Below are 56,371 nucleotides of genomic sequence, written 5' to 3'. Positions count from 1 at the left end.
CTGTACGCTCACCCACTCGGGCTCGCCGGTCACGTCATCGAAGAAGACGTGCTTGGCTTCACCGATCTTGTTGCCGTGTGCGTCGTAGACGGGATGATCCAGCACAGTGGAAATCTGTTCGCGAGTGATCATTGGCCTTCTCCTTGTTTCTGTAGCTCTTTCACGCGTAACCACTCACCCAAGAGTCAAAAGCGGATAAGACAGAAAAATGGGGAACATTCGGACTTGCACGCTCTTTATCTGGCCACGGGGGAATGGGATCTCCTGTCACTCGGGATGAGAGCTGACGGCGAAGACGGCACTGCCGAAGGCGGAACCCGAGGAACGGCGTGAGCGGCGTGAGCGGCGTGAGCGGCGTGAGCGGCGTGAGCGGCGTGAGCAGCCGTGGCCGACGTGCGTGCCGGGCGGCCGGGCTGCCGGCTACGGCCGACCGGCTGATCGCGGCCCCCACGGCAGCCACGGCCTCCACGGGCCGCCCAGGCCCCGTCGGCTGCGGCTCCAGGGCCCCAACCGCCCGTTCCGGCCGGCCGATCCGCCACCCCGCGCTTCCCCAACCGCCCCAAGAATGAACCGAACTCACGTACAACCCTTGCGTCCCCACACAGGTCTCCTGATCGCCGACCACCCGTGAAACGCCCTGACAACTCCCGGCGAACACGGACGGTCCCGGCGCCTCATCGACTGTGGATGCCCGCCAGGCATCCCACATGCCGCAGGAGACCCCCGCATGCATCAGCACCGGCGACGCCCCGACGGACGCCCGCACCGGCGACGCCCCCACGGGCGACCGCACCCGCGCCCCGGCCCCGCGACGGCCACCGGCCCGGCCACGCCGTCGTGCGGGCCGCTCATGCCCGCGACGGGACAGTCGCTCATGTCCGCGGCAGCAGCCGGGGCGCTCCTGCCGGTGAGGGCCGGAAGGGCTACGCCCCCGGCAGAGCGGCCACCCTCAGGGTCACCACCCCGGCCACAGCGACCGTGACTCCCCGGGGCTCCGCCCCCACCCCCTGATCCGCCACATGGCCCTCCCCCCTCTCCACGCCACCGCCCCTCTCCACTCGGAGCCCCCTTGCGCACCCGCACCCTCCTCATCGCCGCCACCCTCACCACCGGCCTCCTCGCCACCGCGGTTCTCCCCGCCACACCGGCCACCGCCGCCCCCTCCGGACTGGCCGGTGACTTCAACGGCGACGGATACCGGGATGTCGCCATCGGCGCCATGAGCGCGGACGTCGGCTCCGTGCAGAGCGCCGGCGCCGTCGTCGTGCTGTACGGCTCGTCGTCCGGCGTATCGGCCACGAGGAAGACCGTCATCACCCAGAACTCCACGGGCGTCCCGGGCGCATCGGAGTCCGGTGACCGCTTCGGCAGCAGCCTCGCCGTCGGCGACCTGGACCGCGACGGCTACTCCGACCTGGTCGTCGGCGCCCCGTACGAGGACATCGGCGACCGGGACGGCATCGGCTCGGCCACCGTCCTCTGGGGCGGCAAATCCGGCCTGTCCGGCGGCAAGGGACTGCCCCAGCCGTCCGACCTCTCCGAGTGGGGCGGCTTCTCCTCCGGCATCGCGACCGGCGACTTCGACGGGGACGGCGCGACCGACGTGACCGTCACCGGCCAGAGCCGCACCCGCCTCTACAAGGGCCCCTTCACCCGCACGACCGGCCCCGCGAGCCACACCAGCATCGGCGAGTTCGGCTCGACGTACGAGGTGTTCGCGGGCGACCTGAGCGGCGACGGCGCGGCCGAGCGCGTCTACCCGTTCCTCGTCACCGGGGACGAGGGCGGCGAGATCAGCTACCACCGCTGGACCGGCACCAAGTACGCCCGCACCTACCTGCCCCAGGCCGACGGCGAGAAGGGCACCATCGCCGACGTCAACGGCGACGGCTACGGCGACCTCGTCCTCGGCGACTACCAGGACCCGTACCCCGCCAAGCCCACCGGCCACAAGGGTGGCCAGATCACCGTCTGGTACGGCGGTCCCACCGGCCCCGACCCGGCACAGACACCGACCGTGATCCACCAGGACACCGCGGGCGTGCCCGGATCCGGCGAGCACGGCGACCTGTTCGGTTCGGCGATCAGCTCCGGCGACGTCAACGGCGACGGCTACGCCGACATCGCGGTCGGCGCGTGGGCCGAGGACATCGGCACGGTCGAGGACGCCGGCTCGGTGACCATCCTGTTCGGCTCGGCCTCCGGCCTGCGCGGCAAGGGCGCCAAGTCCTACACGCAGAGCACCGCGGGCGTGCCCGGCAGCAACGAGACGATGGACGCCTTCGGCATGACCGTGCGCCTGGTCGACCTCGACAAGAACGGCAAGGCCGACCTGGTCAGCGGCGCCGGCTACGAGAACGGCTACGGCGCGGTCACCGTCCTGCGCGGCACCGCCACCGGCCTGACCACCTCCGGGGCCACGTTCCTCTCGGCCCGCGGCGTCTCCCTCAAGGGCAGCGCCGACTTCGCCTGGGCCATCGCCCAGTGACGCCCCGTCAGCCCTCCTCCCAGGCAAGGAAACCCATGCGCCGGCGCACCGCGGCCACCACCGCCCTCCTCGTGGCGGCCCTGACCCCGCTCACCCTCACCCTCACCGTCTCCTCCCCCGCCGCCCACGCCGCCCCCGCCGCCACGGCCGCCGTCCCGTACGACTTCAACGGAGACGGCCGTACCGACCTGGCCATCGGCGCGCCGGGCGCCACGGTCTCGGGGAAGGCGAAGGCGGGCGCCGTGTCCGTCGTCTACGGCAGCACGAGCGGGCCGAAGAGCTCCACGCGCACGCTGCTCACCCAGGACACGGCCGGCATGCCAGGCGCCGCCGAGGCCGACGACGCCTTCGGCTCCGCGGTCGCCTCCGCCGACCTGAACACCGACGGCTACGCCGACCTGCTGATCGGCACGCCCGGCGAGGACGGCAGCGACACCAACGACGGCACCGTCACCATCGTCTGGGGATCCAAGTCGGGCCTGTCCGGCGCCCGTTCGCTGTTCAGCTTCTTCAGCACCGACTACGACCGCTACGGCCAGACCCTCGCCGCGGGCGACTTCGACCACGACGGCGACACCGACGTCGCGGTCGGCTCCACGGGACCGGTCACCCTCTCCCTCGTCGCCGGGCCGATCACCAAGACCGGTGCGCACAACGGCGGTTCGGGCTCGCGCAACAACGGCTGGTCCACCTCGCACGGCATCACCCACCTCTCCTCCGGCGACATCACCGGCGACGGCCGCCCCCGCGTGATCCTGCACGGCCGCGCCCAAGGCACCGACGACGCCGTCACCGCCCTGGCCGACCTGGAGATCGGCAACTACGACGACTGGCTCCAGGACCTGCCCGCCGGTCACGTCTCGGCCGTGGGCGACATCGACAAGGACGGCTACGCCGACATCGCCGTCGGCAACGACCGGGAGACCGCCGCCGACCCGGCCGGCGCCCTCGGCGGCAAGGTCACCGTCGTCTACGGCGGACCCGCCGGCCGCGACACCGACCGCGCCCCGCTCGTCCTCACCCAGAACACGGCCGGGGTGCCCGGCGCATCCGAGTCCGGCGACCGCTTCGGCAGCGGCGTCGCGCTCGGCGACGTCAACGGCGACGGCTACGCGGACCTGGCGGTGGGCGCCGCGGGCGAGAACTCCGCCGCCGGTGCCGTCACCGTGCTGTTCGGCTCGGCGTCCGGCCCGACCACCAAGGGCGCGACGTGGTACTCCCAGAACACCGCGGGCGTGCCGGGGAGTTCGGAGAAGGGCGACCGCTTCGGCGCCCGCGTCACCCTCACCGACCACACCGGCGACGGCCGCGCCGACCTGTCCGTCTCCGCGCCGGGCGAGAACGCCGGCGACGGCGCGGTCTGGTCCCTGCGCGGCACGACGACCGGCCCGACGGCCACCGGCTCGACGAGCTTCGGCCCGGGCACGACGGGCGTCTCGAAGGCCGGCGCACCGGCATACGGCACGGCCCTCAACTCCTGATCAACAGCCCCTGATCAACAACTCCTGATCGACAGTTCCGATCCACAGCTCCTGACCAGAACGGGGACCCCATGCGCAAGCGCACTCTTCTCCTGGCCACCGGCCTCACCACCGCCCTCACCACCGGCCTGCTCACCGCCCTGCCCGCGACGGCGGCCACCGCCGCGCCCTCCGGCCTCTCCGGCGACTTCAACGGCGACGGCCACCGCGACCTCGCGATCGCCGCCCCGCTCGGCAAGATCGGCGGCAAGACCGCGGCCGGCTACGTCGCCGTCGTGTACGGCACGGCGAACGGCCTCGACAGCTCCAAGCGGCAGATCATCAGCCAGGCCACCGACGGCATCCCGGGCGTCCCGGAGTCGTCCGACTACTTCGGCGACCGCATGACCACCGGCGACCTGGACGACGACGGCTACACGGACCTGATCGTGGGCGTGCACGCCGAGCGGATCGGCTCCACCGACGACTCGGGCGTGCTCACCGTCGTCTGGGGCGGCGCGAGCGGCCTGAAGACCGCGACCGACCTGTCCGCCCCACTCCCCGAGAACCGCAACGAGCTGGGCTGGTCCGTCGCCACCGGCGACTTCGACGGCGACGGCGACACCGACCTGGCCGCCGCCAACATCGCCTACCCCGAGCTGAACGTCTTCGAGGGCCCGATCACCCGCACCGGCAAGGCCGCCGGGCTCACCGGCATCGACACCTCCGCCCGGACCGGCATCAACACCGACCGCCTCGTCGCGGGCGACGTCACCGGCGACGGCAGGACGGACCTGCTGGTCATGGGCCAGGAGGAGGCCGGCGACGGCTACCGCACCCGCAGCGTGCTGTACAAGGGCTCGGCGACCGGCCTGACCTCCGGCAGCAAGCTCGCGGGCGGCTACGCGGCCGTGATCGCCGACGTGAACAAGGACGGCTACGGCGACATCGTCACCGGCAACTTCATGGAGAAGTCGACGGACGAGCCGAACGGCGGCCCCGGCGGCGCGGTCACCGTGACCTACGGCGCGGCCGGCGGGCTGAGCACCCGCACCCCCGTCCGCATCACCCAGGACACCACCGGCGTGCCGGGCGCCGCCGAGAGGAACGACCGCTTCGGCTGGAGCCTGTCGGCCGGCGACACCAACGGCGACGGCTACGCCGACATCGCGGTCGGCGCTCCGTACGAGGCCATCGGCTCGGTGAAGCAGGCCGGCATGGTCACGATCCTGCGCGGCTCGGCGTCCGGCCTGACCGGCAGCGGTGCCAAGGCCTTCTCCCAGGGCACCACGGGCGTCCCCGGCGCCGTCGAGGCGTACGACTCCTTCGGCTCCGCCGTACAGCTCACCGACGCGAGCGGCGACGGCCGCGCGGAGCTGGTGGCGAGCGCCTCCGGCGAGAACACCGGTGACGGCGCGGTCTGGCTGCTGAAGGCCACCGCTTCCGGCATCACGGCCACCGGGTCCAAGTCCTTCGGCGCCGCGACCGTGGGCGGCCCGACGGGCGACGCGTACTTCGGCGACGTGCTCGCGGGCTGACCCCCGGACGTATCGACCCATCCCCTACAGGAGGAACACCTCATGCGCAGGCACACCGCGGCCACGCTCACGGCCGCCCTGCTGACCGCCGGACTCACCCCGCTCACGCTGGCCACCCCCGCCTCCGCCGCCCCCGCCACGTACGCCGACGACTTCAACGGCGACGGCTACCGCGACCTCGCCACCGCCGCGCCCTACACCCCCGTAGGCGGCAGGACCGACGCGGGCGCCGTCGTCGTCACCTACGGCTCCGCGAACGGCATCAGCGCCTCCCGCCGCACCATCCTCACCCAGGACACCGCCGGCATCCCCGGCACCGCCGAGAAGGGCGACCGGTTCGGCAAGGCCCTCGCCTCCGGCGACCTGAACGCCGACGGCTACGCCGACCTCGTGATCGGCAGCGTCGGCGAGGACATCGGATCCGACGTGGACGGCGGCTCCGTCACCGTCGTCTGGGGCGGCAAGAACGGCCTCTCCGGCGGCCGGGGCGTCTCCGACCCCGCCGTGTCGGCCCACGACGAGTACGGCATGTCCCTCGCCGTCGGCGACTTCGACGGCGACGGCCGCCCCGACCTCGCCGTCGGCAGCACGGGCAGCGACGTCTGGATCCACCGGACCTTCACCAAGGCCTCCGGCGCGGCCTCCCGCTACGAACTCGCCACCGGCCTGCAGACCGGCAGCAGCATCTACGGCGCCCAGGACCTCTCCGCCGGCGACCTCGACGGCGACGGCACCGACGACCTGGTGGTCACCGGCAGCGAGGCGTCGACGTACGACGACGGCAACATGGTCTACCTCGGTTCCGCCTCCGGCCTCACCTACCAGACGTTCCTGAGGAGCGGCGGCTGGGAGCTGGCGACCGTCGGCGACCTGAACGGCGACGGCTACGACGACGTCGTCTCGGCGGCGTACGGCGGCGACGGCAAGAGCCTCGGCGGCTCCGTCAGCGCCTACCTCGGCAGCGCGAACGGCGTCCGCACCCGGCCCCAGACCACGATCAACCAGGACACCGCCGGGGTGCCGGGCGCGGACGAGGAAGGCGACTGGTTCGGCAACGACCTCTCCCTCGCGGACGTCAACGGCGACGGCTACGGCGACCTGGCCGTCGGCACGCTCCACGAGACCATCGGCACCGCCGAGATCGCCGGCAGCGTCACCGTGCTGCGCGGCTCCGCCGCCGGCCTGACCGCCACCGGCGCCCAGACGTTCACCCAGAACACCGCGGGCGTCCCCGGCACCGCCGAGTCCGCCGACCGCTTCGGTGCGTCCGTACGCCTGTCCGACCTCACCGGCGACGGCAAGGCGGACCTGTCCGTCGGCGCCGACGGCGAGAACCACCCCTCGGGCGCCGTCTTCAGCCTGCGCGGCTCGGCCTCGGGCGTGACCACCAAGAACGCGATCAGCTTCGGCCCCGGCTCGCTCGGCATGTCGACGACCGGCTACCTCAGGCTCGGCCAGGACATGCTCTAGCCGACACCCCGGTGCGGGGCCCCACCGGCACCCGTACGGCCCAACCCTGACGGCTCACGGAGGCCCAAGGTCCCTGCCCCTTAAGGGATGTCACAGCTCGGCCGCAAAGCCGGGCCCGGAACCCCGGGCCCGGCACGCCGACGCCGGGGACCAGGTACGTTCGAAGACGTGGCTGGATTCAGGATCGGACGCGGCCGTAGCAACGGCGCTCCTCAGACGCGACCGCACAACCCTCCGAACGGGCGGCAGGCGCCGCAGGGGCCGGCGTACGGCTCCCCGCAGGCGCCGCAGCGGTACCCGCAGGCGCCGCAGCCGTACGGCAACGGCGGCGGCCCCACCTGGCCGCAGCCGAACGCCGGACCCGGCGGCGGCTACGGCGGCCAGGGCGAGCCGGAGTACTTCGGTGACGGCGCGTACCCGCCCGGCCCGCAGGGCCCGCACGACCCGTACGCGGCGAACAACCCGGGCCACACCCAGGCCTTCTCGGTCGGCGAGGACCCCTACACCCAGGGCGACACCTACCGCGCCGGCTCGGCGGCCCCGCCGCCCGGCCCGGTCGGCCCGCGCCTGCACTGGAAGGCACTGCTGAAGGGCGTCGTCCTCGCCCCGAACCAGACCTTCCTGCAGATGCGGGACTACTCGATGTGGGGCCCGGCCCTCATCGTCACGTTCCTCTACGGCCTGCTCGCCGTCTTCGGCTTCGACGGCGCCCGTGCGGACGCGATAAACGCCACACTGTCGAACGCGGTCCCGATCGTCCTGACCACGGCCGTCGCGATGGTGCTGAGCGCGTTCGTCCTGGGCGTGGTCACCCACACCCTGGCCCGCCAGCTCGGCGGCGACGGCGCCTGGCAGCCCACGGTCGGCCTGTCCATGCTGATCATGTCCCTCACGGACGCGCCCCGCCTCGTCTTCGCGATGTTCGCCGGCGGCGACGCGACCTTCGTGCAGATGCTCGGCTGGGCCACGTGGGTCGCGGGCGGCGTACTGCTGACCCTGATGGTCGGCCGCTCCCACGACCTGCCCTGGCCGAAGGCACTCGGCGCGTCGGCGATCCAGCTGATCGCCCTCCTGTCGATCGTGAAGCTGGGCACGGTCTGACCGACCGCACGACCACGGAAGAGGGGCTCCCCACGGGGAGCCCCTTTCCTTGTCCCTGCCTGCTGCCTGCTACCTGCTGCCTGCCGGCTGCCGACCTGGGCCTGCTCGCTCGAAGGTCAGGCGTCGAGCACCTGCCCAGCACGGCGCACCACGGGCTGCTGAACGGACCACGGGAAGTTGATCCACTCATCGGTCCGCTTCCACACGTACTCGCACTTCACAAGCGACTGGGACTTCTCGTAGACGACCGCGCTGCGCACCTCGGCGACGGTGTCGAGGCAGAAGTCGCGCACCAGCTTGAGCGTCTTGCCGGTGTCGGCGACGTCGTCGGTGATCAGCACCTTCTTCCGGGAGAAGTCGATGACGTTGGGCACGGGGGCGAGCATGACGGGCATCTCGAGGGTGGTGCCGACGCCCGTGTAGAACTCCACGTTCACGAGGTGGATGTTCTTGCAGTCGAGGGCGTAGGCGAGCCCGCCGGCCACGAAGACACCGCCGCGGGCGATGCTGAGGACTATGTCGGGCTCGTACCCGTCGTCGGCGATGGTCTGCGCGAGCTCGCGCACGGCCACGCCGAACTGCTCGTAGGAGAGGTTCTCCCGTACGCCACTCGTGCCACTCATGCCGGTGTCGCTCATGCCGCTGTCGCTCACACCTGGGTCCGGTGGAAGTTGAGGAAGGACCGGGAGGCTGTCGGCCCCCGCTGGCCCTGGTACCGGGACCCGTACCGCTCGCTGCCGTAGGGGAAGTCGGCGGGCGAGGTCAGCCGGAACATGCACAGCTGCCCGATCTTCATGCCCGGCCAGAGCTTGATGGGCAGGGTGGCGAGGTTGGACAGCTCGAGGGTGACGTGGCCGCTGAAACCCGGGTCGATGAAGCCGGCGGTGGAGTGGGTCACCAGCCCCAGCCGCCCCAGCGAGCTCTTGCCCTCCAGCCGGGAGGCGAGATCGTCGGGCAGGGTGATGACCTCGTACGTACTGGCGAGGACGAACTCCCCGGGGTGCAGGATGAACGGCTCGTCCCCCTCCGGCTCCACGAGCCGGGTCAGGTCCGCCTGCTCGATGGCGGGGTCGATGTGCGGGTACCGGTGGTTCTCGAACACCCGGAAGTAGCGGTCGAGGCGCACGTCGATGCTCGACGGCTGCACCATCACGTCGTCATAGGGATCGATCCGTACCCGCCCGGCGTCGATCTCGGCCCGGATGTCCTTGTCTGAGAGAAGCACGCCCCGAGGATACGCAAGGCGCGCGGAGCGACCACAACCGGACGACTCCGCGCGCCTGCACGCCTGTTTGTTGTTACTTGCTGCCGTTTTGTCCGCTACCGCTTCTGGTAGCTGACGGGCACCACGCTCCGGAGCCGCGCACAGCGCGGACACCGAAGCAGCCGCCCGGGGCCGAGCCGCTCGGCCTGCTGCATCGGGAACGAAGCGGTGGTGAACACGTGCCCATCGGCACAACGGACGACGGTGCGCTCCATCAAGTCCAAGAGTCCCTTCCCCAAGAGCCGCGTCTGGCTGCTGCTTGCCTGACGACAAAAGCCACAGTACGGGATCAAAGGGACGGCCTTCCAGGCGGCACTCCGGTCCCGTCCGGACCCTCTGCCACGGCCCCACCGTACGCCCCAACTCCGGCGCCCCGCAGCCGCATCCCACCCCTGAAATACCCTCAGGCCCCGCGGCTCGAGCACCGGGGGCCTGGCATGAGGTAAAGTGGCGACCGTTCGGGCACCGACTCCGTCGGCGTCTTACGCGGGTGTAGTTTAATGGTAGAACATCAGCTTCCCAAGCTGAGAGCGCGAGTTCGATTCTCGTCACCCGCTCCACGAAGAAGGCCCAGGTCAGAGACCTGGGCCGTTTTGCTGTCCGCTGTGATCACTGGCCGCGTGCCAGATTCGTGCCAGAAGGCCTCTCGGCAGCCTTCCGGGCAGCCTCCTCGCGGGCCTTCCGGACCGTGACGTCGAGGCCGGCGGCGACCTCCTCCTGTCGCTCCTCGTCGGAGTGCTGATAGATCAGCGCGGCCTTCTCGGACGACTGTCCGGCGCGCACCATCGTGTCCTTCAGGGTGGCGCCCGACCGGGTGGACAGCGTGTGCCCGGTGTGCCGCAGGTCGTAGAACCGGAAGCCCTCGGGCATGCCGACGACCTCCCGGGCCCTCCGCCACTTCCGCCCGAAGGTGCTGCGCCGGAAGGGAGCCCCCTTCTCACCGACGAAGAGCAACCCGTCCGGACCCGGCTCGGCATAGGACTCCAGATGCCAGCGAAGCTCCCGGCGGAGGAAGGCGGGAAGAATCACAGTCCGGGTGCCTGCGTCGGACTTGGTGTCGCCCTGGACGCGGCGCCCGTTCATCCGTTCCGGCTCGGCGAGGCGGACACGGAGGTGCAGGTTGTCCAGGTCGACGTCCCGTCGCCGGAGACCGGCCAGCTCTTCCGGTCGGAGTGGGCCGTAGGCGCCGAGGTAGACCATGAGCCGCCACCGCATGCCCACCGCGTTGGCGAGCGCGTCCACCTGGCCCACGGTGGCGATGCGCCGCTCAGCGGCCTTCTCTTTACCGGCGCCCTTGATGCGGCACGGGTTCCGCGTGATCAGTTCGTCGTCCACGGCCGTCTCCATGATGGCTTTGAGGAGCCGGTACGCCTTGGCCGTGATCGTCTTGGCACCGGTGAGCCGCAGCCGTTCAGCCCGCCACTCCCGGACTCGGGGCGCGGTGATCTCGTCCAAGTCCAGGTCGGCGAAGGCGAACAGGTGCTTGTCGAGGAGGTAGCGGTAGAGGTCCTGCGTCAGCGGCGCGAGCTCCCGTTCCTCCACCCACTTCTCCGCGTAGGCCCGGAAGCTCACCGCGCCCGCATCGGGGTCACGCCACTCGCCACGGCGGATCTCGGTCTGCTTTTCGGCGAGCCAGTCATCGGCGTCCGCCGTCGTCTCGAACGTGAAGGGCGCCGGACGCATCACCCCGTCGGGCCCCGGGTAGCGCGCCTGGTACCGGCCGGAGGGAAGCTTTCTGATCGCGCCGAAGCGGCGGCGCCTGCCCCTGCTGTTGGCCATCAGGCAGCCCTCCCGTAGCGCGGCCGGGGGCGCCTCAGCGGCTCCACCGTGCGGGACCGGATGAACTCCTCGACCGCGCTCTCCGGGATACGCACATGCCGGCCGACCTTCACGTACCGAATGCGCCGCTCCTCGATGAGCCGCCGGGGGAAGCGGGGAGTCGTGCCGAGCAGCTCGGCGACCTGGTCGACGGACAGGTAGCGGTCGTTCATGTGGTGGGCTCTCCTTCCGTTCCGGGGGCGGGTTCGAGGGATGCGGCGAGCCAGGCTTCACCGGTGCTGAGGCCGGTTCCGGCGAAGACCCAGTGGGCGAGGACGAGCGTGGTTTCGCCGTCTTGGGGAGCGGCAGTGGCGGCTTGGGCGCGGCGCCATTCGGCGCGGGCATCGCGGAGGGCGCCGAGGGTGGTGGAGTAGCGGCGGGACTTGGTGGAGAAGTGGCCGCGGAAGCCGAGCATGTGGGCCCAGGCACGCAGGCGGAGGTGTTCGAGGTCCTTGCGTGCGCCGAGGAACCATGCGGTGCGGATCATGCGCCGGGCGTGGTCGGTGATCCGGGTCTGTGCCAGTTCGGCAAGGAAGCGGATGGGCCGGTCCAGGGTGCCGGTCGCTGTCTCGGCGCCTTTGGTGGCGTACTTGGCGATGTACGCGGCGACGGCCCGTTCGGTCAGTTCCTGGCCGCCGTCGAGGTCGGCGGAGCGGATGGTGCGGACGTCGAGTTGGCGGCCGAAGGTGAAGGTGTGGGCGCGGCCGTCGACGTGCGGTCCGTTGACGCGGGTGGCGGTGGCGGCGGCGTGGATGGCGTCGGTCAGCAGCTCGGCGGACGCCCAGGCCGGAGGGGCCGTGCCGCCGCCCTCCGGGCCGTCGAGGCGGATGACCGCGTGGAAGTGGACGGCGCCCCGCTTCTGGTACTCGGCGACCTTGGCGAAGGAAACGCGCGCGTGGTCCCGGAACGCACGCTGGGTGAGTCCGGCACGCTTGGCGATCTCACGGCGCAGGTAGATCGAGAAGCGCCGCCAGAGGGCTCCGGCGTGGGCGTTCCAGAGGACAGCCGCTTCGTAGTCATACGCGTCCGGGTCGAGGGGCGTACCGAGGGCCGGGTCTGTTTCGTCGTGCCGGGCGCCGCAGCGGCAGGGTCGCCCGCTGGAGGGGCGGTTGTGGACGGGGCCGAAGCTCGGTGCGGTGAGGGTGGCGAAGACGCGTGGGTGTGTGCCGACCTGTTCGGCGGTGCCCTTGCCGCCGCGGAGTCCGGCGGTGATCAGGTGGAAGGTGTCTCGGCGGTAGACCTCCGCGCAGGCCGCGCAGCGGGTGGCACGGCGGTTGTTGCAGCGGACGAGGAGACTTCCGGCGGGCAGGGAGGACGAGTCGAGGTGGTTCAGGACGCGCCCGATCTCGCCGGTTGTCGAGTCGACGGCGTACTCGGTGCGGTGGCCGTCGAGGCGCACGGGGTTGGTGCAGCCGCCCAGGCCGGAGAGTTGGCGGGCCAGCTCGGGCATGGTGCCGAGGGAGGCCAGCATGGAGAGTTCCGCCAGCGGGGGCGGAGTCTGCCGGGTGATGATGGGTCGTCCTTTCGACTGTTTCGGCGGTTGGGAGGAGCGGCCCCGGGGCGGCGGGATGCTTGGCGGCGTTTGCCGCCCCGGCGGCCGGTCAGCGCCTGTTGGCGCCGGTGACGAGGGAGCGCAGGACCACGGCGGCGATGGCCACGGACACGGCCGAGACGGCGACCGCCGCCAGGAGCGCGGTGAGGACGACGCCGACGACGACCACGGCGGCGACCGCACCGGCGCCGACCCCCACGAACGGGGCGACCGAGCGGCCGGCGAAGGGAGCCGGGGCGCGGTCCTGCGGGATGTGGGTGGTGATGCTCGGGACGTGCGGGGTGTCGGGCAGCTTGGGGCGGAACATCGCGGGACTCCTTGTCGGTCGGGGTGTCATTCGTGGGTGCCGTTGACGACGTCGACCCCGGTGCGGGTGCCGGACTCGATGGCCGGGGCGAGGATGGTGTGCGAGAGCCAGAAGCCGAACAGCGCGATCACGACGGCGACCCAGAGGCGGATGCCGAGGAACTTGATCGCGGCCCAGGCGATGACGCCCAGGACGAAGACGAGCGGGAGCGAGACGGTCACGGGAGCTCCTCAGCGGACGCGGCAGCGGTGGGTGCGCGCGGCCAGCTCGGCGGCGGCGCGGCTGTCGTAGTCGGTGGAGAAGCCGCAGCGCGGAGCCGTGCAGGCAGCGGTGTGCTTCTCTCGGCCCCGGCCGTCGTAGTACGTGGCGACCTGGACGGGGCCGATGCGGACGACGCGGCGGAAACGGCGGTTGGCGGACATCAGGGCATCTCCTTGTCGGTCTCGCCGGTGAAGTCGGTGACGTGGTCGGCCAGCCAGCGCAAGATCTCGTCGCCCTCGTAGCTGTCGGCGGCGAGGATCACCGGCTCGGCGATCAGCACGGCTTCGGTCAGGCGGTTCTGTCGGGTCAGCTCGGCGGCGCGCTTCAGCGCGCGGAGCGTGGACGGGCGCAAGGGGGAGATTCCTCCGGGTCAGGTGAGTTGGGTGGTGATGGCTTCGGCGAGCGGCATCGGGACACCGAGCCGCGCGCGAAGGGTCGAGGTGTCGATGTCGGTTCCGGTCCGGGCGCGGTGTTCGTCGGCGACCTTGCGGGCGAGAGTGACAAGCGCGGGCGGCACCGGGGACGGAGGCGGTGAAGCTGACTCCGGGGCGACGGCCGGTAGTTCGGGGGCACCCGGCGCCTCGACGTCTGCGGCGGTCGATTCCGGCGCCTGTGCCGTCGAAGGTGGTTCCGGTGCCGTCGCCGGGTCCGCGCTGGGATGCGCTGCTCCGTGAGCGAGCAGCGTGCCGCCCAGGAAAGCGACCGCGGGCCATCCGGCGACGAGGATGCGGAGCCAGGCCGGTACGTTCTCTAGGTCGAGCAGACCGGCGGTGGCGACGTTGGCGCCCAGGGACGCCGTCAGTGCGACGAGGAACCAGCACCACCCGGACGTTTTCGACTCACCGGAGCGCAGGCGCCGCCAGGCCGCCACCAACAACAGGTCGACGGAGACCGGATAGGCCCACGCCTTCCAGCCGTTCTGTCCGGCAGCGAGTGCCAGGTCATGCAGGTGAGCGAAGGACAGCGCGGCGGCGATCAGCGCTTGAACGAGCACGGCGTCCACGCGGACGGGCAGGGCGCGCACGGCCACTCCTTCCAGTTCCGGGCATGGGTGGGGTAGGGACTTGGCGCGGGACGGCCGCGCCGACCGTGGGAGCGGGCGGTTACTCGGTGATCGGCCGAGGAGTGGCCAGGGGGCTGGACTCCTTCACCGGCACGGGAGGGACGTAGGGCCGGAACGGCGCGAGCGCCGGAACGTCCGGGGCCAGGTGCGCCGTCTCGCGGCAGGTGGCCGCAGCGTCGGCGAGGGACAGGTGAGGGGTGCGGATGCGGGACCAGCCACCGGAGGTGTCGCCGACGACGGCGAGGCCGGGCAACTCGGCAGCGATGGCGCAGGAGGCCAGGACAGCCTCAGGGGCGATGTCACCGAGCGCCATCTTCGCGGACGCTTCGTCGTTCACTCGATGGCAGACCCGCCCGGTGAGCTGAGCCCGGAGCATGGTCGCTCCCTTGCCCAGCTCAGCCCCGAAGCGCTGCCCGCACACCTCCAGATAGATGCCGGCCGCACGGCCGAGCTGAGCGAGCCGGATCAGCTGAGTGACCATCTCGTCCCGTCGCTCCTCCTCCTTCCTCGTAGCGACGAGAAAGAGTTCCGCCACTTCATCGACGAACAGCACGATGGGAGCCGGGCGTTCATCTTCCGGCAGGCCCCAGACGTCTGAGGTGATCAGTTCATCCGGGGTGCCGGGCGCGATGCCCTGCCGCGCTTTGATCAGGTCGTATCGGTCCTCCATTTCCTTGACGAGCACGGGCAGCAGCTCGGCCGCCTGTTCCGGGTCGGTCGCCAGCGCGGAGAGTCGAGGAGCGAACGGGGCCAGCTCCACACCGCGCTTGCAGTCGACCCCAACCAGGACCACCGGCTGAGCGGCCAGCCCGGCGAGCAGGTTCCGCAGGAACATGGACTTGCCGGACAGCGTGGCGCCGAGCACGAGTTCGTGAGGTACGGCCCGATAGTCCCGCACGAAGGCGGTCGCGTCCTCCCGCAGAGCCACCGGCACGCGGAGCGGACCGGCGTCGGTCCGGCGAGGCATCCGCACCTTGCGTAGGACGTCGAAGCCGACGAGCCGCAGTTCCACGACACCGGGCTTGACGTCCCGCACGTATACGGCGTGAACGCCCCAGGCATGCCGGAGCCGTTCGGCCGAGGCCGCCACGTCCGCCGGTTCCTGGCCCGGAGCCAGCCGCAGCCGGAGCCGCAGACCGGTCGAGGTTGGTCGGATCACGCCCCGGCGAGGAGGAACGGGCCGGACCTCACGGCGCGTCGTGGCCTTGACGGCCAGGGCCCGCCACCGAGGCGGCTCGACCGTCAGGCCGCACGCGTCCATGGTGGAGGTGTACGAGGCCAGCAACCGGGCCACCGAAACGGGCAGCCCGACCGTGGACCAGTACGCCGCCGGATGGGCATGCCGGGCGTAAGCCGCGCCGCCTATCGCAGCGAGCGACCCACCCAGCTCGGCCCACGTCACCAGGTCGGTCACGACGATCAGCCCGCCTGCTCCATCGGGAAGGCGCCAGGAGCAACGGCGGTCGCCCGGTAGGCGATGCCGTGCCGCTGCTGCCCGTTGAACACGCTCTCCCACGGCCGGGCAATGAGCCCCGGCAACGAAACCGGGGCCCCCACGGTCAGGCCCTCCGTCACACCGCTCTCGGGGACGGTGACCTGAAGCAGCGACGACTCACCCTCGTCGATGTAGACGACGCCGACCGTCATCAGCGCCTCACCACTCACGGCGTCCTTGGCGATCTCACCGGTCTGCCGGTCACGCACCTTCGGCGCCGGCGCCTCGGTGAGCAGGATCGTGGCGGTCGAAGCGTCAATACGGATCACACGCACAGATTTCTCCTCCTGAGTCGACCAACTTGCCATCCTGACAAGTTGACTTAGCAAGTTCGAAACTAGAGATGCCAAGTTGACTTGTCAAGTGCGAATCGAGGTGGGAGTCGACGGCGAACTTGCCGCGATTCGGGCTCAGTTCAGACGGTAGGTGTCTTCCAGTTCCTGCCGGTCGGCAGGAAGTAGCACGTCGGAGACTTGCAGAGCCTGCCCCGAAGCGTCACACGCGACGACCAGGACACTGAGGACCGGAACGCCCTCAGGGAGATCCAGAAGCTCCGCTTCGGCGCGCTCCGGCAGGCGGGCCGAAACCCGTTCCGTGACATGGTCGAAGCGGACCTTCTTGCGCGTCTCCAGATGTGCGCGAGTGCCGCCCGTCAGCGCATCAGCGCTCTCCAGCTCAGTGCCTTCGACCAGGCCGGCGGGGAAGTAGGACGACACCAGCTCCACCGGTTCGCCGTCCTCCTCCACCAGAAAGCGGCGCATGAGAGTCTTGGCCCGCTTGGGCAGCCCGAGGGCGGAGGCGACCCGCACCGGAACGGGGACGTAACCGACTTCAACCAACCGCCCCGCCGCATGCGACTCGTCGCGCGTAAGCGTCTCACTCCCCCGGCGGTCCTTCTGCTCGACGACAGCCGGGCGGCCTCGCACGATCGTGCCGTACCCCTGCCGGGACTCCACCCAGCCGTCACGCTTCAGCAGCTCCAGCGCCCGGACGACGGTCGGCCGGGACATCCCGAAGGACTGCACCAGTTGGTTCTCACTGGGAACCCGAGTGCCGGGCGGATACGTGCCATCCTCGATGCGACGCTGGATCGTCTGCGCGAGGCGCACGTACTTCGGTGGCTCCACTTCATACGCCATGAACGCCGCCCGTCGGGATTGGTCAAGTCAACTGGTCAACCAGACTAGCGAATCTCCGATTGTCGAAGTAGAAGCGGAGCGAACTCTTACCTTCCGGGCCAGGCATCGGCCACCACGAAGGAGACGACAGTTCCGCCGAAACGACTCGGCGCCGCGTGCCACGACTCGGCCAGCGAATCGACCAGGAGCAGTCCCCGCCCGTGGGAGTCGTTGGCGTCGGGATGCCTCAGCCGCACGTTCGCCGGAAAGCCGGGGTTGTGCACGTCGACCCGAAGCGAGGTCCCCTCACGGAACCACTCAACCCGGACCAGCCAAGGATCGTCCGACCGGCCGTAAGCGATGGCGTTGGTCACCAGCTCCGAGATCATCAGCGCACAGTCATCGACGGAGCAGGCCGGGTTATACGGGGCGATGAACTTGCGGAACCAGCGCCGCGCCCGCGGTACGGACTCAGCGACAGGGTGCAAGGTCATCGCACCGAGACGCGGTGATTCCTCAGACGGGTAGCGGTCGATCATGTAAGCCATCCGGTGCTCACTTCCTGCCGCTACCGTCGCAGTCGAGGCAGCGCCGCTTTGATGTGGCGCGGGTACGGTCGGCGGCGGTGGCAAGCGCCAGGGTCGTACGCGAGCCGACGCGCTTCCAACCGCGCCCCCGGCAACCCCGGCAAGGTAAGTGCGTGCCCTGATCCGGCCGCTGACTCGTCACACCGCGCCTCCTCCCAGTGAAGTGGCCTTAGCCACTTCCTGGATAGTGGCATTAGCCACTTGGTCGACGCAAGCGATTCGCTGCAACTGGCCCCCTCAGGTGAGGGGGTAACCCTGCTCGAACGCCCAGCGATGCGGCGGGTAGGTGGCCTCAGCGAACTCCAACGGCCGGTCCTGGAGGTCGAAGACGACGTGGTGCACGATCAGGACGGCGGAGCCGGTGGCAAGTTGGAGGTCCTCGGCCTCTTCCTCCGTGGCCGCACGCGCGCACATGCGGTCTTCCGCGTAACTCCCTTGCCGTCCGGTCATGTTCTCGACGTACAGCAGCGTCCCCTCTTGGATCCGCTCCGGCTCCAGGAGCTTCGGCGCGCGCTGACCGACATCCGGAGCGAACCACGAGGTGGACAGGGTGATCGGCCCGTCCTGGTTGTTGGTCACCCGCCGCCGGTGCACCGCCCGACGGTCCTTGACCAGGCCCAGCGCCTCAGCCACGTGGTCCGGCGCCTCCAGCCAACCGGCAGAGGTGATCACGGCGTACTCGCCCGGTGTGTAGATCTTCCCGGTCTGCCGAGCGCGCCCGTACAACTCACGAGCTCGCCGGTTGACTTCGAGGCTGCGCACGTACGTGCCTGACCCCTGGCGCTTCTCGACGAGCCCTTGATGGCTCAGCGCCTCCAGCGACCGTGCGGCCGTGGGCCGGGACACCTTCCAGTCCGTCGCCAACTGCCGTTCGGACGGCACCTCGTCACCTGGTCGCAGGTCACCCCGAAGAATCTGATCACGGATGTAGTGCGCGATCTGGAGATACTTCGGCTGAGCCTCCTCGATCTGCGGCATCAGTTCTCCTCACCCAAGGCGAGCCCCAGGCGAGTAGTCGGGCACCCCGCTACCGAGCTGAGGCCTGCTTCTCGATACAAGTGGCTATGGCCTCTAGCCACTATAGGGTGAGTGGTCAACCCCCCACCCCGTAGGCTGAGACGCATGACGCGGTTGATCGTCGCAGCAGGAGGAGGGGGCGACGCAGTCGCCGCCGCAATGATTCACGCCGCCCTCTACGGCGACGAGGACCAGGCGGTGATCCTCACGTACGCGTGGGACCGCCTCCTGATCGACCCGGTTCCCGGTCCCCGAGGACCGGACAACTTCACCGGCCTCCAGCCTCTCACTCCGGCAGTCTGGGCAGTGCCGGCCGAAGCTCGCCCGATCGCTCCGGCGGGTTCGACGCTCCCCCGACTCGCAGCAGAGCTCCGGCACACGTTCGCGCTGATCGATCCCCGCTCTGGGGTCGAGGGCGTCACCCGCCAACTCGAAGAGCTGGTAGACCACTTGTCACCGGAGTCGATCGATCTCCTGGACGTGGGCGGCGACATCCTCGCCCGTGGCGATGAGCCGACGTTGAAGAGCCCGCTTGCCGACGCCGTCACGCTCGCCGCGTGCTGCCAGGTGAACGCTCCTGTTCGCCTCCTGGTGGCGGGCCCTGGCCTCGATGGCGAACTCCCTCTCGACGAACTGCGCGGCATGCTCGGCCCGCTCATCCACACCCTCACCGCGAAGGACGTCGAGCCGATCAGCTCGGTCCTGGAGTGGCACCCCTCCGAGGCAACCGGGATGCTCGCGGCGACAGCCCGAGGCGTACGCGGCACCTGCGAGATGCGAGACGCCGGCCTTCCTGTCCCCCTCACCGACGAGGCACTGACCGTCCATGAGGTCGACCTGGACGAGGCACTGACCCGCAACCAGTTGGCCCGCGCCATCCTGACGACCGCCACCCTGGACGAGGTCGAGGCGCACAGCCGCGAAATCTGCGGCTACTCGGAAATCGACTACGAGCGCAACAAGGCCGCGTGGCTCAAGGACCAGCCACCGGCTCAGTTCGACCCAGCGGCCGCACTGTCCCAGCTCGACCAGTTCGAAACCGAGGCCCGGGACCGCGGAGTTACCCACACGACGTTCCGCCGTATCACCGAGGCCCTAAACCTCAACGGCTCCTTGCGCGAGGACCTGCGCCAGCTGCTCATCAACAGCCGTCCGAAGCAGTACGACGCTCCCTTGTGGCGCATCACAGCCACTACTGAGTAACAACCTTCTTCACGAGTTCAAGGCGGCTCGCTCCGCTCACCGCGCGCGGCCCGGCCCCCGGCCGGGCCTGCGCTCCTGTCTCCGCCCCGCTCCAGCCCGGCCGACGGCCGTGCCGCGCGCACAGCAATCAGCCAACTGACGCCAGAGAAGGGGTACGTCGTGGCTGGGGCGGTCGGCTCCACGGCTTTACGGAGCCACTTTGGCGCGAGCCTCGAAGATCATGGCCCCAGCGTCGTGCTTTACCGGGCAGGTCCACAGACTGCCCGACGCGCCGCAAGCTTACGGGGCCATGATCACTCGCGCCAAAGCAGCGCCACCCCAAAGCCGCTCCACCGACCTAAATTGTCTGGCTCAGGACGCTTCTTCTTGGCCCGCCGCTTGTTTCCCTGCGACAGGTCGTCCTCGGGTGGCAGCCCGCCGACACTCGCCGCGTAGGCCCGGTATAGCGCAGCCGCGCCACCCGGCACCCGTGCGCGTCACTTCTCTCGGTGCTGAAACTCTTTCTTCCCCGCAATGAAGCTGATGATCAGGATTAGAGTTGCGCAGCCTGTGATCCATCCCACGTGAATACGGGTATACCCCAGAGTCCCGGGAATGCCCACGATCCATCCGCCAACGGCAATCAAGAACAGCATGGGCGATAGACTATACAAAGCCGACGTCCGGGCAGCATTCATCGATTCACCAGCTGGGCGACCAGACAACGCCATCCATGTCACTGAAAGGGCGAGCCCCACACCAAGTGCCGATCCAATAGACGCAAACAAGGACGAAAAGGATCCATGCACTAGATATTCCAGATTCTGTTCTGACCATACGAGCAGTAGCCAGCTAGCCAGCGAAACCGCGACCGCTGGAACTAGGACCACTCTTGCAGATTCAAGAGCAAACCCCTTTCCGTATTTAATTGACTTTCGCAATGCGACAGCGACAGCCGAAAAGAAATTCTGAACCGCGCACACAATGACGTGAAGTGTGTACTTCACATTCGCCCACAAGTTCTCAATACTGACTGCCACAACAACGCTAATGCGGTTGATCATCTCATTGAACGCCTTAGGGGAACTTCCGGACCCCTGGCCCGACTTATAAGCGTACTTGCGTTGAGGCCGCACAGCCTGTCGGCGAACAGGAAGATCACTTGTATGAGAGAAACCAGCCATTGCCGCAACCATGAGGGCCGAAATGGCGCCACCTGCAGCGATCAACAGAAGCACCCACCGCAGGGTCTGAGAGAACGATGGATACCATTCAGAGGGACCAACGAAGAGGCCTAGCGACGCGATGAGGCCACCGATGGAAATAGCAGCAAAGATCCCGATGGCCCTAACAGTACTTCTCCATGCCCTTTCGGATTCCGGCATGGAGCTCGATTCTCCATAGAACCGAATTATCCATCCCGCAACAACAATAGCTAGCGCCGCGAGTCCCACTACCTGACGTATCGACATATTTGCAAAGTGCAGCCCAATTGCCGCAGCGCAGCCAACCAGCCACGCCGTCAGAGCCACCTTCCAACCGAGCCTATCTCTCCATATGGGGGTAGCTACAATCATGCCGCCAAAAAATGCACCAACCGCCAGCAAGGGCAGTATATTTTCCGTCTCCGCAGCTAGCATGAAAGTGCCGCAAATTGCTACGCTCACGAGAAGCGTAATCCACTTATTTACGCGAAGAAGAAAGCTGCCGTCCTCTGAGTAGGCACCAGCTTGGACAGCGTTTTTTCTGGAGCCAAATTGTATCCACCAAGGAATCCCCTCCGACTCCCTGAATTCTGATGCAATGTCGGTCTGCTTGCCCAGCGAGGGGGTCGGTTCTCTCCTGACCCAAACGCCGGTATCTGAGTCGCCGCCTCTTAGTGGTTGACGTTCAGGCGCCATCGGCACAGATCTTTCATATTCATCAGACCACCAATGAGCGGCGGCATGACCCGATGGACGCCAACCGTCCGTGAGCAATGCGTGCTGCACTTCTCTACGAGCATTTTGCATGTCTTCGAGCCACGGCCCAAGCCCTTGCAGGTCATCGAGATCTCGGCCCAAGGGCGCCTGGAACTCAGTCACGTAGTCATCGTAAATGGGGTATTGGCTTTCGGGGCTTTGTATATGGGCAAGCATTCTCCATTTAGCAATTCCGGGGCCGCCGGTAATGCTGCTGAATATTGAGCCCGGCGAAAGTTCACCGCCCGCATATTCGACATCTATCACTGCATGCTCGAGGTTATTCAGCTCAGGCGAAGACATAACTCACTCCGTCCGCTCGCAGAGCTTGCTCATTTCTCGCAAATATCTGCGAGTCCAGTAAATATGTCGTAACCTTGAGGCCTTAAGTCCCCTGCCTCATCGATATAATTGAACGGCATACGAACGGCCGTGTAGTCCTGGCGGGCGATTCCCCCAGGCTTTACGCTCCGGCATGGCGGCTCTCACATTCAAGGCTAGCGAGCCGTGGGGAATCTGTCCTGTCAGTGTCAGTCCCGCAGAGCAGCTGCTGTGAGCTCTGCGATAAAGCAGCGAAGTACAGCAACCACTCTGCCCGCAGGCGACCGCCAAGAGTCGTCAGCGGCCGACTGACCAGCGCGCGGGACCTCAACGACCACTCAGCTGACAGCTCGGGACGAAGAGGTCCGTGCCAGACGCGTGCCAGATTCGGCGGGGAACCACGGGGAACACGGGGGAACCAAGTTGACAGCCACCAAGCGCCAACAGCGCTTTGCGGGCAGGTCAGCCCCACAGCGAACCCTAGATCACCTTAGCTTCCCAAGCTGAGAGCGCGAGTTCGATTCTCGTCACCCGCTCTTTTTGAAGCCCCAGGTCAGCGGCCTGGGGCTGTTTCATTGGGAAGCCTTTGCTGCGTTTCGCGAGTACGCCTGTACCCAAAGATTGGGCACGCAGAGGGCACGCGCGCCTTGAGAGGGCGCCCCCATCACGTCGCCGCGTGCGCTGCTGACCTGCACTTTCACGTAGATGAGCCGGAGGCGAGCCCTCAGCCCGCTGTTCCTGGGCGATGGCGGACATCCGTCCCGCATGTCTTCGTCGTGGGCGGTGCCCAAGTCCCTTGTGGAAGCAAGCACTTGACCGCTTCGGGTCGTGCGTCAGAGCGGGAGGTCGTCGGGGAGTACACGGAACGCCTTGTAACGGCCCAGCGGGCGTACAGCCCGGAAGTCTCGTCGGTCCAGGGTGAGAATCGCGTCCGTGTCGTAGTCGGCTGCAAGCGCCACGTTCACCGCGTCGGCGAGGTCGAGGTCCAGCGCGCGGTAACGGACACGGACGGACTGGGCTGCGCCCAGGTGGTCCTCTGTGATCTCCGGCAGGACGACACGACCCCGGCTCATCCAGCGCCGCAGGTCGTCAACCGCGCTGAGGGCAGCCTCCCTGCCGAGCTCACGCGTCGCCACGTGATCCAGTTCGGCCAGCAGGAGCGGAGACATGACCAGCAGGCCCGCCGCCATGATCGCCTCGTTCGCCGCCCCATGTTCCGGATGAGCCGAGTCCAGCGCAGCCAGAAGGCCGGACGTGTCGGCGATGACAATGATCACGCGGCGGATCCGGAGCCCGAGCCGGTCTCCCGCCGGACGGCATCGGCGACCGTGTCGCGGACCTCCGACTTGGGCAGCGTGCGCCCCGGCCCCTCGAAGGTGCGTGAGAACAGTGGCTCGTCCCAGACCCGGTTCGCCATGGCTGCAAGGTGGATGCCCTGGCGGATGATCTCGGCCTCGCTTATGCCTCGGCGCTTGGCGGCCTCCTTGATGATCGCCAGGTCCTCGGGGTCCGCGTAGACGTTCGTGCGCTTCATGGACATGTACCAAGGATAGTCCATGTACCGGATTGATGTATCCGCCACTTCCCCAGGTCATGTTTCGGAGGACCAACCGAGCCGACTTCACACGCCCCTTTCGGGTGCCAGACTGTTCCTTCGGCATCAACACGTCCCCGAGGGCCGGACGCTACTCGCGAGAGCCTGACGCCACTGGAGGTGAGGGCGGCCGGGTCGTGGTGGCGGCCCCGCCCACGCGGGCTTCGAAGCACTCCCGTTCGCCGTCGGCCGACGCGGGCCGGAAGCAGGCCCGGACCGTGCTGCCGGGACGGACCTCGGTCATCTCCGTATAGATGAAGGTTGCCGCGTCGTCCTTGTTCCTGATGCGCACGCCGTGGGTCGGGCCGCCTGCCGTGACGTCCAACCGGTCGCCGATCTCGGTCCCCCAGGTCCGGGCCCAGCTCGCACCGCACTTCTTGCTGTGGCGCAGCTCGACGTGGGCGCCGGTGGCCGTGCGGTGCGAGGAGAGGGTATCGGGGCCGAGGCCGCAGATCAGGCGCATCGGGTCCCGGCCCTCGCAGGCGGCTCCGTGGCATTGGGGAGCGAGGGAGAACGGGACGGAGGCCGGCAGCGGTTCGCCCTCCTGGGCCTCCGAGTCCGGCAGCAGGAAGAACAGCAGGGCCGCAGCACCACCGACGATCATGGTGTACGCCGACGCCAGCACCACCAGGAGCCTGCTCCCGCCAAGTCTCCGCCACCCGGTCCCGGCGGGCGGTGGCGCCTCCTGAGGATGTGGCCGCGGCGACTCGTCCGTGGGAGGGGCGGGTGCGGGGGCCACCGCGCGTCCGCTCCAGTGCGACTCGGCGATCTCCCACAGGGCCAGCAGCCGCCCGTCCGGTTCGTTCGCGAGCCGGCACAGTTCCCGTACGGCCTGGCGAGGGGGCAGGCTCTTGCCGTTGAGGTAGCGCTCCCACGAGGACTTGCTGTACGCCGTTCGCTCCGCCAGCGCCGCCAGGCTCAGCCCCGCACCGGCCCTCAGCTCCCGCAGCGCCGCGACCAGCCGGGTGTGTTCCGTGGTCACTGGGGCGTCGCCTCCCGCAGGGCCTGCCAGGTGGGCGGGTCGATGACTCCGTTCACGACCAGCCCGTTCCGCTTCTGCATGCGCTCGACCGCTCGGCGCGTCTTGGGGCCGAAGACGCCGTCGATGTCCCCTGGCTCAGTGCCCGCCCGGTGCAGCAGGCACTGCGCCTCGGCGACTTCGAGCCCCACGTGGGTGTTGGACAGGAGGATGCTCGTGGTCCGGCTCAGGCCGGCGTACCAGCGGCCGTCACGCTGCTCCAGCCGGCAGGTGTAGATGACCGGCACCGTGGACTCCGACACGGTGGCCAGGGCCGTCGCGACAGCATCGCTGCGGTCGTGCGCGAGCTGGGCACGGGCCTCGGTGAGCCGCACGGCCAGCAGGAGCGCGGCGGAGACGGACAGCGCCGTGACCACGGCTCCCACCGTGACCGCGACGCGCAGGTGACGCCCGTACGGCTGCTGCTCCGTGGGGGTGTGTTCCGGTGTCGCGGAGAAGTCCTCGGGGGTGTCGGTGGTGACCGCCCTTCCCTCCGCCCAGCGTTGGGCGGCGATCTCGTGCATCGCCAGCAGCCGGTGCGGATCGTCACCGCCGACGCGGGCCATCGCCTCGACGGCCTCCCGGGGCGGCAGAGACCTGCCGTTCAGATATCGCTGCCACGACTTCGCGCTGTACCCGGTCCTCGCGGCCAGTTGCCGCGTGCTCAGTTCGCTGCGGTCCTTCAGCCTGCGCAGTCGCACGATCAACTGATGGGCGTGTGGATGCAGTTCTACAGGCAGTGCCTTCCAGCGCGACACGCTTCCCCCACTCGCGTTCGGGACCGCAGGCCCCCCGTGTCCCCGTCTCATTCTGCATCAGCTATCACGGGGATCACAGAGCGGGCACCCCGCCCCGGCGCGACCCCGCCCTGGCGTGGAATCAGCCATCCCCTCTCGTCGCGGTCCCGCCGCAGGGACTCGGCAGGTGACATCTCCGCAGGTCAGCGCGCGGGACGTCCCGGGATGAGGTCACTTCTGCGTCAGCTGTGGCCGACCATCGCGCCCACCCCGCATTCTCGTTGCGGAGCCGGCCGCTGCGGTCGGCTCCGCTCATGCCACCTCACCAGGAGTGTTCCCATGAAGCTGAACAGAAAGCTGTCGGCGACCCTGCTCACCGCCGGGCTGGCCGCGACCTTGACCCCGCTGACAGCTCCGCCCGCCGCCGCCAGCAGCATGCACGGCTGCTCATACCCGCGCGTGTGTCTGTACGACGGCTCCTACCAGAACGGCAGCAGGTTCAGCTGGTACCAGGACACCTCCTACCAGGCCATCATCGGCGGAGGGAATCGGGTGGACGCGGTCGTCAACACCCGTAACGACGACTCCGTCTGGCTGATCGACCAGGGTGCCTCCCCGGACGCGTACCTCTGCATCCCACGGAACACCGCCGTCAACCTCGGCAATTACGCCCACCCCAACGGCGGCACCTGGGCGAACGACGCCGACGCCATCAAGATCTGGGGCGACCCCGACGACGGGAAGTGCAGCGGCACCTGGCAGGTGCAGCAGGGCCGCATCAAGGACGGCTGGCGTCCCTGACACACGCGCCCCGTCCCCTCGTGCAGGAGAGGACGGGGCGTGCGTGTCCCTCCGGTCCATCCAGTGATCCGGACGAAACCGTCTGGCTAGTCCCGTCAGTCACGGTCAACAGCGGTGCGATCGGGCCCGCGCAACGGTGCAGGACGAATCCGCGCAGATCAGCGGCGACCCGGCCTCCCAAGCGCCGTCGCTTCCCAAGCCGGGAGCGCGAGTTCGATTCTCGTCACCCGCTCCAGATTGAAACCCCAGGCCAGCGGCCTAGAAGTCGTCCGGCTGCGCTAGCAGTTGTTCCCAGGCGCGGTGTGCCTGGAACTCCAGGGACAGCACCGCGGGCGGCAAATTCCCGACCAGGCCGTACCGTTCCGCTCCTCCTGGATGAAGGCGACGCCCTTGTTGCTCAGCGGGTCCGTGAGCGGTGCGTGCCCGTCCGGTTATCCGCGGCCGGTGTGGCCCTTCCCGGTGTGGCCCTTCCCGGTGTGACCCTTCCCGGTGTGACCCTTCCCCCTCCCCTGGTGGTCATCCTGTGCACGGTCGCGGGCGGGGCCATCGGCTCTCCTTGCGTCGTACGACTGCCGTAGGGGGCTGGTTTCCGGCCAGGCGCCTCGGGTACCCCCGTCGGTGTGACAGGCGCACCGGCGCCCCTCCCTTTGCCGCACTTTGACGCGGCCCCTTATTCGGGTTGCGGCGGTGCCACCGCCTCCAGCCGGTGCAGCGATCCCCGCGATGAAAGAGAAGAGGGGGATTTCCCCATGTCCAAGCCCGCCCAGCAGCAACAGCCTCCGGGCACCGAAGCGGACCTGCGGCCCAAGGCCGACCACGGTGAGCACGGCTACCGCGGATCAGGTCGGCTGGCCGGGAAGAAGGCCCTGATCACCGGTGGTGACAGCGGTATCGGCAAGGCCGTCGCCATCGCCTACGCCCGCGAGGGCGCCGATGTCCTCCTCTCGCACCTGAACGAGGAGGAGGACGACGCCCGCGACACGGCGCGCTGGGTGGAGGAGGCCGGCCGCGAGGCGGTCCTGGTACCGGGCGACCTGTCCGATCCCGCCCACTGCCGGGAGGTGGTGGCCCGGGCCGTCGAGGCGTTCGGCCGCATCGACGTCCTGGTCAGCAACGCGGCGTTCCAGAGGTTCCGCGACTCGATCGAGGAGATCCCCGACGAGGAGTGGGACCACACCCTGGCGACCAACCTCAGCGCCATGTTCCACCTCTCCAAGGCGGCGGTGCCGCACATGAAGTCGGGCGCGTCGATCATCGTCTCCAGCTCGGTGAACTCCGACACGCCGCCGCCGGGCCTGCTGGCGTACAACGCGACGAAGGCGGGCCTGGCGAACATGGTCGGCTCCCTGTCCCAGTCGCTCGCCGAGCGGGGCATCCGGGTCAACAGCGTCGCTCCGGGGCCCATCTGGACACCCCTGATCCCCTCCACGATGCCGCCCGAGCAGGTCGAGGACTTCGGCGGCCAGACACCGCTGGGACGGGCCGGGCAGCCGGCCGAACTCGCCCCCGTGTACGTCATGCTCGCCTCGGACGAGGCCGCGTACGTCTCGGGTGCGCGCATCGCCGTCACCGGCGGCCAGCCCATCCTCTGACGCGTCGGTTACCACGGCCCCTGTGTCCTGGAGATCTTCTCCGACAACGTGCCGGACTCGCTCTACGAGACGGACCTGGACGATCTTCTGCGCGCCAACCGGACGGCCCTCGAGTCGGCCTGGCGGGCCGGCTGAGCGCGGGCGGGAGTGGCCGCCCGCACCGACGGCGCCGAGCTGACCTCCGCCCCAAGGCGCGCGTACGTAACGGACGCGCCGGACCGCGAGGTGTGCGGCCGCTGCTGCCGCGCCGAACCCGTACCAGGCACTGACACCGCTCCGCCGGGCAGGGAGAGGCCACCTGGTCGGGGCTCACGGCGGTTTTCGCCGCGGGAAGGGCGCCGACGGCGTCGCACCGAAGCGGAACCCGGTCGACCTGTGGCGGAGGTGCGGATCAGCCGCGGGGATGGCGGGAGCCCCCGGCGGGAACCGGGGGAAGAGTTCCACCGGGGGCTGTCGATGCCGGCTTCGGGCCGCCCGTCCACCTCCCGTCGGCCGCCATGCCGACAGTGACGCGGCCATGCCGCCGGCGACGCGGCCATGCCGTCGAAGAGCGGCCGCTAGCCGTTCTCCGGCCGGCAGTCCGCCTCGACGGTGCCGGTGGCCCACTGGATGCCGCCCAACAGGTGCTGACGGACAGCGGGTTCGGCGAAAGACTCCTTGCTGTGGCCTATGCCGGTGTAGAAGGAGCGGCCGCCCTGGTAGTTCTGGCACCAGGCGATCGGATGGTCGCCGTCCATGGAGCCGCCCCAGTACGAGGACTCGTCGAGGGAGGCCAGGACGCGGACCCGTTCCCGGGGATTCGAGCGGAAGTCGTACCACTCGTCGGTGCGGTTCCAGGTGGTGGGGAGGTCAGCGGTCGCCGGGTGGGCGCGGTCCTCGACGTGCACCGTGGCACGCATCGGCCACCACGGATGCGACTTGAAGTAGGCACCGACGAGCCCGCCGTAGAACGCCCAGTCGTACTCGGTGTCGGCGGCCGCGTGGATGCCGACGTAGCCCCCGCCACTGCGGATGTAACCCTCGAAGGCCGTCTCCTGGGCGGCGTTCAGGACGTCACCGGTCGTCGACAGGAAGACGACCGCGTCGTAGCGCCCGAGGTTGTCGGCCGTGAAGGCTCCGGCGTCCTTCGTCGCGTCAACCGTGAAGCCGCCCGTCTCGCCGAGCTGTTTCACCGCTGCGATGCCGGCGGAGATCGAGCCGTGGCGGAAGCCGGCCGTCTTGGAGAACACCAGCACCCGCGTGCCGTCCTGCTTCGCCTGTGACACGGCGGGTCCCGAGACGCAGCCCAGGAGTACGGCCGCTCCGACGACTGATGTCGTCAGTCGGTTGATCGGTCGCATGCTGTGCATGTCCTCTCATCCGGTGGTGCGTGTGAAGTCGAGTGGCGGCCTCTGCGTACTCGCTCCGAGCTACGCGAACGGTGATCACGCCGATGGTGCGAGCGTGGTGTCGGCCGCGCGGGCGGCCGTTTCGCTGTCGAGTCGCGCGCCGAGAACGAAACGCCGGAACGGCAGGGGCCGAGGGAACCGGGAGACACCGCATTGGACCGCTGATCGTTCACCAGGGCCGGGGCGATCACCGGCGGCACGCGTAGCGCGTCCGCCTCGGTCCGCTGCTACAGCTGTCGCGTTGTCGCGCGGCCCTGCGAGACCGTCTGGCCGGGGTTCAGGACCCGGTGGAGTCGGACGGCGGGCGCGGGCCGCCGAAGCCGTGTTCCGAGAGGTCGAACCAGTTGCCCTCCGGATCCATGGCCCGGTACTCGGCGAAGGGGCGGTTGGTGAAGCGTTCGGCCGGTTTCGGAGTGCCGGCCGCCACCAGGGCCTCGGTGGTGGCGGCCGTGTCCTCGATATGGAACCCGAAGTGGTTGAAGCCGACCGGGGTGTCACCGTCGAGCTGATGCTTGATCAGGGCAAGGGAGAGATAGCCGTCGGACAGGAAGCAACTGCCGTCCGGGTCGCGGTGGAACAGTTCCATCGCGAAGACCGAGGAGTAGAACTCGGCCAGCTTCTCCGGGTCGCGGGCCACGATGGCCAGATGGCGGAGCCTCGGCCGCGCGGCGGTGGGTTCGTCCACGGTGGAATCCTTCGAGTCGGGGTCCTGCGAGTCGGAGTCCTGCCGCGCCGGGCGGGGCGCGGGGATCATGTTGTGGAAGGCGCTGATCAACCAGCGGCCCTCCGCTGTCCGTTCCACGACGGCCAACGCGTGCGTGGTGGTCAGCGGCTGCCCGTCCGGGGCGGTGACGGTCGACTCCGCCTCCACCGTGGCCAGGTCGGGGCGGAGAAACCGGACGGCCACGACGCGTGCGTCGAGGACGGTTCCGGCGTACGGCCCGTGGAAGAGGGCGTCGTGACCGGCCGCGATGCCGGTCCGGCCGGGTGGCTTGTCGCCTCGTACGGTCGTGAAGTCGCAGTCCTCCGCGAAGCTCGCGGCAAAGAGCGCGGCGTCACCTGCCGCCCAGCCGCGGGCCATCTCGGACCACAGGGCGCGGATCGCCCGGGCGTCGTCATGGGTGCCGTCCTCGGTGCCGTCCTGGGCGGGGGCGTTCGTTCCTTCGGGCTGCTGCATTGTTCTCACGCCTTCATCAGTGGACTCGTACGGATCCGCAGGTCGATCTCGGGGCAGTCGGCGCCCTGGGAACCTTCGGCTGGATGCTGGGGAGGCGGGGCCCAGGCGCCCAGGGCGTGGTAGAACTCGCCGTCCCGGCGCTCCAGGTAGCAGATGATGTTGAGGGGCCAGCCGGTCCGGCCGAAGAGATGACGGTCCATGGGAGTCGGGCGCTCGCTGAGCGTCTGGTCCCGTTCCGCCGGCGGGCCCAGGCGGTGCCAGTCCGGGTGCATGTGGATGGAGCCGAGCAGGTCCATCCCCAGGGCCTCGGCCTCTCGGGACGCCCGGAGGAGGTCGTGGGAGTCCATCCACCAGCCGCGATGCTCGTTCTCGTAGGCCGGCCCGAACGTCGGCACGATCGTCTCGCGGAACTCCCGTCGAGCCGCCGGATCACTGGTGCGGGCATTACGGCCGAAGGCGACACGCCGCACGTGGTACGTCGTCTCCTCCGCGCTGCCGAGCAAGAGCGCGAAGCAGGGTAACGGAGCCTCAGGGGTGATGAGTTGGTACTCAGCGGCAGCTACGGCGAGGAAGTCCGCGAGTGCCTCGTCGTCCATCAGGACGGTGGGAGGAGGGGGGATGGGACGGCCGGTTGCCGAACAACCGGCCGAACCGCATCGGGCGTCCGCCGAACCGGACCCGGATGCGTTCGTCACAGCGGACATGGGGTGGTCTCCGTCGAAATGGGGGGTGGGGAGGCCGTTGGAGCGGAGCGTCCGGAGACGTTACTTGAGAGTTCACGCTCACAGGTCGACTGCCGTGAACTCTGGGGATTTCCCTACGGCTTGATAGGAACTTGCGGCCGGACGGTTCGTGACGTCGAAGGGATGGGCGTCAACGCGCGACGAGGTGCCGTGCGCGGCAGGCGATGCATATCGGCCTCGCTCGCGTCGCCTCGGCACCGCCGGTCAGCCTGGCGTCGAGAGCCTGTCCGGCAGGGGTCAGGAAGGCGCTGTTGTGCCTGATCGGCGTGTGCCTGATCGGCGATTCCGACACCGGCAGGGCTGTGCACTCGCAAGCAGGCCCGACTTGGACATCCGAACCAGCCGGCCAAGCGCAGAGCCCGGCTCACACCCGCTTCCGCTCACCGTGCTTCGAAGCTGTCCCCACGGTGTGCCCGTGAGACCGGCGCTTTCGTCTCACTCCCCCTGAGTGCGGCAGGGTCATCCCAGTTCAAAGCGCCTCAAGCCACGTCATGGATGTTGTGCTCGGTCAGGTCGGATGCGTGCCGGGCAACGGCCCGGTAGTCGGCGTCATCATGGAGGACAGCCAGACCGTGATGGGCCGCGGTGGCGGCGATGACGAGGTCCACAGCGGAGGCGCTGCGATGATCTCCAGCCTGAGCCATACGGTGTTGCACCGCGCCAATCCAGCGCCCCGCGTTCTTCGGCACCGACACGTCGGGGTACAGATCAGTGAACATGTCCGAGATCTCGTCGTACTCGCGTCCGTTCCGAGCGCTGTAGAGAAACTCGGTGCGTTGCACGTAGCAGGATGCGATGGCCCCGGCGTCGATCGCGTCGTACCAGGCCGATTGCAGTTCTGGTTCACGGAGCAGCCGGACCAGGCCGGACGTGTCGAGCAAGTAGATCACCTGCTGTGCTTCTCCGCCCGGTGCAGACGCTCTGCGTCATCGACGGCACCCCACTCACGCGCACGCTCGAAGTGACGGCTGATGCGCGCCGCCCGCTCCTGCTGCTCGGCATAGAAGTGCAGAGCCAGATTCACCGCCTCCTTCTTGGTCCTCACCTTGGACAGAGCCATGGCGCGTTCCAGAGCGTCGTCATCGATGTCGATCTGGGTCACAGACATACCGCAACTCCCATTCGATGTTGATGATGTACATAGAAGAATACATCACCAACATGCGCGAGGGCCGGGAGACGGCGCGACGAGCCTGTCACTGGCCCCGGAGGCCGGTGGGAGTCAACATCGCAGGCGTTCGGCGCTCACCGTACGACCGGGCAGTTCCCCAGATCTCGGAGAGGGCTCGGGGAATCTGCACGACATCGCCGCAGCCCTGTGGCCACGGGGGAAGTCATCGCTGGTGCCGTCCGTACTTCAGGCGGGGGATGCGGTGGTGCGGCCGCCGGCCGTCCGCAGGGTCACGGTGGCCGCGACACCCGCGAGGATGCCCCAGAGCAGTGCGGCGGTCACACCCTCACCGAGGCCGGACGCCACATACAGCAGCCCCGAACGCATCTGCGTCCCGTCTGTCGCCATGCGCAGCGTCTGTCCGGCGAGCAACCCGAGGACGACCGCGCAGACCCCGCCCGCCGCCATCGCCGGAACGGTCACCCGGGTGAGCAACCCGGGCAGCCACCGCAGGGCGCACCAGACCACGGCGAGGAGCAGGACGTCCCCGAGGCGGTACAGGAGCCAGTCGCCGAGCGGTGTGCCGGCCGGACCGGACCAGGCGCCGAGCAGCAACCAGTGGCGCAGCAGGTCACCCGGTTCGCCGAGCAGCCCGCCGCCCGTGAAGGCCGTCTGGAGCGTGGCGGCGTTCGACTCGTACGACAGGACGACCAGGGACACCGCGACCACCGCGGTTCCGGCGGTGGCGGCCAGCAGGGCGGCCCGCGCCGGAACGTCCTCGCCCGGCTGGGTCTCGGTGCCCTTCAGCGCCAGCCGCGCCACGAGCACCGTCCACGCCGCCGCGGCCAGCGCCACCGGCACCACGATCGGCCGGCCGGCCGCGGAGAGGGAGGCCAGCTGCGGCAGGAACCGGTAGCTGCCGTGCCCTCCGGCCGCGATGAGCCAGGGGGCCGACACCGTCACCGCCAGGGTCGCCGCCACCAGGCCCCAGGCCCACAGTGCCAGCAGGGCGGCCCAGGTCCGACCGCGCTCCGCGGGAAGCCGCCGAAGCAGGAGGAGCGCCCCACCCGCGTAGAAGACGAATAAGGCGGCGAAGCGGATCTGGATCGCCGTGTGGTGCAGACCGAGATAGCGAGAGGCGTCGGTCCCGTCGAGGTACCCGCCCGCGGTCTGGCCGGACGGTTCGTACGCCCAGGGCAGCAGCCAGCTCTGGAGGCGGGCGACGCTCTCGTGGCCGAGAAGATCGGTGGCGCCCTGAAGGCGCAGCGCGTCGGCGCTCGCCCCCGCCCACCACAGGAGCAACGTCACCGTCAGCCCGCCCGCCACCGCCGGTATCACCGCGCGCCGGAATTCCATGTCCTGCCCCCCGTGTTCGCTCGCTGCCGCCACGCGTCACCATGACCCGGGGGGACCTTATGCGACCGCGGTCACGTGCGGATCACAGCCCCGCCTCGTCCTGCCCGCGCCGCCAGGTCCCTTCGCCCTCCCTCCAGAGCCCGGCGCAGGCCGCCGTGACCGTCGTACCGGGCCCGCGGCCACCATGGCGTGCCCTGTCTGCGCTCCTGCCCTCAGGGAACCAACGGCTTCGACGCCGGGAGCAGCGCACCGGCGGCCGGCGGCGTCCCGGCGTCTTCCAGCCGGTGAGGGCACCCCGGGGACCTCAATTGGCATGAGGTGCACGGGGATTGACGCAGAAATCGCTTACCACCTACGGTCCTTCCGGAATCGCGGACACCTTTCGGAATCTCGAACATCTGGCGTCGGTACGCCCTACGGGAACAAGGAGTCGAAGCGGAATGGGCCCACAGCGAAGACTCGGCTGGATGCCGCTTGCCGCGGCGACCACCATGGCACTCGCGGCCGGAGTGATCACCGCCCCCGCCGCCCACACCGCGGACGATCCCGTGGAGGTCGTGGTCAACGGGGACGACGTTCGCGCCGACAACGTGAACGGTCTGACCTACAAGGGCCTCGGCGTGCTCAGCTGCAACAGCACGAGCAACCTGCTGATGGACTACAAGGCGGAGCATCCCGGCCGGTACTGGCAGCTCATCCGCGTGCTGTTCGGTGGAAAGAACCCCCTGATCAACCATGTCAAGGTCGAGATGGGTTCGGACACGAACACGTCGACCGGTTCCGACCCGGCGACCATGCGCACAGCGGACGAACTCGCCGACGCGTCGCGCTCCCCGGGCTTCCAGCTGGCGGCGGACGCCAAGACGGTCAACCCGAAGCTCAAGGTCTCGATCCTCCGTTGGGTCATGCCCCGATGGGTCCAGAACGAATGGAACAAGGGCACCGGCTCCGACGAGATGTACAAGTGGTACAAGGAGACGATTCTCGACGCGTACGAGAAATACGGGTACATGGTCGACTACGTGAACCCGGACACGAACGAGACGCATGATCCGGACGAGGCCTTCATCAAGTGGTACAAGAAGGCGATTCTGGCCGACACGGACTTCGCCGACCCCCGCTACGGCATCCCGGCGAAAAAGCGGGAGAAGGCCGAGAAGGCCTACCGCAGCATAAAGATCATCGCCGCCGACGAGAACACCACCCACAATATCGGGCCGTCGATGCTCGGCGACGCGGAACTCTTCGGCATGGTCGACGCGGTCGGCTACCACTACAACACCGATGACCGGCGCGACGGGCCCGTCGGCAGCGACACCAACCTGCCGTACACCCGGCTGGCGACCGGTGAGAACAAGTACGGCGAGGACAAGGAAGTCTGGTACAGCGAGGGAGTCGCCTCCTTCGGCTACACCGACTACCGCGTCAACAACACCGAGGGCCCGAACGGAACGAGTACCGGTATCGGCGGCGTCCAGAGCGCCCTCGATCTCGCGAACCGCTCCGTCAAGAGCTACGCCAACTCGAAGCGGACGCACTACGTCTTCCAGCCGGCGATCGGCTCCTTCTACGAAGGCGCTCAGTACAGCCACAAGGAACTCGTCAGCGCGCGTGACCCGTGGTCGGGCCACCTCCACTACGACGCGGCCCTCTATGTGATGCAGCACTTCACCCAGTTCGCGAAGACCGGCTGGGAGAACGACACGAACACGGCGGGCATCTGGCGCACCGTGCCGGAGGCCAGTTACAGCGGGGTGAGCGGCACCGAGAACGTCGACGGCTCGAACGGGGCCCCGAGTTACATGACGCTCGCGGACCCCCGTAAGAAGGACTTCTCCACGATCGTCGTCAACGACAGCGACCAGCCCAAGACCTACCGGATCAAAGCCGAGAACATGCGACTCGGTTCCGACCCGACCATGGAGATCTGGGAAACCCGCGGGCCGGACGCGGGCGAGCGCTACGCCGCGAACTTCAAGCACCTCGTCGACGAGATCCGGCCCGGCGGCGCCGGGTACTACACCTACACGGTCAAGCCGAGGTCGATCGTGACCTTGACGACGCTCGACAAGAGCCACGACAAGGCGACGAGGCAGCGCCTGCCCGAGTCCCGGAACCGCACGGTGCTGGACACCGACGCGACCGGCAAGAGGCACAACACCCGCGACAACGTCCTGTACGCCGACGACTTCGGGTACGAGGAGGAGGGCAGGGTCCAGGTCGGCAGCGGCAACGGTGCGCACAAGACGTCCCAGCCCTATCTGAGGTCGCGCGGCAATCAGCCTCGCTACATGGTCGACCAGACCGGCGCCTGGGAGGTCGGTGAGGACGCGAGCGGCGACAACGTCCTGTACCAGTACATGGACCAGTCCATGAAGGACACCGGCGCCTGGAACCGCCACACCCCGAACACGACGGTCGGCGACTTCCGCTGGGAGAACTACCGGGCCACGGTCGACGTCGCGTTCCCCGACCCGGACGGCGGACTCGCCACCCTGGGCGTCCGTCAGCAGAAGGGCATGGCGGTCAGCGACGCCGCCTACAACGTGCGCATCGCACCGACCGGCGCCTGGACGTTCTACGAATACGGCACGGCCGTCAAGTCGGGAACGGTCCCGGCATCCGACGGCTACCGCCTCGCCATCGAGGCGAAGGGCGCGACGATCACGACCTACATCGACGGCAAGGCCGTCTCCACGTACCAGGACCCGACTCCGCAGACCGAGGGACGCGTCAAGCTCGGGTCCGACTTCCACAAGACGGCGTTCGACAACCTGAAGGTCGAGAAGATCGACGGGTACACGCCCTACGCCCGCGCACAGCTCGACAACATGGACAGCTCGGTCACCTACGACGGCACGTGGAGCCGGAAAGCCTCCTTCGGCGACCCGATGGACTGGTACCGGTCGACGTCGACCGGCACGACCGCCGGCTCGTCGTTCACCGTCCCGTTCACCGGCACGGGCATCGACGTCATCGGCGGCAACGACGGCACCGCCGTCCTCGACGTCTACGTCGACGGAAGGCTGATCGCACGGGACGCGAAGACGGCCGCGACCGACAAGCGCCTCGCGACGTACGCGCTCCGCGGTCTGCCCGACGGCGCGCACACGGCGAGGTTCGTCCTCAAGTCCGGGAAGATCGTTCTCGACGCGTTCAACGCCATCTCCGGGGACGTGGACCGCACTGTGGACACGACGCCGATCCGGAGCGCCCTGAAGAAGATCGGACGTCCGGAGCGGGCGGACCACACGGCCGACTCCTGGGCCCTGTTCGCCTCCGCGTCCTCGGCGGCGAAGGCTGCCGTGACGGGACGGCAGAAGGGCCTTGACGCCATCGGCGTCGAGCAGATCACGGACCGGCTCGAAGAGGCTCACGACCGGCTGGTGCGCAAGGACGGCACCGCCGCCCGGTAGGTGCCCTGCCCTGGGCCTGCGGGCCCCGCGCGTTCGCCGTAAATGATCAAGGGGCCGTATCGGATTCCTCCGATACGGCCCCTTGTGCGAGCGCGTGTCGCCGTCCGCAGGGCTCGGCGAACCGCACCCGCACCCGCACCCGCACCCGCAGCTACGGCACTGCTCGCCCACCGGGCCGCCGGACAGTTTTTGTTATGCACCGGTGCGGCGCGCGTCTCCTTGGGACAGGACCGGAGAAGAACCAGGAGACAGTTCGATGGAGCAGGCCACCACAGACCGTTCGCTCAGCCGTCGCGGGATGCTGAAGCTCGCCGGCGCGGCCGGCGCCGGCGCCGGTGCGATCGGGGCGGCCGCGGGGACCGCGTCAGCCGCGGCGACGGCCCCGAAGCGCGGGTTCGCCCACCCGGCGCTGCTGCACACGCAGGCCGACTTCGACCGGATGGCCGAGAAGGTCAAGGCGGGTGCGCAGCCCTGGACGGACGGCTGGAAGCGGCTGCTGAGCAGCCGGGACTCGGCGACCGACTACCAGCCACGGCCCGTCGCGGCCGTCATCCGCGGTGGCGAGGGCGCGAACGTCCACCTGCTCTTCCGGGACACCGCCGCGGCCTACCAGAACGCCCTGCGCTGGAAGATCACCGGGGACGCCGGGCACGGGGACAAGGCACGGGACATCCTCAACGCCTGGTCGGGGACCCTCAAGGAGCTCGGCGGGAACGCCGACCGGTACCTGATGGCGGGCATCCAGGGGTATCAGCTGGCCAACGCCGGCGAGATCATGCGGGACTACGACGGATTCGACCTCGGCCGGTTCCAGTCCATGCTGGCCGACATCTTCTACCCGATGAACGACTCCTTCCTGGTCAACCACAACGACGCCGTCCCCAGCAACTACCGGGCCAACTGGGAACTGTGCACCCTGGCGTCCATCATCGCCATCGGCGGGCTCACCGAGGACCAGGCCAAGATCGACCGGGCGGTGGAGTACTTCAAGAACGGCGACGGCAACGGCTGTGTCAGACGGGCCGTCCCCGTCCTGCACGAGGAGGCGGACGGCGTCGTCCTCGGGCAGTGGGAGGAGAGCGGCCGGGACCAGGAGCACACCATGGCCGGTGTCGGCTGGATGGGCGCGCTCTGCGAGATGGCCTGGAACCTGGGCGAGGACCTGTACGGGTACGACGACAACCGGTTCATGAAGGGCGCTGAGTACGTCGCCCGCTACAACCTCGGCAAGGACGTGCCGTACACCTCGTACTCACGCCGTATGGGCCGGCGCGTGGCGGGCCAGGCCGGAGCCCTGCACACCGAACCGACGATCAGCGAGGTGGGCCGGGGCAGCGCCCGTCCCATCTGGGCCCTGATCCACAACCACTACGCGGTGCGCCGGGGGCTGGACGTACCGAACATCACGGCCTACAAGGACAAGCTCGCGCCCGAGGACGGCGGCGGGACGCGCGGCGGGGCCGGCTGGAGTTACGACCACCTCGGCTACGGCACGCTGACCTACACCCGGGACCCGGAGGACGCCGGCGCGTCCGCGCCGGGCGCCGCACGCGAAACCGCCAAGACGGCGGACGACGCCTCGGGCAGCGCGGCAGGCGGGGGGACGCGCCCGCAGGGCGGTGCCCCCCACGATCTGGCCGCCACCGGGGCGGACGGCGTCCTTGCCTGGTCCGCCGCCGGGGCCTCGGCCCTCCTCGGGGGTCTGCTCCTCCTCCGCCGTCGCGGGCGCCGAACGAACACGCCCGGATCCGACGCGTGATCCGCGACGCCTGAACCAGGGCGGACGGCCTCGGCGGGCTCGCCCGCGCCCTCGGAGCCGACGTCGAACGACAGGGGGAGGCCGGCGCACCCACGCATCCGCAATCACGCGACGAGGATGTCCGCGTCGCCCGGCCGCCACTACCCGGCGTGCACCACCCAGGTGCCCACCTCGCTCAGCTGGGCGGCGGTCACGTGGCGCCGGCTTCCTTCACTGGTTTGGTTCTGTGACCCGGTTCAGGGCCGAGGCCCAGGTCGGAGACCTGGGCCTCGGCCCTTGTCCAGTCCTGTTCGGGCCGTACCTCCCTGCTCCGGCTGCGCGAGCGGCGTCGCGCGGCCATGGCACTCCGGCTGACCGCACGGTCCGAGGTGTCCCCGGGCCTTTTCACACCCCGTCGCCACCGGGCAGGGAGGGATCCCGGGTCAGCGGGCGGCGACGGCGGCGATGAGGCGCTTTTCGGCGTCCTCGCCCGCCGCCACCTTGGGCAGGCGCCACATGAAGAACGCGCCGACCAGCCACCACACGCCGACGATCACCCACTCCGAGGGCCAGATGAGGGCCGCGGGCATGCCGGGCAGGTAGAGCACGCCGAGCCCCAGGCTGAGCACCAGCGCGGCGACACCGACGGCCGGTCCGGCCGGGGTGCGGAACGGGCGCTCCATGCCCGGCTCACGCCGACGCAGCACCAGGAAGGACAGCACGACGACGACGTAGGCGACGACGATGTTGATGCCGCCCGCGTCGACCAGCCAGACCAGCATCGGCCGTCCGAAGAACGGGGCCAGTACCGACAGGGCGCCGATGAAGATCACGGCGTTGGCCGGGGTGCGGTACTTCGGGTGCATCCTGCCGAACCAGGCGGGGATCATGCGGGACTCGGCCATGGCGTACAGCAGTCGGCTGCCGCCGATGAGGAAGGCGTTCCAGCTGGTCAGGATGCCGGCGATGCCACCGATGACCAGGACGTTGCCCATGGCCTGGCTGTTCCACAGGGCGGTCATGGCGTCGGCTGCGGCGAGGTTGGACTCGGCGAGGGCCGAGGCGCTGAGACCGGAACCCACGGTCAGCATGATCATGACGTACCACGCGGTCGCACAGAGCACGGAGATCACCAGAAGCCTGCCCACCTGGCGGTACGGGAGCTTGATCTCGCCGGCCGACTGCGGAATCACGTCGAAGCCCACGAAGAGGAACGGCACGGCCACCAGCACCGTGAAGATCCCGTCCATGCCCCCGCTGACCATCGGCTCCATGTTGGCGGCGGAACCGCCCTTAAGGGCTCCGACGAGCAGTGCCGCGCCCGCGGCGAGCAGGAACAGCACCGCGACGGTCTGGAACACCGCCGCGGGGCGTATGCCGATGTAGTTCACGACCGTGATCGCGATCGCGGCGACCACGCCGACCGCGACCCAGCTCGCGTAGACGTCGTAGTCGGCGATCGTCCACATGTGGCCCACGAGCATGTCGGGGAAGAGGTTGACCATGCTGTGCGGCAGCGCGACGGCCTCGAACGCGGCGACCGACACATAGCCGAGAACCATGGCCCAGGAGGCCAGGAAGGCACCCCGGCCACCGAGAGCCCGCAGCGCGTAGTGATGCTCGCCGCCCGCGTGCGGCATGGCGGAGACCAGCTCCGCGTAAGCCAGCCCGACGAGCGTGACGACCACGCCGCCGGCGGTGATGGCGATGGCCGCCCCCACCGGCCCCGCGTCACTGATGAAACCGGAGGTGAGAACGATCCACCCGAAACCGATCATGGCCCCGAAGGCCAATGCCAGAACGTCTCCTCTGCCGAGCACTCTGAGGAATCCGCCGCTGTTGTCCGTCATTCGCTGATCCTGCCTGTCTGGGGGGTTTCTCGTGTCAGGGGAGACAGCAGTGGACCGGACGTCAGGACATGAACACCAGGATCAGAATGTACAACTTTCACCAAACGTCTATCCAGATCGATGAAACCCCAGGTCAGCGGCTTAACCCTGCAGGCGAGCGGCGCAAATGGTTACCCCGGGGACTCATTCCCTTGACCGGCGCGTCACTCGGCGAGCCGGGTGTCACGACGTACCCGGTCCGGCAACGCAAGGCGAACCGGGCCGCTCCACGCGGGGGCGCGCACGGAGCGGCCCGGCGGTCATGCGGTGGCCGGAGCCGACGGTCCGACCAGTTCGGACAGCACGTCCTCCATGGTCACGAAGCCTATGACCTTGCCGCTCTCCCCGACGACGGCGGCCAAATGGCTGCCCTCGGCGCGCAGGGCGGTGAGGGTGTCGTCCAGCGGGGTGTCGATGCGCACCCGGGTGACCTTGTGCAGCGTGGTGCGCGGGAAGGGCCGGTCACGGTCGGTGGCGCCCAGGGTGTCCTTGATGTGCACGTACCCCAGGACGACGCCGTCGGCTCCGGTGACCGGGAAGCGCGAGAAGCCCGCCTCGGCCGCCAGCCGTTCCAGCCGGGCGGGGGTGATCGTGTCGTCGACGGTCCGCATCCGCTGTGCCGGGACCACGATCTCGCCGACCGGCCGGGTGCCCAACTCCAACGCGTCCCGCAGCCGCTCGCCGTCGGCCGGGCTGAGCAGCCCGGCCTCACTGGAGTCCACGACCATGCGGGCGAGCTGGTCGTCGGTGAAGACCGACTCGACCTCGTCCTTCGGCTCCACGCGCAGCACTTTGAGCAGGGCGTTGGCGAAGGCGTTGATCCCGAACACGAACGGCCGCAGCGCCCGCGTCAACGCCACCAGGGGCGGGCCCAGCAGCAGCGCGCTGGACACCGGGGCGGCCAGCGCGATGTTCTTCGGCACCATCTCGCCGATCAGCATGTGCAGATAGGTGGCGAGGGTGAGCGCGATGACGAACGCGACCGGGTGCACCAGGCCGTGCGGGAGGTGCACCGCCTCGAAGCCGGGCTCCATCAGGTGCGCGATCGCGGGCTCGGCGACCGCTCCCAGCACCAGCGAGGAGACGGTGATGCCGAGCTGGGCCGTGGCCATCATCGCGGAGAGGTGCTCCAGCGCCCACAGCGTCATCCGGGCCCGTTTGTTGCCCGCCTGGGCGCGCGGTTCGATCTGGCTGCGGCGCACGGAGACCAGGGCGAACTCGGCTCCGACGAAGAACGCGTTGGTCAGCAGCGTCAGGGCACCGATGGCCAGTTGCAGCGCGGTCATCGGGCCTCCTCCAAGAGCTGGGCGGGCAAGGAGGCTGCCGACTCGGTGATGCGTATCCGGTCGGCGCGGTGGTGCTCGACCTCCAGCACCTCGAGCTGCCAGCCGTCGAGGTGCACCACGTCCCCCTTGCCGGGGATGCGGGCCAGACGGGTGGCGACGAGCCCGGCGACCGTCTCGTACGGTCCTTCCGGCGCGGTGAGTCCCATGTTCGTGAGCTGGTCGATGCGGACGCTGCCGTCCGCCTCCCACACCGCGCGTCCGTCCCGGGTCGCCGGGGCGGGGACCAGGTCGGGTGCCTCGAAGGGATCGTGCTCGTCACGGACCTCGCCGACGACCTCCTCGACGATGTCCTCCACGGTCGCCACGCCCGCCGTGCCGCCGTACTCGTCGATGACCACGGCCATGGTGCGGTGCTCGCGCAGCCGCTCCAGCAGCCGGTCGGCGGTGAGGCTGTCGGGCACCAGCAACGGCTCCGTGGTCAGCTCCGTGACCTGCGTGGCGGCCCGCTTCTCCGGTTCCAGGGCGAGCACGTCCCGGATGTGGACGGTGCCGACCACCTCGTCCAGGCTGTCGCGGTAGACGGGAAAACGGGACAGCCCGGTCGCGTGGGAGAGGTTGGCCGCGTCGGCGGCCGTCGCGTGGACCTCCAGGGCCTTGACGTCGACCCTCGGTGTCATCACGTTCTGCGCCGTCAGCTCACTGAGGTGCAGGGTCCGTACGAACAGCTCCGCGGAGTCCGCCTCCAGGGCGCCCTCGGCGGCCGAGCGCCGGGCCAGCGCGCCCAGTTCCTCGGCGGTGCGGGCGGAGGCCAGTTCCTCGGCCGGCTCGAGACCGATGCGGCGTACGAAACGGTTCGCGGTGCCGTTGAGGTGCTCGATGAACGGGCCGAACGCGGCCGTGAACGCGCGCTGCGGGCCGGCGACCACCTTGGCGACCGCAAGGGGGCGGGAGATCGCCCAGTTCTTCGGCACCAGCTCGCCGACCACCATCAGCACGACGGTGGAGACGACCACGCCCAGCACCGTCGCCACCGACGAGGCGGCGGCGCCCAGGCCGATCGCCCGCAGGGGACCGCGCAGCAGCGCGGCCAGGGACGGCTCGGCGAGCATGCCGATCACCAGCGAGGTGACGGTGATCCCCAGCTGGGCGCCGGACAACTGCAACGTGAGACGTCGTACGGCCTTCAGCGCACCGTCCGCGCCGCGCTCGCCGGCCTCGGCGGCGCGCTCCAGGTCAGCGCGCTCCACGGTGGTCAAGGAGAACTCGGCCGCGACGAACACCGCGCAGGCCAGTGTGAGGAGGAGGGCCAGCAGGAGCAGCAGGACCTCGGTCACCGTGCCACCCCCGCTCCCTCGATCGCGAGAGTCCGGCGGGCCATGGCACGGCTGGTACTGGGAGGCTCACCCATCGGAGGGAACGTCGCTCCTTCTGGAAACACGTGGACAGTGGTGGAAACAGGATTGCCTGCCTCTACACCAACTGTAAAGGACTTGCAAAGCACCGGGTCCGGGCGGGCAGCAGGTCCGCCCGGCTGCCCTTCGGGGGCTGATCGGCCCTGCCGGCGCCCGCTCCGGGGTCATCACACTGGGGGTCTCCAGTACCGGACCAGGGCGTGGCCACCTGAGGAGTCCCCGGCGCTGCGGCTCGAGTGGCAGGCCCTGCTCGCCGTGTCGGTGGCCGCCGCCGCGGTCACCGCGGCCATCACCGGCTCGTACCGGTGGGGACACCACGTCGGCCGGGTCATGTCCCATCCCGACCCCGAGCAACTGCTGCTGCGGATCCTCGGCATCACCCTGATCGTCGCGGCCCTGGCCGAGCTCATCCACGTCTCCGCCGCCGTCGGGGCCTTCCTCGTCGGACTGTCCCTGACGGGTGAGGTCGCCGAGCGGGCGCGTGGCGTCCTCGCTCCGCTGCGCGACCTGTTCGCAGCCGTCTTCTTCCTGGCCCTGGGGATGTCCGTCGACCCCGGAGACCTGCTGCCGATGCTGCCCGCCGCCACCGCGCTGGCCGTGGTCGGCGCCGCGACCAAGCTGGCGGGCGGCTGGTACGCCGCGGCCCGCGAGGGGGCCGGCCGGCGGGGACGGCTGCGGGCCGGAACGGCCCTCATCGCCCGCGGCGAGTTCTCCGTCGTCATCATCGGCCTCGCCGGCACGGCGGATCAGCGACTCGGGGCCCTGGTCACCACCTATGTGATGCTCCTCGCCGTCTGCGGTCCCGTCCTCACCCGATTCGCACCCACCCGCCCCGCGGTCGCCCGGCCGGCGCAGGGACCTGCCGGGCCCCGCGGGCCGGCGTCCGCCGTCCGTCAGTGACGCGTGCCGCCTCCCCGCACCACCGCTACCGGACAGTGCGCGTGATGCAGCAGGGCCTGGCTGACCGATCCCAGCAGCAGCCCGGCGAAACCGCCTCGTCCCCGGGCGCCGACCACCATCAGCCGGGCGGATCTGCTCGCCTCGAGCAACGCCTGGCGCGTCCCGCCGTGCACCACCTCCTGCCGCACGGTCACGTCCGGGTGCCGCTCCCGATGGCCGGCCAGCGCCTCGGCCAGCAGACGTTCCTCGCCCCGCGCGAGACCGGCCGGCCGGTTCACGTACCGCGCGGACGCCTCCCGCGCGGCGGGCATCGGCGTGTTGCCCATGGTCCAGGCATGCACGGCCACCAGACCGGTCCCGTGCAGCGCGGCCTCCGCGAAGGCGAAGCGCACCGCCTCATCTCCCGCCGCGGAGCCGTCGACGCCCACCACGACCGGGCCCTCCGCACGCGGGCCCTCCCGCACCACGAGCACCGGACACCGGCCGTGCGCCGCCAGATGCGCCGCCGTCGACCCCGCCAGGAGCCCGGCGAACCCGCCCATTCCCCGAGACCCGACCACCACCAGTTCGGCGGCACGCGACTGCGCCTCCAGCACCGCCAGCGGCTCGCCCGTCACCACGGCATGCGAGACCTGAACCTCCGCCTCGGCGGTCCTGGCACGCTCCACCGCCTCGGCCACCAGACGCTCGACGATGTTCCGCACACCGCCGGCCGGCGGGCCCAGCGGCAACGAGCCCGGCGGTGGATGCATCGCCGGCCAAAGGAAGGCGTGCACCACCCGCAGCTCCGCCCCGCGCAGCCGCGCCTCGCACGCCGCCACCTCCACCGCCGCCAGGCCCGACGCCGACCCGTCGACACCCACCACCACCCGACCGGCCACCGTGCCTCCCAGCCCCCGGACGCCAGAGCCCCACCTTCAGCTTCGCGCCGACCTCGCATCACCGCCAGAGAACCGGGCGTCCAGCGGCTGACCCCCACGGCGTGCGACCCCCGGAAACAGCGGTCGGCGGCTGTGCGGCACGGGTCCCGGGCGGCAGCGCATCGCGAACGCCTCGGCAGGGCCGCACCAGCACACTTCGGGCATGCCCTCCGGGCAGTGCAGGGGCCCGTTTTCGGCCTTTCCCGCCGGTGCCGCGCGATCCCCGCCCCGCCCGGCCTGCGACAGCCCTATGCTTCTACTCGTCTGTAGAAGGCCCGCGGCAGGGCTGGGCCTCACGCACGCGGAAGAGGACACGCATGGCTTCGATCGACCTGGACAAGGTGCTGGACAAGGCGTGGGCGGACAAGCCCCTGCCCGAGATCCTGGCCGCCCCGGTGGGCGCTCTCAAGGGCGTCTCCGACCGCGACGGCGAACTGCTGCAGGAGGCGTTCGGGGTCAAGACCGTAGCCGACCTGGCCGAATTGAAGTACGTCCGCTGGGCGCAGGCCCTCGCCGCGCTGGACGCGGCCAAGTAGCCCGCCCGGCGCACAGCCGTGGTGCCGTGCGCCCGCCCCGGCGCGCGGCATCGCACTTGAACGAGACACACGCACGCATAAGGAGTGGACGCCACCATGGTGTTCAAACGACTGCTCGGATCACTCGGCGTGGGCGGACCCACCGTCGACACGGTGCTCGACCCGGGAGCCGCCCGCCCCGGCGGCGCGCTGACCGGCCAGGTCCATCTCAAGGGCGGGGACGCCGACTTCGACATCGAGCACATCACCCTGGAGCTGGCGGCCCGGGTCGAGGCGGAGCACAGCGAGGGCGAGAGCGAGGGCGCCGTCGCCTTCGAGCGGTTCACCGTCGGCGGCGGCTTCCGGCTCGGGTCGGGGCAGCAGCACAGCGTCCCGTTCACCGTGACGCTGCCGTGGGAGACGCCGATCACCGAGTTGTACGGGCAGGGCCTGGGCATCGTCCTCGGTGTGCGCACCGAGCTGGCGGTGGCCGGCGCGAAGGACAAGGGCGACCTGGACCAGCTGAACATCGCCCCGCTGCCCGCGCAGGAGGCGATCCTGGAAGCCCTCGGCCAGCTCGGCTTCGGCTTCAAGTCCGCCGACCTGGAGTACGGGCGCATCGGCGGCACCGGCCAGCAGCTGCCCTTCTACCAGGAGATCGAGCTGACCCCGGCGCCGCAGTACGCGCACCAGGTGAACGAGATCGAGGTGACCTTCCTGGCCGGCCCGGGCGGCGTCGAGGTCGTCCTGGAGGCCGACAAGCGCGGCGGCTTCCTCTCCGGCGGCCATGACGCGCTGACCCGCTTCACCGTCGGCCATCACGACTCCCGCGACTGGAACACGGAAGTCGACGGCTGGATCCGCCAGTTGGTCGAGCACCGGGCGGCGTACGGCTCCCACGGCGCCTACGGTCACGGTGACCCGTACCCAGGGCACGGACACGGCGGGCACCACGGGCACGACGACCACCACCGCTCCGGCCCCGGCATGGGCACCGCCGTCGCCGCGGGTGCCGCCGGGCTCGCGGTCGGTGTCGTCGGCGGCATGGTCGCGGCCGAAGTCGTGGACGAGGTCGGGGACTTCTTCGAGGGCGAGGAGGAGGACGAGGGCTGATACCAGGCCCCGGCAGACGGTAGAGGACGACAGAAGCAGGGGGTGGGCAGACGCACCTCGCCGCCCCCTGCTGATAACTTCTACTGTGTTGTAGAAGAAACGCTGTCCGGAGCACCCCGGTCCGGGCATCCTCCCGACCCGTACGGAGTTCTCATGGCCCTGTGGGACCGCTTCAAGGAGTCCGCATCGACGATGCAGACCCAGCTCATGGCGAAGAAGAACGACCTGAAGAGCGGCGCCTTCCGCGACGCGAGCATGGCGATGTGCGCGCTGGTCGCCGCCGCCGACGGCACCGTCGACCCGTCCGAGCGGCAGCGCGTGGCCCAGCTCATCGCCACCAACGAGGTGTTGCAGAACTTCGACGCCGACGACCTGCGCCGCCGCTTCGAGGACAACCTGGGCAAGCTCACCGCCGACTTCGCCTTCGGCAAGGTGAGCGTCATGCAGGAGATCGCCAAGGCCAAGAAGAAGCCCGCCGAAGCACGGGCCGTCATCCAGATCGGCATCGTCATCGGCGGCGCCGACGGCGACTTCGACAAGGACGAGCAGGCCGTGGTCCGCGAGGTGTGCTACGCCCTCGACCTGCCGCCCCACGAGTTCGACCTCTGACCGACCCGGACCGTGCGGCGGGCCGGCGCCCTCCGGCGCCGGCCCGCCGTAAGGGGTCCTGAGCACGGTGAGAGCCGGTGCGGTGATGCCGGACGTCGGCCGATCCGCCAGGCGGAGTTCCCCGCGGCATCCGCGCACGGCCGCGGTCGTCGCCAGTGCCGGGACGCAGGGCTCATCACCGGACGCACTCTCCCCACCGAGTACGCCTGGAGCCTCCCTTCCGGCGTCAAAGAGGCGTGGCCGCGTGCAGGATGAGGGCCATCGTCACGGCGGAGTTCGCCGAGGACATCGCCGACACGGCCGTTCCCACCGCCGCGCCCCACGTCGCCACACCCACCGACGTGAACAGCGAAGGCCAGCTGCGCACGGCCGGAGCGGGTCCGAGCAGGGCCGCCACCCGCCGCGGCACCGGGCCTGCCGCGGCGAGGCCCGCCAGGGTCGCCACCGGAGTGCCCTGGGAGACCAGGGCCGCCTTGCCGATCGCGCACGCCACGGTCCGGCGGCTGCCGACGGCCTGGGCCGCGTCCTCGTCCGCCCACCGTTCCGCCGTGTACGCCACCGCCGTCCGCAGCGGACGCAGGAACGGGTTGGCCCGCGCGGCCAGCTGGGTCGCGAGGAGGAAACGGTGGTGGCGGGCTGCCAGATGAGCCCGCTCGTGAGCGAACAGCGCCCGGCGCTCGCCCGGTTCGAGGCAGTCCAGCAGGGCCGTGGTCACCACCACGCGATCCCGTCGGCCGCCCGGCAATGCGTAGGCGTAGGAAACGTCGTCCGGAAGGACCGCCACTTCCGTCTCCCGCAGCCCGGCCAGCGCCCGGTGGGCGCGACGCCGCACCCGCCCGTGCCGCCACAGCACCCGGCCGCACGCCACCAACACCGCGCACAGGGCGGGAATCGCCGCCTTGCCGACGATCTCGTCGTACGGGACCGCCTCACGCACCTCGGGGTCCGACCAGCCGTCCGGCAGCGGGTTGCCAGGCAGTTGAGCGGTGCCGACCACCATCACCAGGCCGAGGCACAGCGTGCTGCACGCAGCCATCAAGGCCGCCACCCCGGTCAGCAACCGCGTCGCGGTCCGTGGATGCAGATGCTGCTCGGCGAGACGCGCGATCGGCCACGCCGTCAAGGGCAGCACCAGCGGCAGAAAGACGAACACCCCCATGAGGCTTCAGTCTTCCCCTTCGTTCCTCGACTGACCCAACAGCTCCCGCAGCAGTCGCTCGTCATCCGGTCCCAGGCCGGTCACAAAGCTGGCCAGCACCGCCTCCCGGTCACTTTCGGAGTCCAGCACCCGGCGCATCCTGTGGGCGGCCAGCCCCGCCTGGTCAGACGCGGACGTCCAGGCGAAGGACCGGCCCGCGCGTTCTCGCGTGACCGCACCCTTGGCCAGGAGCCGGGTCAGGATGGTAATGACGGTCGTATAGGCGAGATCGCCGCCCAGGCGCTCCTGCACCCAGCCGGCCGTCGCCGGGCCGTCCGCCTCCCGCAGCGCGGACAGGATCAGCGCCTCCAGCTCACCTTGCCCCCGCCGCCGGGGACGCTGCCGCTGTTCTGCCACGCCCTGTCTCCCTTCCGCCACCGTCCGTCTTCCGCGCGGACATCGTATAGACGCCCCCGGGACCATCACGCCGCCCGGCGGGCCCGCCCCCGCCACAGCATCTACAGAATCGCAGAGCCGCTGCCCGGCCCACCGGCGATCGCAAGGTGAGCGGACGCGCCGCGGTCGGCTCTGGCCGGTTTTTCAGGGTGGCCTGTCGGGTCGGTCACCACCTGGTTCTCCCTCCGGCGGTGACAGGCGGAACCCCCAGCCCGCCTCGCCCCCAGCAGGCAGGCGGGTGGGCAGCGGATCGTCCCGGCAGACCCTTCGGTAGCGTGAGGGTATGAGCCATCCGCACCCAGAACTCAAAGCCGCCCCGCCACTGCCCCAGGGAGGGCTGAGGGTCACCGCCCTGGGGGGCCTGGGCGAGATCGGCCGGAACATGACCGTGTTCGAGCACGCCGGCAAGCTGCTCATCGTCGACTGCGGCGTGCTGTTCCCCGAAGAGACCCAGCCCGGCGTGGACGTGATCCTGCCCGACTTCACCTCCATCCGGGACCGCCTCGACGACATCGTCGCCATCGTTCTCACCCACGGCCACGAAGACCACATCGGCGGCGTGCCCTACCTGCTGCGGGAGCGGAGGGACATCCCCCTCGTCGGCTCCAAGCTCACCCTCGCCTTCATCGAGGCCAAGCTGAAAGAGCACGGCATCAGGCCCCGGACGGTACGGGTGAAGGAAGGTGACCGGCGCGGCTTCGGTCCCTTCGACTGCGAGTTCGTGGCCGTCAACCACTCCATCCCGGACAGCCTCGCGGTGGCCCTGCGCACCGGCGCCGGGACGGTGCTGCACACCGGTGACTTCAAGATGGACCAGTTCCCGCTGGACGACCGGATCACCGACCTGCGCGCCTTCGCCCGCCTCGGCGAGGAGGGTGTGGACCTGTTCCTGACCGACTCCACCAACGCCGAGGTCCCCGGCTTCACCACCTCCGAACGCGAACTGAACCCCGCGATCGAGCAGGTCATGCGCACCGCCCCGCGGCGGGTGATCGTCTCCAGCTTCGCCAGCCACGTGCACCGCATCCAGCAGGTCCTGGACGCCGCCCACGAGCACGGCCGCAAGGTGGCCTTCGTGGGCCGCTCCATGGTCCGCAACATGGGCATCGCCCGCGACCTGGGCTACCTGAAGGTCCCCTCCGGCCTGGTCGTGAGCACCAAGGAGCTGGAGAAGCTCCCCGACCACAAGATCACCCTGGTGTGCACCGGATCCCAGGGCGAACCGATGGCCGCCCTGTCCCGGATGGCCAACCGCGACCACCAGATCCGCATCGGCAAGGGCGACACCGTCCTGCTCGCCAGCTCCCTCATCCCCGGCAACGAGAACGCCATCTACCGGGTGATCAACGGCCTGACCCGGTGGGGCGCCAACGTCGTCCACAAGGGCAACGCCAAGGTGCACGTCTCCGGCCACGCCAGCGCCGGCGAACTCGTCTACTGCTACAACATCGTCCGCCCCCGCAACGTCATGCCCGTGCACGGCGAGTTCCGCCACCTGCGCGCCAACGCCGACCTCGCCATCCGCACCGGCGTCGACCCCGACCGGGTCGTCATCGCCGAGGACGGTGTCGTCGTCGACCTGGTCGACGGCCGCGCCTCCATCACCGGCAAGGTGCCCGCGGGCAACGTCTACGTCGACGGCATGGAAGTCGGCGGCGCCACCGAGGCGTCCCTCAAGGACCGCGTCACCCTCGCCCAGGAGGGCGTCATCACGGTCGTGGCCATCGTCGACGCCGACACCGGCGCCCTCGCCGAGTCCCCCGACTTCCTCGCCCGCGGCTTCGTCCACGACGACACCACCTTCGAGCCCGTCATCCCCGTCATCGAGAAGACACTGGCCACCGCTGCTCAGGAAGGCGTCGGCGACGCCCACCAGCTCGAACAGCTCATCGCCCGCGCGGTGGCCAACTGGGCCTTCCGCACCCACCGCCGCAGGCCACTGATCATCCCGGTCATCATCGACGCCTGACCGGCGCCGCCGCCGGACTCCCGGCTCTTGCCGGAAGCGGGCCACGCGCCATCCCTCCGGCAACGGCCCCTGCGCGTCTCCGCGTCACGCCGGAGTGAGGGAGCCGGGAGCGGAGGAACCTGCCGCTGAAAGGGGCTACTTGGGCGGCGGGTTCGCCGCGAAGGCGTGCCCCTGGTCGATCCAGTCGGCCAGGGCCTCGTCCTCGGACAGGGCGGACGCGGCCACGACGACCCAGCCGCGCATCGGGCGTCCGGTGAAGTCGAAGGGCCGCGTCCCGGGGTCGGCTGACCGACGCGGCCTGCCGCTCCGGGCCGGGCGCGCCGTGCGGGCCGTCAGCCGTTCCCACGCGCGGGGTCACGCTCCCGCGTGTCCGCTGCGGGAGAGCTCTCGGCTCCAGTGGGCCAGGGCCTGTTCCGCTCCGGGGAGGGACCGGTGGCTGGACGACTTCGCGCGGAGGGCCTCCACCAGGGCGGACAGCAGGGACGCTGCCTGGTCGGGGGACCCGGCGGCACCGGTCATGACGGCGTGGTTGCGGCGGACGTCGATGCTGAAGTCGTCGAGCGGGCCCAGGGCCTCGGTCGCGTCGCGCTCCAAGTCGGCCAGCACCTGCACCAGTTGCGGCAGCCTCGCCGGGTCGGGCACGAGGTTGGCGGGTGACGGCTCGGTGAGTCTCTTGAGCCGCTGGGCGAAGGCGCCCCGGGCCCGCAGACCCGCCGGGGTCCGCTGGGTGCCGTGAGCCGGGTTGACCGCCAGCGCGATGTGGCCCGAGCCGCCGACGGTCTGCTGGTGGGGCGCGGGATATCCGGTGGGGATGAGCGCTACCTGCGGTGCCGGGGTGGTCGGCAGGACCACCGAAAGCCGGTCGTAGAGGGCGGAGAGGCCGAGATGGCGGGGCCCGTCGGGTATGCCCTCCTCGAGGATCCTGAGCAGTTCCCCGGTGAAGCCGGTACGTGTCCCCTCGGGCGGGAACAGGGCCTTCAGGGTGGGCCCGCACGCGGTGAGCAGGTGGATGCCGTGGCCGTCCGGGCCGAGGGCGCGGCCGGAGAAGCAGCAGTCGAGAATCGCGACCTTGTGTCTCGCCGACGACTCCCGCATCAGGCTGGCGACTTCGGTGAACGGCAGGGCCGGGCTCGGGTCGCCCCCGCCGCCGTCCTGGCTGGAGGGGGTGAGGGCCAGGCAGAGACGGTCGTTCCGGCCGAGCAGTCCGTGGCCGCAGTAGGAGAAGAGCAGCAGGTCGACGCCCGGTTCCCGGACCATACGGCGCAGGGGGTCCAGCACCTGACGCGTGTCGGCGGGGTCCAGGACCACCGTGGTCCGGCGCGTGTCGAACACCCCCTGGTCGCCGGTGAGGGCGGCCCCGAGGGCTCGGGTCGCGCTCACGGCCTGGGGTATGCAGGACAGGGAGCTGGGGCGGACGTGCCGACCGGTGCCGACGAGCAGCGCGTACGCGGCGGCGGAGGCGGGGCGCCAGACGGCCCAGGTCATCCGTCCCCTCCGGGCGGTGCGACGACGAACCCGGACAACTGGGCCATGACCTCGGGCAGTTGGGACTCGTCGTCGACCGCGCCGCTGACCCGGGTGCCGTCGGGCCGCACCACCTCGAACTCGATCCGCCGGTAGGTCGGCCGCCGTTGCTGCAGCCAGAGGAAGAAGGTGTTGGTGACCGCCGCGATCATCGCCGCGGAGGCGTTGATGATGTCCACGGCGACGGCGACGTCGCCCTGCTCGCCGGGGGCGGGCGGCTGGGTGCGCAGACTCGCGCTGCCGCCCAGCTGGTCCGTGGCGTTGATCCACTCCGCCAGATCCCGGTTCAGGGCGTCGACTTGGGCCTGCGTTCCGGGGAAGGCGAAGGTCAGTGCGTTCTCCGGCGGCCGGGACGCGGGTGCTTCGGTCATGTCCAGTGGTTCCTGTTCGTCGGTCGGATCGTTGCGGGACCGGGGTCCGGCGGTCAGACGCCGGAGCCGAAGTCGGTCCAGCCGGCGTCGGTGCTGCCGGCGGGTGCTCCGTGGCTGGGCATGTGCGTCATGCCTGGCCGCAGCGCGAAGAGTTCGGGCTCGCCGGGCTCCTCGTGGGGCAGGCGGAAGACGGCGGCCGCCTCGTCGGCGTCCACGAGGTCGGCGAGGGCCGTCACCGTTCCCGGATCGCTCAGCCACAGTTGCCCCACGGACGGATCCCGCAGGAACGCGGGTACCTCCTGCCAGTAGGCCTCCGGCTGCCAGTCCCGGTTGACGCCCAGCAGGTTGCCGCAGGCCACCTGGTGTTCCTCCCAGCCCGTCGGGCGGACGACGACCGCTCCGGAGCTCCCCGGCGCCACGGTGTGGCTGATGAGCCCGGTCAGGACGTCGGACACCGGTGCCTCGCCCTCGACGGCGACCGACACGCGCGCCCGGTGCAGCCGCCCGGTGTAGCGTCGCGAGGCCTCGTCGTACAGACCGTGTGCCTCCTTCGCGAAGGGGTCGCCCGGCACGGGACCCCCGTAGATCGGGTCGGGTTGACCCGGCGCGGCGAGGGTCCCGAACACCTGCGCTCTCATCGTCAGGCCCTCGGTGAGTCCGGGCGGAGCGGAGCACGGTTCGAGGCACACGCTGACCACGGTCCGCCGCGGCTCCGCGGCCAGTTGGGTCCACACCCGGTCCCAGGAGGGCTCACGGGCGTCGAACCGGGAGACCGCGGTCGCGATCCGCTCCGCGCCCCAGGGGCGGGTCAGGGTCCGGCAGGTGATGCGCTTGCGGATCTCGGCGATCGCGCCCCACCCCGGTACGAACGGGGCGAGCAGACGCGCGATCTCCGCGGTGTCCTCGATCCGGGTCGCCGTCACGTGCGCCGGTAACCGCGCCAGGGTGGGAAGCACGTGCCGCGCGGCCCGGACCGCGGCTGCCGGGTCGGCGCCGTACAACTGGGCGACGACGACGGTTGTGATCCGTCCGCTCACCGGGTCGCTGATGAACCGCAGATCCCAGCGGGCCGTGGTGCGATCCGTCCAGAGAGCCGCGAGCCAGGTCCGCTCGGCGGCGACCCGGTCGGCTCTGCGCCGGGCTTCGGAGAACTCCGGGTAGAGGCCCCCGGGCAGCGGCACGGGACTCAGCGAGAAGGCGACGTAGGCCCAGCTCTCCCCGCTGGGGGCACCGTGCAGCAGAATGCCCCGCGCGTCCTCCGGAGCGGCTTCGGCCATCTGCTCTTCCCTTCCTGATCCCACCGGTCTTCCCGGGCTGGCTTCCAGGTCTTCCCGGTCCCGCCGGTACTCCCCGTCCCGCCGGGCGCCCTGGTCTCACCGGATGTCCCGGTCCTGCTGGACTTCCTGGTGTCACCGGAGTTTCCCGGTCCCGCCGGACTCCCTTGTGCCACCGGAGTTCCCAGTCCCGCCAGGGCCGTTGGTCCCCCGGGTTCTCCCGGTTCCTCCATGACCGGCCGCCGGCTCGCACCGCGTGTGGCGGTGCGAGCCGGCGAACCGGGGCGCATCACGTCCCGGGGTGCACACCGCCCGTCTGAGGGCCGCCCGCCTGGGGGCCGCCCGTCGGTGGGGCGCCCGCGGGCGGACCCCAGGCGGGCGGCGTGGGGCTGAGGCCCGGCGTCGGCGCGGACCTCGCGTGGTCGGCCTGCACCGGCGGCAGTCCTTGGGGGAAGCCGAAGCTGACGGGCACCACGACCTGGTCCACCGCCGTGGCCAGTCCCTCCCGGCACGCCGCGTGCACCGCCTCGCGCATGGCCCTCACGCCCTCGGTCCGCATCATGATCCGCTCGGGGCTCAGGCGGCCCATGATGGACGCGAAGATGTCGGACACGAACCCGCCGATCAGGGCGTACCCGCGGCGCGAGCGCCACATCTGCCACCCCAGGTAGAGGCTCGTGCCGTACGAGAAGACCGAGACGTAGACCTGGCACTGGCCCTCCGAGAGCACCAGGCGGTTGCGGACCTGGTCCCGGCCCAGTCCGGCGGCGATGACCCGCTCAGCGCGGTCGACGGGGATGTGGCGGCGCTCGAGCGTGCCCCTGATGGAGATGTACGCCGAGTCCAGAGATCCACTCCGGTCCGCCAGCAGGACCCGCCACTCGGCGATCGGTTCGACCAGGCGCATCCAGAGCAGAGTCACCCAGAAGGCGATGCCCGAAACGATGTACGCCAGCCCGAACATGACGGCGAACCCCTCGGCACTGCCACCGACGAGGAGGATGAGCCCGAAGAAGAAGGGCGGCAGGAACGCCAGGAACGAAGCCAGGAGGGCGTAGACGAGCAGCTGGAGCAGTTGCCGCCAGCTGACCGAGTCGTCGAGGGAGGTCTCCACCGGCTCGTGCTTCAGGTTCTTGTCGAGATATGCGGCGTTTGCGTCACCGCCTCTCCACCCCGGCAGGCTCGTGTATCCGTTGTCGTTCATGTGTCCCCCTAGGCCGTCCCGGATCCGAGGTAGCAAGAATTACCCACCGTAGACGGATGGTCACACGCCTTCCAAGGTCTCGAAACCGCGACGACTCAACTTCCTGGAAAGAGAGCGGCTTTGAGCGGGGAGCGCGTAAAGTGTCCGGTTGATGACCCGCACGACGGTGCGAGGTTCGCCCGCGGCGCCAGCAGGCGCGGCAGGCCGCGGGGGCAGGTGAGCGGGTGCCAGGGGTACCGGATCCTGTAGCGCCTCAGGCCGGCAGCCACTTCACCACCGCGTTTCCGCACGCGGCCGTCTGCGCGTAGAACTCCGTCAGCTCCCGGTGCGCCGCCGCGAAAGCGCCCCGCGCCTCGGGCTCCGCGGGCACGCCGCCGTAGCGCGGCAGCAGTGCGTCGCGGGACGAGACCCACAGCGCGTCGAAGTCCGCCCGCGTCAGGAACCTGGCCACCCGGTCGGCCTGGCCCGCCGTCAGTACCCGGAACGGCGGCTTGTACCGGTCGGGGTGGAACACCGGCCGGCCGCCGAGCACCACCTGGGCCTCGGGGCGCTCCCCCGCGCGGTGCGGGGGAGCGCCGGTGTAGAGGAGTTCCTGGTCCAGATAGCGCTTGCCCAGCACCTCCTCGCGGTGCCGGTCGACGCCGTGCCGGAATGCGTCCCGGTCGTCCCCGAACAGCCGTTCCAGCCAGATCGCGCTGTTGCGCAGTGCCGGGGGCGGCACCGCTCGCAGATGGAAGTAGAGGCTCATCACACAAGGAGCGCGCGGGGACGCCGGAGCATCACGCCCCCCGGCGTACGGCGAGGTGGAGGGTGGTTCCTCGGTTCCGCGGTTCCGCGGTTCCACGCCAGAGAATCGCTGCCGCCCTGCGCCGCGCAGGGAGCGTTCCGCGCGGCTTCGGGGCGTACGCGCCCGAGGTGATCGTCCGCCGCGCGGCGGCGACGGGTGGGCGACGCGGCAGCGAGTGGCGAGGCCGCCGTCGCCCAGACGAGGCGTGCGGGGCGGCCGGACCCACGGGCAGTGGTCAGGGTCCGGGCACCCCACCCCCCCCCCCGTCTCTTCCCCCAGGGAGGCGCGAGGGGCGCAGAAAGAGATCCTAGGGGGTTGCGGCAACAACTT

The 56,371-nt window shown here is 70.0% G+C and carries 52 protein-coding genes, 1 tRNA gene and 1 pseudogene (1 of these 54 running past the window's edge); 16 read left to right on the top strand and 38 right to left on the bottom strand.

The genetic code is table 11. The annotated features are described in order from the left end of the window. On the bottom strand, positions 1-132 hold the beginning of the coding sequence (locus ACZ5TL_RS02550; RefSeq protein WP_468586822.1) for a DUF2382 domain-containing protein. 723 nt of this gene lie to the left of the window's left edge; 132 of the gene's 855 nt are visible here — the first part of the coding sequence; its start codon is at positions 130-132; its stop codon lies off the left edge, out of view. Between the two features lie 937 nt (positions 133-1,069). Here ACZ5TL_RS02550 and ACZ5TL_RS02545 point away from each other — a divergent pair. The 5 genes from ACZ5TL_RS02545 to ACZ5TL_RS02525 all read left to right on the top strand — a co-directional run bounded on the left by ACZ5TL_RS02545 (position 1,070) and on the right by ACZ5TL_RS02525 (position 8,057). Then, complete coding sequence (locus ACZ5TL_RS02545) at positions 1,070-2,488, top strand: FG-GAP-like repeat-containing protein (protein ID WP_468586820.1); 1,419 nt, start codon at positions 1,070-1,072, stop codon at positions 2,486-2,488. A 35-nt stretch (positions 2,489-2,523) separates the two neighbouring features. Continuing rightward, positions 2,524-3,969, top strand: a complete 1,446-nt coding sequence (locus tag ACZ5TL_RS02540; protein ID WP_468586818.1) for a hypothetical protein — start codon at positions 2,524-2,526, stop codon at positions 3,967-3,969. A 71-nt stretch (positions 3,970-4,040) separates the two neighbouring features. After that, positions 4,041-5,486 carry an FG-GAP-like repeat-containing protein gene (locus ACZ5TL_RS02535; protein WP_468586816.1) on the top strand — a complete coding sequence of 482 codons (1,446 nt, stop codon included), beginning with the start codon at positions 4,041-4,043 and terminating at the stop codon, positions 5,484-5,486. 42 nt (positions 5,487-5,528) lie between these two features. After that, positions 5,529-6,956, top strand: coding sequence for a VCBS repeat-containing protein (locus tag ACZ5TL_RS02530; RefSeq protein WP_468586814.1), 1,428 nt, complete (start codon positions 5,529-5,531; stop codon positions 6,954-6,956). Positions 6,957-7,043: 87 nt separating this feature from the next. Beyond that, entirely contained in the window at positions 7,044-8,057 is a 1,014-nt protein-coding gene (locus ACZ5TL_RS02525; RefSeq protein WP_468586812.1) for a Yip1 family protein, read from the top strand. Between the two features lie 116 nt (positions 8,058-8,173). Here ACZ5TL_RS02525 and ACZ5TL_RS02520 read toward each other — a convergent pair whose 3' ends face one another. Both ACZ5TL_RS02520 and dcd read right to left on the bottom strand, forming a co-directional pair. Beyond that, the gene (locus tag ACZ5TL_RS02520; protein WP_468586810.1) at positions 8,174-8,680 is read right to left on the bottom strand and encodes a phosphoribosyltransferase; all 507 of its coding nucleotides are present in this window, start codon (positions 8,678-8,680) and stop codon (positions 8,174-8,176) included. A 26-nt stretch (positions 8,681-8,706) separates the two neighbouring features. Continuing rightward, a complete protein-coding gene (gene dcd, locus ACZ5TL_RS02515) occupies positions 8,707-9,282 on the bottom strand; it encodes a dCTP deaminase (RefSeq protein WP_468586808.1) in 576 nt (191 codons plus the stop codon). 525 nt (positions 9,283-9,807) lie between these two features. On the opposite strand from dcd, the gene ACZ5TL_RS02510 reads away from it, so the two are divergent. Continuing rightward, positions 9,808-9,881 (top strand) — tRNA-Gly (locus ACZ5TL_RS02510). A gap of 49 nt (positions 9,882-9,930) precedes the next feature. Here the strand turns inward: ACZ5TL_RS02510 and ACZ5TL_RS02505 are convergent. The 13 genes from ACZ5TL_RS02505 to ACZ5TL_RS02445 all read right to left on the bottom strand — a co-directional run bounded on the left by ACZ5TL_RS02505 (position 9,931) and on the right by ACZ5TL_RS02445 (position 18,500). Beyond that, the gene (locus ACZ5TL_RS02505) at positions 9,931-11,100 is read right to left on the bottom strand and encodes a tyrosine-type recombinase/integrase (protein ID WP_468586806.1); all 1,170 of its coding nucleotides are present in this window, start codon (positions 11,098-11,100) and stop codon (positions 9,931-9,933) included. Continuing rightward, positions 11,100-11,312 carry an excisionase family DNA-binding protein gene (locus tag ACZ5TL_RS02500; protein WP_086605896.1) on the bottom strand — a complete coding sequence of 71 codons (213 nt, stop codon included), beginning with the start codon at positions 11,310-11,312 and terminating at the stop codon, positions 11,100-11,102. Before ACZ5TL_RS02500 ends, ACZ5TL_RS02505 begins: the two co-directional genes overlap by 1 nt. Beyond that, on the bottom strand, positions 11,309-12,610 hold the full coding sequence (locus ACZ5TL_RS02495; RefSeq protein ID WP_468586804.1) for a replication initiator: 1,302 nt from the start codon (positions 12,608-12,610) through the stop codon (positions 11,309-11,311). Before ACZ5TL_RS02495 ends, ACZ5TL_RS02500 begins: the two co-directional genes overlap by 4 nt. Before the next feature lie 130 nt (positions 12,611-12,740). Beyond that, positions 12,741-12,998 (bottom strand): SpdD protein, encoded by a 258-nt coding sequence (locus ACZ5TL_RS02490; RefSeq protein ID WP_468586802.1) that lies wholly within the window; start codon positions 12,996-12,998, stop codon positions 12,741-12,743. A gap of 26 nt (positions 12,999-13,024) precedes the next feature. Further along, the gene (locus ACZ5TL_RS02485) at positions 13,025-13,219 is read right to left on the bottom strand and encodes a hypothetical protein (RefSeq protein WP_037765200.1); all 195 of its coding nucleotides are present in this window, start codon (positions 13,217-13,219) and stop codon (positions 13,025-13,027) included. Positions 13,220-13,228: 9 nt separating this feature from the next. After that, positions 13,229-13,420, bottom strand: coding sequence for a mobile element transfer protein (locus ACZ5TL_RS02480; RefSeq protein ID WP_030868218.1), 192 nt, complete (start codon positions 13,418-13,420; stop codon positions 13,229-13,231). Further along, a complete protein-coding gene (locus ACZ5TL_RS02475; protein ID WP_104783024.1) occupies positions 13,420-13,611 on the bottom strand; it encodes an RING finger protein in 192 nt (63 codons plus the stop codon). Before ACZ5TL_RS02475 ends, ACZ5TL_RS02480 begins: the two co-directional genes overlap by 1 nt. A gap of 18 nt (positions 13,612-13,629) precedes the next feature. Beyond that, positions 13,630-14,283, bottom strand: coding sequence for a DUF2637 domain-containing protein (locus tag ACZ5TL_RS02470; RefSeq protein ID WP_468586799.1), 654 nt, complete (start codon positions 14,281-14,283; stop codon positions 13,630-13,632). A 79-nt stretch (positions 14,284-14,362) separates the two neighbouring features. Further along, positions 14,363-15,736, bottom strand: a complete 1,374-nt coding sequence (locus tag ACZ5TL_RS02465; RefSeq protein ID WP_468586797.1) for an FtsK/SpoIIIE domain-containing protein — start codon at positions 15,734-15,736, stop codon at positions 14,363-14,365. A 5-nt stretch (positions 15,737-15,741) separates the two neighbouring features. Beyond that, a complete protein-coding gene (locus ACZ5TL_RS02460) occupies positions 15,742-16,092 on the bottom strand; it encodes an SCO3933 family regulatory protein (RefSeq protein WP_468586795.1) in 351 nt (116 codons plus the stop codon). A 135-nt stretch (positions 16,093-16,227) separates the two neighbouring features. Then, positions 16,228-16,956 carry a GntR family transcriptional regulator gene (locus ACZ5TL_RS02455; RefSeq protein WP_468586793.1) on the bottom strand — a complete coding sequence of 243 codons (729 nt, stop codon included), beginning with the start codon at positions 16,954-16,956 and terminating at the stop codon, positions 16,228-16,230. 86 nt (positions 16,957-17,042) lie between these two features. Then, positions 17,043-17,483 (bottom strand): ATP-binding protein, encoded by a 441-nt coding sequence (locus ACZ5TL_RS02450; protein ID WP_451320378.1) that lies wholly within the window; start codon positions 17,481-17,483, stop codon positions 17,043-17,045. 276 nt (positions 17,484-17,759) lie between these two features. Then, complete coding sequence (locus tag ACZ5TL_RS02445) at positions 17,760-18,500, bottom strand: GntR family transcriptional regulator (protein ID WP_468586791.1); 741 nt, start codon at positions 18,498-18,500, stop codon at positions 17,760-17,762. Between the two features lie 144 nt (positions 18,501-18,644). Here ACZ5TL_RS02445 and ACZ5TL_RS02440 point away from each other — a divergent pair, with 144 nt between their 5' ends. Further along, complete coding sequence (locus tag ACZ5TL_RS02440; protein ID WP_468586790.1) at positions 18,645-19,742, top strand: DUF1152 domain-containing protein; 1,098 nt, start codon at positions 18,645-18,647, stop codon at positions 19,740-19,742. A 476-nt stretch (positions 19,743-20,218) separates the two neighbouring features. On the opposite strand, the gene ACZ5TL_RS02435 is transcribed toward ACZ5TL_RS02440, so the two are convergent. The 5 genes from ACZ5TL_RS02435 to ACZ5TL_RS02415 all read right to left on the bottom strand — a co-directional run bounded on the left by ACZ5TL_RS02435 (position 20,219) and on the right by ACZ5TL_RS02415 (position 25,373). Then, positions 20,219-21,985 carry a hypothetical protein gene (locus ACZ5TL_RS02435; protein ID WP_468586788.1) on the bottom strand — a complete coding sequence of 589 codons (1,767 nt, stop codon included), beginning with the start codon at positions 21,983-21,985 and terminating at the stop codon, positions 20,219-20,221. 851 nt (positions 21,986-22,836) lie between these two features. Then, the gene (locus tag ACZ5TL_RS02430) at positions 22,837-23,280 is read right to left on the bottom strand and encodes a PIN domain-containing protein (protein WP_148024223.1); all 444 of its coding nucleotides are present in this window, start codon (positions 23,278-23,280) and stop codon (positions 22,837-22,839) included. Then, on the bottom strand, positions 23,277-23,543 hold the full coding sequence (locus ACZ5TL_RS02425) for a ribbon-helix-helix domain-containing protein (RefSeq protein WP_329327816.1): 267 nt from the start codon (positions 23,541-23,543) through the stop codon (positions 23,277-23,279). The genes ACZ5TL_RS02430 and ACZ5TL_RS02425 overlap by 4 nt, the downstream gene beginning before the upstream one ends. Positions 23,544-23,688: 145 nt before the next feature. Further along, on the bottom strand, positions 23,689-24,579 hold the full coding sequence (locus tag ACZ5TL_RS02420; RefSeq protein WP_468586785.1) for a helix-turn-helix domain-containing protein: 891 nt from the start codon (positions 24,577-24,579) through the stop codon (positions 23,689-23,691). Further along, positions 24,576-25,373, bottom strand: coding sequence for a peptidoglycan-binding protein (locus tag ACZ5TL_RS02415; RefSeq protein ID WP_468586783.1), 798 nt, complete (start codon positions 25,371-25,373; stop codon positions 24,576-24,578). The genes ACZ5TL_RS02420 and ACZ5TL_RS02415 overlap by 4 nt, the downstream gene beginning before the upstream one ends. Positions 25,374-25,691: 318 nt before the next feature. Between ACZ5TL_RS02415 and ACZ5TL_RS02410 the strand changes: the two genes are divergently transcribed. Both ACZ5TL_RS02410 and ACZ5TL_RS02405 read left to right on the top strand, forming a co-directional pair. Then, positions 25,692-26,153, top strand: a complete 462-nt coding sequence (locus tag ACZ5TL_RS02410) for a hypothetical protein (protein WP_351065721.1) — start codon at positions 25,692-25,694, stop codon at positions 26,151-26,153. Between the two features lie 749 nt (positions 26,154-26,902). Beyond that, complete coding sequence (locus tag ACZ5TL_RS02405; RefSeq protein ID WP_468586781.1) at positions 26,903-27,745, top strand: SDR family oxidoreductase; 843 nt, start codon at positions 26,903-26,905, stop codon at positions 27,743-27,745. Positions 27,746-28,305: 560 nt separating this feature from the next. Here ACZ5TL_RS02405 and ACZ5TL_RS02400 read toward each other — a convergent pair. The 6 genes and pseudogenes from ACZ5TL_RS02400 to ACZ5TL_RS02375 form a co-directional block, all read right to left on the bottom strand. Continuing rightward, a pseudogene (locus tag ACZ5TL_RS02400) lies at positions 28,306-29,085 on the bottom strand (ThuA domain-containing protein); the annotation flags it as partial. Positions 29,086-29,410: 325 nt separating this feature from the next. Beyond that, positions 29,411-30,310, bottom strand: a complete 900-nt coding sequence (locus tag ACZ5TL_RS02395) for an SgcJ/EcaC family oxidoreductase (RefSeq protein ID WP_468586779.1) — start codon at positions 30,308-30,310, stop codon at positions 29,411-29,413. Between the two features lie 5 nt (positions 30,311-30,315). Further along, a complete protein-coding gene (locus ACZ5TL_RS02390) occupies positions 30,316-30,906 on the bottom strand; it encodes a hypothetical protein (RefSeq protein ID WP_468586778.1) in 591 nt (196 codons plus the stop codon). 626 nt (positions 30,907-31,532) lie between these two features. Beyond that, positions 31,533-31,943: a PIN domain-containing protein gene (locus tag ACZ5TL_RS02385; protein WP_468586776.1), complete on the bottom strand. Its 411-nt coding sequence runs from the start codon at positions 31,941-31,943 to the stop codon at positions 31,533-31,535. Then, positions 31,940-32,161, bottom strand: coding sequence for a type II toxin-antitoxin system VapB family antitoxin (locus tag ACZ5TL_RS02380; protein WP_184986222.1), 222 nt, complete (start codon positions 32,159-32,161; stop codon positions 31,940-31,942). The genes ACZ5TL_RS02385 and ACZ5TL_RS02380 overlap by 4 nt, the downstream gene beginning before the upstream one ends. Before the next feature lie 249 nt (positions 32,162-32,410). Next, positions 32,411-33,520, bottom strand: a complete 1,110-nt coding sequence (locus tag ACZ5TL_RS02375) for a hypothetical protein (RefSeq protein ID WP_468586774.1) — start codon at positions 33,518-33,520, stop codon at positions 32,411-32,413. A gap of 440 nt (positions 33,521-33,960) precedes the next feature. On the opposite strand from ACZ5TL_RS02375, the gene ACZ5TL_RS02370 reads away from it, so the two are divergent. Continuing rightward, a complete protein-coding gene (locus ACZ5TL_RS02370) occupies positions 33,961-36,936 on the top strand; it encodes a GH59 galactosidase (RefSeq protein WP_468586772.1) in 2,976 nt (991 codons plus the stop codon). Between the two features lie 256 nt (positions 36,937-37,192). Beyond that, the gene (locus tag ACZ5TL_RS02365) at positions 37,193-38,695 is read left to right on the top strand and encodes an alginate lyase family protein (protein WP_468586770.1); all 1,503 of its coding nucleotides are present in this window, start codon (positions 37,193-37,195) and stop codon (positions 38,693-38,695) included. Between the two features lie 422 nt (positions 38,696-39,117). Here the strand turns inward: ACZ5TL_RS02365 and ACZ5TL_RS02360 are convergent, their stop codons facing one another. From ACZ5TL_RS02360 to ACZ5TL_RS02350, 3 genes are all read right to left on the bottom strand, one after another. After that, positions 39,118-40,524, bottom strand: a complete 1,407-nt coding sequence (locus tag ACZ5TL_RS02360; RefSeq protein ID WP_468586769.1) for an APC family permease — start codon at positions 40,522-40,524, stop codon at positions 39,118-39,120. A 299-nt stretch (positions 40,525-40,823) separates the two neighbouring features. Beyond that, positions 40,824-41,849, bottom strand: a complete 1,026-nt coding sequence (locus ACZ5TL_RS02355) for a hemolysin family protein (protein WP_468586767.1) — start codon at positions 41,847-41,849, stop codon at positions 40,824-40,826. Then, positions 41,846-43,183, bottom strand: coding sequence for a hemolysin family protein (locus ACZ5TL_RS02350; RefSeq protein ID WP_468586765.1), 1,338 nt, complete (start codon positions 43,181-43,183; stop codon positions 41,846-41,848). The genes ACZ5TL_RS02355 and ACZ5TL_RS02350 overlap by 4 nt, the downstream gene beginning before the upstream one ends. 333 nt (positions 43,184-43,516) lie before the next feature. On the opposite strand from ACZ5TL_RS02350, the gene ACZ5TL_RS02345 reads away from it, so the two are divergent. Further along, positions 43,517-44,161: a cation:proton antiporter gene (locus ACZ5TL_RS02345; RefSeq protein ID WP_468586763.1), complete on the top strand. Its 645-nt coding sequence runs from the start codon at positions 43,517-43,519 to the stop codon at positions 44,159-44,161. On the opposite strand, the gene ACZ5TL_RS02340 is transcribed toward ACZ5TL_RS02345, so the two are convergent. Continuing rightward, positions 44,155-45,042: a universal stress protein gene (locus tag ACZ5TL_RS02340; protein WP_468586761.1), complete on the bottom strand. Its 888-nt coding sequence runs from the start codon at positions 45,040-45,042 to the stop codon at positions 44,155-44,157. The two genes, ACZ5TL_RS02345 and ACZ5TL_RS02340, sit on opposite strands and share 7 nt — an antisense overlap. Positions 45,043-45,398: 356 nt before the next feature. On the opposite strand from ACZ5TL_RS02340, the gene ACZ5TL_RS02335 reads away from it, so the two are divergent. From ACZ5TL_RS02335 to ACZ5TL_RS02325, 3 genes are all read left to right on the top strand, one after another. Next, positions 45,399-45,617, top strand: coding sequence for a hypothetical protein (locus tag ACZ5TL_RS02335; RefSeq protein WP_468586759.1), 219 nt, complete (start codon positions 45,399-45,401; stop codon positions 45,615-45,617). Positions 45,618-45,713: 96 nt separating this feature from the next. Further along, a complete protein-coding gene (locus ACZ5TL_RS02330; RefSeq protein ID WP_468586757.1) occupies positions 45,714-46,709 on the top strand; it encodes a sporulation protein in 996 nt (331 codons plus the stop codon). 153 nt (positions 46,710-46,862) lie between these two features. Then, the gene (locus tag ACZ5TL_RS02325) at positions 46,863-47,318 is read left to right on the top strand and encodes a tellurite resistance TerB family protein (RefSeq protein ID WP_468586755.1); all 456 of its coding nucleotides are present in this window, start codon (positions 46,863-46,865) and stop codon (positions 47,316-47,318) included. Positions 47,319-47,544: 226 nt separating this feature from the next. On the opposite strand, the gene ACZ5TL_RS02320 is transcribed toward ACZ5TL_RS02325, so the two are convergent. Both ACZ5TL_RS02320 and ACZ5TL_RS02315 read right to left on the bottom strand, forming a co-directional pair. Continuing rightward, positions 47,545-48,477 carry a M56 family metallopeptidase gene (locus ACZ5TL_RS02320; RefSeq protein WP_468586753.1) on the bottom strand — a complete coding sequence of 311 codons (933 nt, stop codon included), beginning with the start codon at positions 48,475-48,477 and terminating at the stop codon, positions 47,545-47,547. A gap of 6 nt (positions 48,478-48,483) precedes the next feature. Beyond that, the gene (locus ACZ5TL_RS02315) at positions 48,484-48,873 is read right to left on the bottom strand and encodes a BlaI/MecI/CopY family transcriptional regulator (RefSeq protein ID WP_468586751.1); all 390 of its coding nucleotides are present in this window, start codon (positions 48,871-48,873) and stop codon (positions 48,484-48,486) included. A 322-nt stretch (positions 48,874-49,195) separates the two neighbouring features. Here ACZ5TL_RS02315 and ACZ5TL_RS02310 point away from each other — a divergent pair, with 322 nt between their 5' ends. Further along, a complete protein-coding gene (locus ACZ5TL_RS02310; RefSeq protein WP_468586749.1) occupies positions 49,196-50,881 on the top strand; it encodes a ribonuclease J in 1,686 nt (561 codons plus the stop codon). Positions 50,882-51,235: 354 nt separating this feature from the next. On the opposite strand, the gene ACZ5TL_RS02305 is transcribed toward ACZ5TL_RS02310, so the two are convergent. From ACZ5TL_RS02305 to ACZ5TL_RS02285, 5 genes are all read right to left on the bottom strand, one after another. Further along, on the bottom strand, positions 51,236-52,366 hold the full coding sequence (locus ACZ5TL_RS02305; protein ID WP_468586747.1) for a caspase, EACC1-associated type: 1,131 nt from the start codon (positions 52,364-52,366) through the stop codon (positions 51,236-51,238). Further along, entirely contained in the window at positions 52,363-52,776 is a 414-nt protein-coding gene (locus tag ACZ5TL_RS02300; RefSeq protein WP_468586745.1) for an effector-associated constant component EACC1, read from the bottom strand. Before ACZ5TL_RS02300 ends, ACZ5TL_RS02305 begins: the two co-directional genes overlap by 4 nt. Positions 52,777-52,829: 53 nt before the next feature. Beyond that, positions 52,830-54,053, bottom strand: a complete 1,224-nt coding sequence (locus tag ACZ5TL_RS02295) for a hypothetical protein (RefSeq protein ID WP_468586743.1) — start codon at positions 54,051-54,053, stop codon at positions 52,830-52,832. A 286-nt stretch (positions 54,054-54,339) separates the two neighbouring features. Beyond that, positions 54,340-55,254: a proline-rich domain-containing protein gene (locus ACZ5TL_RS02290; protein ID WP_468586741.1), complete on the bottom strand. Its 915-nt coding sequence runs from the start codon at positions 55,252-55,254 to the stop codon at positions 54,340-54,342. 253 nt (positions 55,255-55,507) lie between these two features. Next, positions 55,508-56,002 (bottom strand): DUF1877 family protein, encoded by a 495-nt coding sequence (locus tag ACZ5TL_RS02285; RefSeq protein WP_468586739.1) that lies wholly within the window; start codon positions 56,000-56,002, stop codon positions 55,508-55,510. Between the last annotated feature and the right edge of the window lie 369 nt (positions 56,003-56,371).

It is taken from the genome of Streptomyces sp. NPDC033136, assembly GCF_055578235.1.
Note: the sequence above shows the minus strand (reverse complement) of the source record. Positions and strands in the feature narration are given on the sequence as shown.

Excerpts from the sequence above, each read along its gene's own strand:
- ACZ5TL_RS02540 (WP_468586818.1), top strand. The coding sequence starts at position 2,524 with ATGCGCCGGCGCACCGCGGCCACCACCGCCCTCCTCGTGGCGGCCCTG.
- ACZ5TL_RS02535 (WP_468586816.1), top strand. The coding sequence starts at position 4,041 with ATGCGCAAGCGCACTCTTCTCCTGGCCACCGGCCTCACCACCGCCCTC.
- ACZ5TL_RS02530 (WP_468586814.1), top strand. The coding sequence starts at position 5,529 with ATGCGCAGGCACACCGCGGCCACGCTCACGGCCGCCCTGCTGACCGCC.
- ACZ5TL_RS02525 (WP_468586812.1), top strand. The coding sequence starts at position 7,044 with ATGTCACAGCTCGGCCGCAAAGCCGGGCCCGGAACCCCGGGCCCGGCA.
- ACZ5TL_RS02520 (WP_468586810.1), bottom strand. The coding sequence starts at position 8,680 with ATGAGTGGCACGAGTGGCGTACGGGAGAACCTCTCCTACGAGCAGTTC.
- ACZ5TL_RS02505 (WP_468586806.1), bottom strand. The coding sequence starts at position 11,100 with ATGGCCAACAGCAGGGGCAGGCGCCGCCGCTTCGGCGCGATCAGAAAG.
- ACZ5TL_RS02500 (WP_086605896.1), bottom strand. The coding sequence starts at position 11,312 with ATGAACGACCGCTACCTGTCCGTCGACCAGGTCGCCGAGCTGCTCGGC.
- ACZ5TL_RS02495 (WP_468586804.1), bottom strand. The coding sequence starts at position 12,610 with ATGCTGGCCTCCCTCGGCACCATGCCCGAGCTGGCCCGCCAACTCTCC.
- ACZ5TL_RS02490 (WP_468586802.1), bottom strand. The coding sequence starts at position 12,998 with ATGTTCCGCCCCAAGCTGCCCGACACCCCGCACGTCCCGAGCATCACC.
- ACZ5TL_RS02480 (WP_030868218.1), bottom strand. The coding sequence starts at position 13,420 with ATGTCCGCCAACCGCCGTTTCCGCCGCGTCGTCCGCATCGGCCCCGTC.
- ACZ5TL_RS02455 (WP_468586793.1), bottom strand. The coding sequence starts at position 16,956 with ATGGCGTATGAAGTGGAGCCACCGAAGTACGTGCGCCTCGCGCAGACG.
- ACZ5TL_RS02450 (WP_451320378.1), bottom strand. The coding sequence starts at position 17,483 with ATGGCTTACATGATCGACCGCTACCCGTCTGAGGAATCACCGCGTCTC.
- ACZ5TL_RS02445 (WP_468586791.1), bottom strand. The coding sequence starts at position 18,500 with ATGCCGCAGATCGAGGAGGCTCAGCCGAAGTATCTCCAGATCGCGCAC.
- ACZ5TL_RS02440 (WP_468586790.1), top strand. The coding sequence starts at position 18,645 with ATGACGCGGTTGATCGTCGCAGCAGGAGGAGGGGGCGACGCAGTCGCC.
- ACZ5TL_RS02435 (WP_468586788.1), bottom strand. The coding sequence starts at position 21,985 with ATGTCTTCGCCTGAGCTGAATAACCTCGAGCATGCAGTGATAGATGTC.
- ACZ5TL_RS02425 (WP_329327816.1), bottom strand. The coding sequence starts at position 23,543 with ATGTCCATGAAGCGCACGAACGTCTACGCGGACCCCGAGGACCTGGCG.
- ACZ5TL_RS02410 (WP_351065721.1), top strand. The coding sequence starts at position 25,692 with ATGAAGCTGAACAGAAAGCTGTCGGCGACCCTGCTCACCGCCGGGCTG.
- ACZ5TL_RS02405 (WP_468586781.1), top strand. The coding sequence starts at position 26,903 with ATGTCCAAGCCCGCCCAGCAGCAACAGCCTCCGGGCACCGAAGCGGAC.
- ACZ5TL_RS02395 (WP_468586779.1), bottom strand. The coding sequence starts at position 30,310 with ATGCAGCAGCCCGAAGGAACGAACGCCCCCGCCCAGGACGGCACCGAG.
- ACZ5TL_RS02390 (WP_468586778.1), bottom strand. The coding sequence starts at position 30,906 with ATGGACGACGAGGCACTCGCGGACTTCCTCGCCGTAGCTGCCGCTGAG.
- ACZ5TL_RS02380 (WP_184986222.1), bottom strand. The coding sequence starts at position 32,161 with ATGTCTGTGACCCAGATCGACATCGATGACGACGCTCTGGAACGCGCC.
- ACZ5TL_RS02375 (WP_468586774.1), bottom strand. The coding sequence starts at position 33,520 with ATGGAATTCCGGCGCGCGGTGATACCGGCGGTGGCGGGCGGGCTGACG.
- ACZ5TL_RS02370 (WP_468586772.1), top strand. The coding sequence starts at position 33,961 with ATGGGCCCACAGCGAAGACTCGGCTGGATGCCGCTTGCCGCGGCGACC.
- ACZ5TL_RS02365 (WP_468586770.1), top strand. The coding sequence starts at position 37,193 with ATGGAGCAGGCCACCACAGACCGTTCGCTCAGCCGTCGCGGGATGCTG.
- ACZ5TL_RS02360 (WP_468586769.1), bottom strand. The coding sequence starts at position 40,524 with ATGACGGACAACAGCGGCGGATTCCTCAGAGTGCTCGGCAGAGGAGAC.
- ACZ5TL_RS02355 (WP_468586767.1), bottom strand. The coding sequence starts at position 41,849 with ATGACCGCGCTGCAACTGGCCATCGGTGCCCTGACGCTGCTGACCAAC.
- ACZ5TL_RS02335 (WP_468586759.1), top strand. The coding sequence starts at position 45,399 with ATGGCTTCGATCGACCTGGACAAGGTGCTGGACAAGGCGTGGGCGGAC.
- ACZ5TL_RS02330 (WP_468586757.1), top strand. The coding sequence starts at position 45,714 with ATGGTGTTCAAACGACTGCTCGGATCACTCGGCGTGGGCGGACCCACC.
- ACZ5TL_RS02325 (WP_468586755.1), top strand. The coding sequence starts at position 46,863 with ATGGCCCTGTGGGACCGCTTCAAGGAGTCCGCATCGACGATGCAGACC.
- ACZ5TL_RS02320 (WP_468586753.1), bottom strand. The coding sequence starts at position 48,477 with ATGGGGGTGTTCGTCTTTCTGCCGCTGGTGCTGCCCTTGACGGCGTGG.
- ACZ5TL_RS02310 (WP_468586749.1), top strand. The coding sequence starts at position 49,196 with ATGAGCCATCCGCACCCAGAACTCAAAGCCGCCCCGCCACTGCCCCAG.
- ACZ5TL_RS02305 (WP_468586747.1), bottom strand. The coding sequence starts at position 52,366 with ATGACCTGGGCCGTCTGGCGCCCCGCCTCCGCCGCCGCGTACGCGCTG.
- ACZ5TL_RS02300 (WP_468586745.1), bottom strand. The coding sequence starts at position 52,776 with ATGACCGAAGCACCCGCGTCCCGGCCGCCGGAGAACGCACTGACCTTC.
- ACZ5TL_RS02295 (WP_468586743.1), bottom strand. The coding sequence starts at position 54,053 with ATGGCCGAAGCCGCTCCGGAGGACGCGCGGGGCATTCTGCTGCACGGT.
- ACZ5TL_RS02290 (WP_468586741.1), bottom strand. The coding sequence starts at position 55,254 with ATGAACGACAACGGATACACGAGCCTGCCGGGGTGGAGAGGCGGTGAC.
- ACZ5TL_RS02285 (WP_468586739.1), bottom strand. The coding sequence starts at position 56,002 with ATGAGCCTCTACTTCCATCTGCGAGCGGTGCCGCCCCCGGCACTGCGC.